A 55,428-nucleotide genomic window follows, 5' to 3' on the forward strand; every position below is an offset into this window, starting at 1 on the left:
CCACAGCACACTCGTCGACGACGTCCACCTCGAAGACGTCCGCGTCTCGCGGCGAACCGCCCTGGAGGTCCAGGACGCTCACAGCGCACCCGCGGGAGAGGAGCTCCCCGACCACCTCGGCACCGATCCCGGATGCTCCGCCCGTGACGACGACGTGCGAGCCACTGCTCATCATGATGCCTCCTCGCATCGGGGCATCCCGCCCCTCGGTCATCATGATACGGTAGCTACCAAACAAGCGCTAGGTTTTCAGCGTGGCCATCGTCGGCCGACGTGAAGGCGCATGTCGACCCGGAGGTGCAGAGTTGCCCGACAAGACCACGACCGTCGATGACGCGATCGCCCGCATCGAGAGCGGCATGACCATCGGCATCGGAGGGTGGGGATCGCGCCGCAAGCCCATGGCGCTGGTGCGCGCGCTGCTGCGCAGCGAGGTCACCGACCTCACACTCGTGACATTCGGCGGCCCGGATGCCGGGCTGTTGGTGGAGGCCGGCAAGGTACGCAAGCTCGTCTACGGGTTCGTCTCACTCGACTCCATTCCGCTCGACCCGCTCTTCACCCAGGCGCGCGAGAGCGGCGACCTCGCGATTGCCGAGTACGACGAGGGCATGTTCGTCGCCGGCCTGCGTGCGGCGGCCGCGCGCCTGGACTTCCTGCCGACCCGCGCGGGCCTGGGCTCCGACGTCATCCCGGCCAACCCCGACCTGAAGCTCGTGCAGTCCCCCTACTCCGACGAGCAGTACGTGGCGATGCCCGCCCTGCCGCTGGACGTGGCGATGGTCCACGCGAACCGCTGCGACCCGGGGGGCAACGCGCAGTTCCTCGGGCCCGACCCGTACTTCGACGACCTGTTCGCCATGGCCGCGACGCGGACGATCGTGTCGACCGAGCGGATCGTCCCCACCGAGAACCTGCTCGACGAGGGCACGTTCCACACGCTGATGTTCAGCCGCATGTACGTCCACGACGTCGTCGAGACCCCGAACGGCGCCCACTTCACCACGTGCGAGCCCGACTACGGACGCGACGAGGCGTTCCAGCGTCACTACGCCGCGTCTGCGAAGGACCCGGAGCAGTGGCACGCGTTCGCCGATGACTTCCTCTCCGGTGACGAAGCCGCCTACCAGGCCGCCGTCGCCGAGTTCCACGCCGCCAAGGAGGAGAACCGATGAGCACCGATGCGACCATCGCAGAGATCTGCGTCGCCGCATGCGCCGACACCTACCGCACGTCGGGCGAGGTGCTCGCCCACGCCGTGGGCACCATCCCCACGATCGGCGCGCGCCTGGCCAAGCTCACGACGGCACCTGACATCGTGCTCACCGACGGCGAGGCGTTCCTCATGGCCGAGCCACCGCCGCTCGGCAAGTCCGCCGCGGCCGGCGGGGTCATCGAGGGCTGGGCGCCGTTCCGTCGCATCTTCGACATCCTGGCGACCGGCAGGCGCCAGTCCATGATGGGCGCGAGCCAGATCGATCGCCACGGCAACCAGAACATCTCGATCATCGGCGACTGGAGCAAGCCCACGCGCCAGCTCATCGGCGTGCGCGGCGCCCCCGGCAACACGGCCAACCACCGCGTCGACTACTGGATCTCCCGCCACTCGACGCGCATCTTCGTCGACAAGGTCGACATGGTGTCGGGTGTGGGCAATGATCGCGCCCGAGAGGCCGGTCTGCGCTTCCACGAGCTCGGCGTGATCGTGACGAACCTCGGCGTGCTCGGCTACGACCAGGACGGCGTCGTGAAGGCACTGTCGGTGCACCCCGGCGTCGACCCGACCGCGCTCGCGGAGAACACCGGTTTCCCGCTCGACGTGGCGGGCCTGCCGCTCACGCGCGTGCCCGACGAAGAAGAGCTGCGCCTCATCCGCGAGGTGCTCGACCCCCGCGGCGCGCGCACGCGCGAAGTGGCCGACTGACGCGGCTCAGCGCGCCAGGAGCCCGAAGTGGATCAGGTCGAGGAAATGCTGCGTGACGCTCGCGGCGGTGTGACGGCCGCCGGGTCGGAACCAGCGCACCGTCGACCACACCGAGTCGCGTATGAACCGGTAGGCCACGCCCGCGTCGATCGTCTCGCGGAAGACGCCGGCGCGCTGACCATCCTCTATGGCGCCCAGCCAGATCCGCTCGATGCGACTGCTCTTGGCGGAGACGAATTCGAATCCGGGCTGCGTCGACAGGAACGACGACTCGTTCTGGTACAGGGCCACCGTGGCGGAGTCGACCTCGATCGTGTGGAACGCGTGCTCGATGAGCCGGTCCAGCACGTCGCGGGGCTCGCCGCCCTCCGCCGCGATCTCCTCGAAGCGGGTCAGCAGGCGGTCCATGAAGACGCTCAGGATCTCCTGCAGGATCGCTTCCTTGGAGGAGAAGTGGTGATACAGGCTTCCGGAGAGGATGCCGGCCTCATCGGCGATGTCTCGCACGGTCGTAGCCGAGTAGCCTCGGGACGCGATGAGGCGCGTCGCAATCGAGAGCAGCTGCTCCCGTCGATCGGAGGGCTGCTCCGTGCCAGTCACCTTCGTCAAGGCCATGTCCGTTCCCTTCGCGCCGGTTGCCCAAGCGTTTGTTCAATAATGCCTCATGGAGCGCGCCCGACGATACTCCTCGTTCGCCATTCCGCCACCGTTCAACCCCGAAGAGGACGAAGATGACCCGACTCTCCACCGCGCAGACGATTCCCGCGCTTCTTCGCGACCAGGTCCGCCTGGGTGACCATCCTGCGGTCATCGAGGGGGAAACCGCAACGAGCTATGAGACGCTCCACGAGAAGGTGCGCGCCGCAGCCCGCGGCTACCTAGCGCGCGGCATCCGCCACGGCGACCGCGTGGCCGTCTGGGCGCCCAACCGCCTGGAGTTCATCGTCGCCATGCTCGGAGCCCAGTACGTCGGCGCCCCCGTCGTGCCGCTGAACACCCGCTACACGGGGCACGAAGCCGCCACGATCCTGCAGCGCTCGCGCGCCAGCATCCTGGTCGTCGACGACGGCTTCCTCGGGAGGGGCTTCACGAGGATGCTCGAGGCCGCCGTCGACGGCGGCGGGGATGGGCCCATCGCCGGGCTCCCGCACCTCCGCACCATTGTGCGGATCGGCCAGCCCGCGGCAGGCGAGAACCGCCCGAGCTGGGAGGACTTCCTCGCCGCCGGCTCCGCGGTGTCCGACGCCGACCTGGATGCCGCCGCCGACCGCGTGACCCCGGACGACGTCGACGACATCCTCTACACGTCGGGCACGACGGGACTCCCCAAGGGAGTCATGAGCGCCCACCGCCAGACGATCGGCGTCGCCTACGCGTGGGCGAGCGGCGCGGAGCTGACCGAGGACGACCGCTACGCCATCGTCAATCCGTTCTTCCACGGCTTCGGCTACAAGGCCGGCATGATCTCGTCGCTGCTCGCGGGCACGACGATCTATCCCGTGCCGACCCTCGACACGACGGCGATGCTGGAGCTCATCCAGTCGGAGCGCATCACCGTGCTCCCGGGCGTCCCCACGGTGTTCACATCGCTGCTCGACCACCCGCGCCTGTCCGAGTACGACACGTCGTCGCTGCGGTTCGCGATCGCGGGCGCGACGACGGCCCCTGAGACTCTGTTCCGCGATATGGTGCACGTCCTCGGCTTCGAACGCGTCGCGCAGGCCTACGGCCTCACGGAGTGCGTCGTGGCGACCCTGTCGCGCCACGGCGAGGACCTGGAGCACGCGAAACAGACCACGGGTCCTGCGGTGCCCGGCATCGAGATCCGCGTGGTCGACGCCGACGGCGAGGACGTCGACACGGGCGTCGACGGCGAGATCCTGCTGCGCGGCGACAACGTCATGCTCGGCTACTTCGAGGACGAGGAGGCCACGCGCGCCGCCGTCGACGGGGACGGCTGGTTCCGCACCGGCGATGTCGGGCGGCTCGACGAGCACGGCTGCCTCAAGATCACAGACCGCCTGAAGGACATGTTCATCGTCGGGGGGTTCAACGTCTACCCTGCCGAAGTCGAGAACGCACTGCGCCAGCATCCCTCCGTCAACGAGTCGGCCGTCATCGGGGTCGAGGACGCGCGCTTGGGCACGGTGGGCCGCGCGTACGTCGCACTGCTGCATGGCGCGGAACCGGTGGATGCCGAGGCCCTCACCGCCTTCTGCCGCGAGCGCCTGGCGAACTTCAAGGTGCCGCGCGAGATCGTGTTCGTCGAGGAGTTCCCGCGCAACGGCGCGGGCAAGATCCTCAAGACGGAGCTGCGGCAGGTATCGGCGAGCTGACCGGAGCAGTCAGCTGACGTCGACCGTGATCGTGCGCGACCGGATCCGCCAGCCGGCGCCGGTCCGCACGAACTCGTCGTCGTAGCGTCCCGACAGCGCGATCTGCGGCCGCGGGGCGTCGAGCTCGAGCGCGATCGCGTTCGAGGCCCCCGTGAGGAACACGAAGTAGGACTGCGCGTGCGCACGGTCGTCGCTGTCGATCGACACCCACAGCGTCGTGTTTAGGTGCTTCGTGCCCGTGCCCGGACCCTGCAGGCCGGAGGCGCGGTAAGCCAGGACGCGCTCGCGCAGCGCCTCGCGACCACGGTGCGCCTCGCCGTTGCCACGATCCCAGACACCGTCCTCAGTCCAGAGGCCGAGATACTCGTCCGGGTCGCCGTCGTCCGCGAGGTGGCCGAGGCGGGCGATGAGATTGCGGATGTCCGACTCGGCTGTGAGTCGGACGATCGGGTCGAGCGGCATGGTGTGGCCTCCTAGAGCGATGCGGGGATGAGTCGTCAGGGCGACGGCGGGCGGGCGAGCCCGTCCAGGAGCCTGATCAGCGGGTCGTCCTCGCCCCGGCTGCCCGACGGAGCCGGCGGCCCCGCGCTCGGCGCCTCGCGGAGAGCCCCCGCGGTCGAGTACGCCCGCTCACGTACGGCCCACCGCTCGCGGATGCGCCAGCGGCCGTCGACGCGGACGAGATCGTCGACGTACCGCACAAGGCTCACGTAGTCCGCCGCGGGATCATCGCCGGCAGCGCTCCAGTGCCAGGCGGTCGCATACGTCTCGGCGACCGCCTCGTCACCCGCGATGTCGACGTTGTGCGTGCCGATGACGTGGAGCATCCCCGCCACCTGGGGCAGCACCGCGCTCAGCCAGGGGACGAACTCCTCCACCGTGCCCTCGAATCCGGCGTGGTGGTCGATGCCGCCCGGCACGTACAGCTCGAAGAGCTGTTCCGGGCGCACGCGATCGATCGCGCGGCAGTATCGCGCCACGAGGTCCGCGATCGCGAGTCGGTCGGCGATCTCCGCCATGCCGGCCACCGGTGTCCCTGCTGTCAGCGCAGACGCTCGATCACCATGGCCATGCCCTGTCCGCCCGCGGCGCACATCGTGGCGATCGCGAACTGCTCGTCGCGCTCCTGCAGCGCGTGGATGGCGGTGGTCGTCATACGCGCGCCGGTCTGGCCGAACGGGTGGCCGAGCGCGATCGCGCCGCCGTTGACGTTGACCTTCTCCGGGTCGATCCCGATCGCCTCGATGGAGGGCACCACCTGAGCGGCGAACGCCTCGTTCAGTTCCATGAGGTCGATGTCGCCGATGGCCAGGCCCGCGTTCGCGAGGGCGCGCCCGACAGCATCCACGGGTCCGAGGCCCATGATCTCGGGGCTCAGGGCCGACACACCGGTGGAGACGATGCGCGCCAGCGGCTGCAGTCCGAGCTCGCTCGCGCGCGTGTCGCTCATGATGACCAGGGCCGCGGCACCGTCGTTGAGCGGACAGCAGTTGGCGGCGGTGACCGTGCCGTGCTCGCGGAAGACCGGGTTCAGGCTGGAGATGCCCTCCATCGTCACACCGGCGCGCGGGCCGTCGTCCGTCGCGACGAGCGTGCCGTCCGCGAGGCGCACTGCGGTGATGTCGCGCTCCCAGAATCCGCGAGCGGCCGCGGCTTCTGCGCGGTTCTGGCTCAGCACGGCCCACTCGTCCTGCGCGCGGCGCGAAACGCCCTTCAGCTGCGCCACGTTCTCCGCGGTCTCGCCCATCGCCATGTAGATGTCGGGCAGGTCGCCGTCTGCGCGCGGATCGCGCCAGACGAAGGAGGCGTCCTGTGCCCGCTGCACGGTGCGGGCCATGGCTTCCGCGTACCGAGGGTTCTTGGTGTCCGGCATACCATCGGACTTGCCGAAGCCGTAGCGCGACACCGTCTCGACACCGCCTGAGATGAAGACGTCGCCCTCCCCCGCCTTGATCGCGTGGAGGGCCATGCGGCTGGTCTGCAGGGAGGACGCGCAGTAGCGGTGGACGGTCGTGCCGGGCAGGGAATCGAAGCCGAGCTGCATCGCGACGATGCGGCCGATGTTGTACCCCTGCTCGCCGGCCGGCTGCGCGCAGCCGATCATCATGTCGTCTATCGTCGCGGGGTCCAGCTCGGGCACCGTCTCGAGCGCCGCGGCGACCATCTGCGCGAGCAGGTCGTCGGCGCGCATGTCCTTCAAGGAGCCCTTGCCCGCCCTGCCGATGGGAGAGCGGACGGCGGAGACGATGACGGCGTCAGTCATTTTCACTTCCTTCGTTGAGCACGGCGAATGCCGTCTGAGGTGTGTGCGAGAGGAACGCGGGCCACTCGCCGCCGCCGTCGACGTCGACGACGGCGCCGGTCACGTGCGAAGCCAGCGGCGACGCGAGCATGAGGCACACGTTGCCGATCTCGAGTGGGTAGGCGAGGCGCCCGCGCGGGATGGTCCGGGCGATCCGCTCGAGGTTCTCTGCACTGCCGTAGTGCTCGTCGGCGCTGTCGGTCGCGACGAGACCGCAACTGACCGCGTTGACGCGGATGTGCGGCGCCCACTCTACGGCGAGCGAGGCGGTGAGGTTCTCGAGGGCGGCCTTCGCCGCGCCGTACATCGCGGTGCCCGGGCTCGAGCGGCGAGCACTGATCGAGGTGATGTTGATGACGCTACCGCCGTCTTCCTGCGCGGCCATGACGGGGTGCACGGCGCGGGCGACGAAGGCCGCGGAGAGGAAGTTCAGGTCGGTGATCGCGCGGAGATACCGCGGCGAGCCCTCCTCGAAGCGGCCGAACGGCGAGCCGCCGGCGTTGTTCACGGCGACGTCGAGCCGCCCGGCGCGCGAGACGATGTCGCCCACCCAATGCTCCACGGCGTCGGGATCGCGCACGTCGACGGCGGTGAAGGTCACGCCGTCCGGCAGCTCAGCGGGTTCGCGGCGTCCGCAGGTCTCGATGGCGGCGCCGGCACGGAGGAACGCCTCGGCGATGCCGCGGCCGACGCCGCGGGTGGCGCCGGTGATCAGCACGACTCTCCCGGACAGGTCGATCGTCACAGCCATGGGCGCGTTCCTCCCTTGCGTCATTGCAGACTCCCACGCTACCAAACAAATGCTAGGTTTGCTCCATGGCAGCGACGTCTGGAGATGTGCGAATCTCGGTGGTGACGGGCGGGGCCCTCGGCATCGGAGGCGCGACCAGTCGGCGGCTCGCGGCTGACGGCGACCACGTCGTGCTCCTCGACATCGACGGCGACGCCGCGCACCGCACCGCCGACGCCATCCGCACAGCGGGAGGCACGGCGACCGTCGTAGTGGGCGATGCCACGGTCGATGCCGACCTCGACCGTCTCGCCGAGGCGGCCTCCGCGATCGACGACGGCCGCGTCGACGTGCTGGTGAACAACGTCGGCGACTTCCGCCCGGCCAAGGCGATCTTCCTGCGCAGCAGCGCCGACCAGTGGGAGGCGATGCACCGCATCAACCTGCGCCACGTCTTCGCCACGACATTCCGGTTCGCTCCCGCGATGATCGCACGCGGCCAGGGAGTCATCGTGAACGTCTCGACGGTCGAGGCCTTCCGCGGCATCCCCGGCCACGCCGTGTACTCGGCCTACAAGGCCGGCGTCGCTGCCTTCACCAAGAGCATGGCCGTCGAGCTCGGCCCTTCGGGCGTGCGCGTCGTGGGCGTCGCGCCCGATCTCACCGACACCGAGCAGACTCCGCGCGCGGCGATGCTGCGCGACCGCGACCCGGAGCTGATCCGCTCGTGGCTGCCGATAGGGCGTTTCGGCCTGCCCGAGGACGCGGCCGACGTCATCGCATTCCTCGCGTCGGGCGACGCGCGGTTCGTCACGGGCACGACGATCCCCGTCGACGGCGGAACGCTCGCGGCATCCGGCTGGTACGGCCGCACGTCGGCGCGCGGCTGGACCAACATGCCCGACGGCACCTGAGGCACCACGACGTCAGACCGCGGTGTACCCGCCGTCGACGACGAACTCGGCTCCCGTGACGAACGATGCCTCGCTCGACGCGAGGAAGCAGATCACGGCAGCCGCCTCGTCGGGCGTGCCGAACCGACCGAGCGGGGTGTCCGCGATCATAGGTGCGCGATCGGTCGTCGGCCGGAACATGGGCGTGTCGATGAACCCGGGATGCACCGAGTTGACGCGGATGCCGTCGGTGGCCCACGCGAGCGCGGCGTTCTTCGACAGGGTCCGCACGGCACCCTTCGCCGCCGCGTACGAGGGGTTGTTCCCGTAGCCGCCCACGATGCCGAACATCGAGCTCACATTGACGATCGAGGCGGCGTCCGACGCTTTGAGGGCGGGTGCGGCCGCCTTCATCCCGAGGAACACGCTGTCCTGCGTCACGGCGATGACGCGCTTCCAGTCCTCGTACGCGGTCTCCTCGATCGAGACGGCGTGGCTGATCGCGGCGTTGTTCACCAGGACGTCGAGACCGCCGAAAGCATCCAGGGCACCTGTCACCGCGACATCCCACTCCTGCTCATCGGCGACGTCGAGCTGCCACGCCAGCGCACGGCCGCCGTCCGACACGATCGCCGCCGCGAGCTTGCGCGCGGCGTCGAGACGGACGTCGGCGACGACCACCGCGCCGCCCTCGCGGGCGATGCGCCGCGCGGTCGCACCACCGATTCCGCCGGCCGCGCCCGTGATGAGGGCGACCTCGCCCTCGAACCGGCCGCTCATCGTGCCCCAATCCTGTCTGAGATCGCGTCCGCGGTCGCGCACGCCTCCGCGATCCACGTCGACACGATCTGCCGGTCGGCCGCGGCGGGCAGGCCGAAGAGAGCGACGGTCGCGACGACCGCGCCGGCGCCGTCCCGGATCGGCGCCGTGATTATCCGCACGTCCAGTCGGTCCCGGTCCAGCCGCTCGTCCGGCGGGTCGTACGAGTCGATGAGGCGCACGCGGGCCTCGTCGATGGCCCGCGCGCGGGCCGGTGACGCGGCAGACCCCCCGTGATGTCGGATGTGGGACCACGCGTCGTCGTGCCCGTCGGCAACCAGACCGATCGACCAGCCGCGCGCGCGGACCCGCGCGAGAACGTCCTCGGATCCTCCGAGCGCACGCCAGCGCTGGGCGAGGCCGGCGTCCGTCGCGGCGAAGAGGGATCCGAAGGGCGGCGCCAGCGGCAGGTGTTGACCGATGTGCATACCGACAGCGTCCGTCCTGCCGCGCGCCGCGGTGATGACCAGGTCGTCATCTGCGACCGCCTGCAGATACGACTGCAACCCGGTCCGCGCCGCCAGCTCCTCCAGGAAAGGTCGCGCGAGGTCGGTCAGCTGAAGCGCGAGTCTCAGATCCGGCCGGTAGGGAGCGGCGAGGACCCGGGCGTCGAACCCGCCGTATCCGCCCTGATAGAACAGCAGCGGACCTGCGTGGTCTGCATGGCCGACCCCGAGGTCGATCACCTCGCCGACCACGATGTCATGATCACCGGCGGAGTAGGTCTGACCACGTCGGCAGTCGATCCACGCGACGGCGTCGTCGAGACGCGGGCTCCCCGACGGTGCGGGCGTCCACGCGACGTTCGCGAACTTCTCCTCGCCGGAGCGCGCGAACCGTCGGCAGATCGACTCCTGCCCCGCACTGAGCACGCTCACGCAGAACGCGTCTGACTCCCTGAGGCGCGCATAGCTGGATGACGTGACCGCCGGCAGGAAGGCCACGAGTGGCGGGTCGAGCGACACCGAGGTGAACGAGCCGACGACCATGCCCACAGGAGCTCCGTCGGATCCGATCGCGCTGACGATCACGACACCGGTCGGGAAGTTGCCGAGCACCGACCGGAACCGCCGCGGATCGAAGGCGACCTCGCTCATGCCCCGATCCGCTCCCGCAGCGTGCCGGGGGCGTAGTCCCGCTGCACGAGCCCGCGGTCCTGCAGCAGGGGAACGACGTGCTCGGTGAAATCGCGCAGACCCTCGGGCAGGTCGGCCGCCAGCACCACGAACCCGTCCGCCGCACCGTTCCCGAACCACCCTGCCAGGTCGTCGGCGACCTGCTCGGGCGTCCCGATGACGGGACGGTGGCCGAGGCTCATCGCGATGCGCTGCGCGAGGCGGCGCACCGAGAGCCCCTCCCGCAGCGCGGTCTCGATGTACAGGCGCGGGCGCGACACGCTGGCGTTGGCGGGGAGATCGTCCCGCACGTCGGGGAACGGCCCGTCCGGGTCGAGGTCACTGAGGTCGAGGCCGCCGAAGTGGTGCGACAGGAAGGCGCCGAGCGCTCCGACGTCGACGAAACCCGCCAGCTCGTCAGCATGTGCCCGGGCTTCGGCCTCCGTGCTCCCGATGATCGGCATGATGCCCGGGAGGACGCTGATGGCATCCTCGGCGCGACCGAACTCCGCTGCCTGCGCATGCATACGCTGGGCGAAGTCCCGGCTGTCGGCTTGATCGAACTGCGTCGTGAAGGCGAGGTCGGCCCACTTTGCCCCGAGCGCCATCCCGGGCCCGGAAGATCCCGCCTGCGACAGCGTGATGCGTCCCTGCGGCGACCGCCGCACCGGGAGCGGACCTTCGACGCTGAAGTGCTCCCCGACGTGGTTGATGGGGTGCACGCGCTCGAGGTCGACGTACCGGCCCGTGGCGCGGTCGGCGACGATTGCGTCGGCATCCCATGCGTCCCAGAGACGCGTGACGATCTCAACGAACTCCTCAGCCCGCTCGTAGCGGTCCGCGTGCACCGGCAGATTCGCCGAGCCGAAGTTATTCGCGGCGGCCTGAATCGCCGTGGTGACGATGTTCCAGCCGACCCGGCCTCCCGAGAGGTGGTCGAGAGTGGCGAACTGCCGCGCGACCGTGAACGGGTCGCTGAAGGTCGTCGACACCGTGCCGATGAGCCCGATCGAATCCGTCACGGCGGCGAGCGCGCCCAGCAGGGCGATCGGGTCGGGACGCTCGGTCGAGTCGGTCGCGATCTGCTCGCCGATCGTCAGTGCGTCTGCGACGAAGACCACGTCGAACCGGCCCGCCTCTGCGGTGCTAGCGATCTCGGCCCAATGCCCCAGCGTGAGCGCCTTCGAGGCATCAGTTCGCGGCGAACGCCACACGGCCTGCGAGGCACCGACTCCCTGGACGTACGCCGCGAGGCGCATCCGGCGCGTCATGTCACTCGCCACCGACACCGAGCTCCACCCCATGCTCGCGCTCCGAGGCCTGGAGGTCCGCCGTCATCGAGTGCCGTCCGAAGTAGGCGTCGTGCAGGATCGACATGTCGCTGACCTCCGAGGCCGGGGTCGACAGCACCGAACGGCCCATGTCGAGCACCACGATGTCGTCCGCGATCGCCACCGACGCGTCGACGGCCTGCTCGACGAGGAGGATGCCGATCCCGGTGTCCTTCAGGTCGGAGACGCGCTGCATGACCTCCTTGACGATCACGGGGGCGAGACCCCCCGATGGCTCGTCGAGCAGCAGGAGCTTGGGGCGCGCCATCAGCGCCGAGGCGATCGCGAGCATCTGCTGCTGACCGCCTGACATGCTGCCCGCGGGGAGCGCGCGCTTCTCGCGGAGGATCGGGAACAGGTCGTACATGCGTTCCACGTCCTCGCGCAGCTCCGCGCGGCGTACGCGTCGCACGCGGCCACCGAGGAGGAGGTTCTCCTCCACGGTCTGGCTGCGCATGACGCGCTTGCCCTCCTGCACGAAGGACATGCCCATGCGGACGCGCTCCGACACCGAGCGCTTCGAGACGTCTTGCCCGTCGAAGACGACCGAGCCGCCGGAGATCTTGTTCAGGCCCGTGATGGCGCGGATCGTCGTGGTCTTGCCGGCCCCGTTGCGGCCGAGCAGCACCGTGAGGCGACCGGGTCGCACCTCGAGCGAGACGTCCCATACGACCCGCAGGTCGCCGTACCCGGTGGCTAGACCGCTGACCTTCAGCAGGGCTTCGTCGCGGGTCTCCATCAGTTCGCCTCCGTGTTCTGCGCGACGAGCTCGTCGGTGTCGACACCCAGGTACTCGCTGAGCACGCGCGGGTCGGACTCGATCTCAGCGGGCGTGCCGTGGGCCATGACCTCGCCATGGGCGAGGGCGTAGATCTCGTCCGCGAGCGAGAGCACGAGCTGGAAATTGTGCTCCACGAGCACCACGGTTCCGCCTGCGCCGGCGACCTTGCGGATGACGGCGGCGAGGCGGTCGACCTCGTCCTCGTCAAGACCGGAGGCCACTTCGTCGAGCAGCAGCACGCCGGGCTGCGAGATGAGGCAGCGGGCCACCTCCAGCATCCGTCGCTGGCCGAGCGGAAGCGCCGCGGCCTCCGCGTCGCGCAGGTCGCTGAGACCGACGAGCTCGAGAACGCGCTCGGCCTCGGTGCGGTCGGCCTGACGCGTCCTGCGGAACGACGGCAGCCGCAGGACGGCGGAGAGCACGGAAGCGCGGGAGGAGAAGTAGCGGCCGGCGATGACTGCGTCCAGCACCGAGATGCCCTCAGGGATGTTCGGCGTCTGGAAGGTGCGGGCCACGCCGGCACGCGCGACCTTGGTCGGCGTCGAGCCGTCGAGGCGCACGCCGTCGAGCGTGATCGAGCCTTCGTCGGTGCGGTAGAAGCCGCACACCATGTTCAGCAGCGTTGTCTTGCCCGAGCCGTTGGGGCCGATGAGCGCCGTCACCCGGCCGGGCTCGGCAGCGAGGGTGACGCCGCCCAGGGCGCGGTTGCCGCCGAACGACTTCACGATGTTCTCGACCGCGAGGCGCTTGCCCTCGAAGCCGTCGAGCTCGACGAAGGCATGCCCGGGCATGGTCGTGACGTCAGCGGTTCCCTTGGCCGCCGCGGCACGGAGGTCCATCCTTCGCACGAAAGAGCGGAACAGGCCGGCGAGTCCGCCGGTCAGCAGCACGCCGCCGATGATGAGGAAGGCGCCCGTGAACAGCAGCGAGTACTCCTGGAACTCGCGCGACTGGTTGAGCCCGAACTGCAGGATGGCGGCGCCCACGACCGCGCCGTAAACACTCGCCGAACCGCCGAGTATCGACGCCGCAAGCACCGTCGTGGCGAACCCGAAGGCGAACGACTCGGGCGAGATGTACAGGTCGAGGTTGGCGAAGAGCGCACCCGCAAGACCGGCGGGGACCGCGCCCAGCGCGTAGGCCAGCAGCTTCATGCGGAACACCGAGATGCCGAGCGACGAGGCCAGCACAGGGCTCTGCTTGAGCACCCGGAACGCCGTGCCGTGGCGCGAGACGATGATGTTGCGCATCACGGCGAACCACAGGATCACGACGATGCCGATCACCCAGTAGTACGCGTCGCCGTTGAGCGGCATGCCGAACAGCGTGGGCGGCATGATGCCGGTGAGGCCGTTCCGACCGCCGGTGATGTCCTTGAAGATCGACAGCACGTCGGGCAGCAGGAGGATGAGGAAGAACGAGGTCATCGCCAGCGACCAGCCGCCCAGGCGAAGACCCGGGATGCCGGTGAGCAGGCCCACCGCGAGCGCGACGACGGCGGCCGCCGCGAGCTGGAACAGGATGTCCGTGTTGCCGGCGACGGAGAGAAGCCCCGCCGTGTAGGCGCCGGCGGCGTACATCGCGGCCTGACCGAGTGCCAGCTCGCCCGCGTAACCCAGGCTGAGGTTCAGACCGCTCACGACCAGCGCCAGGATCATCGTCAGCTGGATCTGGCGCTCGATCGCGTACGGGACTCCGAGGAGCGGGAGCAGGAGGATCAAGATCGCCAGCACGAGCGGGACGATCCACAGCGGCATCGCACGGAGGCGGATCCACCAGGCCATGCTCACACCATCCTTTCGCGAGCGCGGACGAAGAGTCCGGCGGGACGGACCAGCAGCACGGTGATCAGCAGGACGAACACCGCGAGGTTGGCGAACTCGCCACCGAGATAGCGAGCGGCGAGGGCCTCGGTGAGGCCGACGATGACACCGCCGACGATCGCGCCGGGCATGGATCCGAAGCCGCCGATGGCGAGGACGACGAAGCCCTTGAGAGCGAGTGCCGCGCCAAGACTCGTCACCGCGAACGTCTTCGGCCCGACGAGCATGCCGAGGAAGCCGGCGAGCGCGCCAGAGAATACGAAGGTCATCACTGCGAGACGCTTGATGTCGACGCCGCGGAGCTGTGCAGCCTCCCCGTCTTCGGCCATACCTCTAAGCGCGAGGCCTGTCAGCGAGAGACGACCGTAGATGCCGAAGCCGACCACGAGGAGCGCGACGGCAATGACGAGGAAGATCTCGACCGGGTAGACGCGACCCCCGAGGAAGTCGATGGCCTGGTCGCCGAAGAAGAACGGCACCTTGAGCGGCTCACCGCCCCACACCAGCTGCGCGGCCCCGTCGAGCAGGATCGATGCGCCGAGGGTGGTGACGAGGATGTTGTGGTGATCCTTCACCGGCCGGATCGCGGCGATGTACTCCAGGTACGCGATCAGCGCCACCACGAGCATCGCGATCAGCGCCGCGATGAACGGGTTGAGCCCCAGCGTGACGATGCCGGTGTACGTGATGAACGCGCCGACCATCATCAGCTGCGCCTGGGCGAAGTTGAAGGTCTTGGTCGCGATGAACACGATGTTGTAGCCGATCGCCACCAGCGCATAGACAGCGCCGAGTGCGAGGCCGCTCCAGATGATGGTCATCGGCGCACCGCCTGCGGAGCGTGCGGAATGCCGGAGTCGACGTGGGATCGTCGATCGTGTCGCGCCATGTTCTTCCTCTTCGAAGTCATGTTCTCGGGTGGAGCCACGTTACCAAGCAATTGCTAGTTCGACTACCGTAGCACGGCCGGGTTGGTCGGTGATCACTCCGCGAAACGCCGAGAGTCGTGGTGAGCCGGCGCCTCGGGCGGCCTCCTCGACGCCAGCTGCGCGCCACGTGCGCACATCGCCTGTCCGACGTAGTCGGGTTGCGTCAGCAGGTAGAACTCTCCCGCGGCAGCCTGCGCGAAGACGCGCTCGGCTGCGACCACGGGGTCCAGGGCGTGGGGCAGAAGCGCCAGCATGTCTTCTCGGGCCGCCTGCGCAGCTGCGACATCGCCGTCCTCGGGCATCCCGGCGTCGTGGAAGATGTGGGATGCGACGGCCCCCGGCAGCACGACCGCCACGGAGATCGGGATGCCCGCGTGCTCGATGTCTACTCTGAGGGCCTCGGTCAGTCCGAGGACGGCCTGCTTCGACATCAGGTATGGCGCCTGCCGCGCGATCGACACCACCGCCCCCACGGACGAGAGGTTCCAGATGTGCCCGCCTCGATCTCGCATGCGGGGCACGGCCACCCGGATGCCGTGGTAGACGCCAGTGACGTTGACGTCGACGATGCGCCGCCATCCCTCGTCAGGAACGTCCCACAGATAGCCGAACTGCTCGATGCCCGCATTGTTGACCAGGAGGTCGATGCCGCCGAACGCCGCTTCCGCCGCTTCCGCCATCGCCTCAACGGAAGCCGCATCGGTGACATCTGTCCGGACCGCGATCGCCTCGCCCCCCGCCGCAGCGATCTCCGCCGCGACCCGGCGGGCGGCGGCCTCGTCGACGTCGGCGATCACGATCTTCATCGGCAGGGTGGCTGCGTAGCGAGCAAGTCCAGCGCCCACGCCCGAGCCGGCGCCAGTGATGACCGCCGTTCGTCCGCCGAAGACCTCGGCCGCGGTGCCGGTCATCGCTTCTCCCCCGCCCCGCCGAAGCGCTCCCAGTCGGCTGGGTCGTGCGCGATCCACAGATCGGCCTTCTCTGCATCCAGGATGCCGCGCAGCCGCCGCAGCGATGCCCGTGCGGCGACCGAGTCGACGTCGCCGTGGTAGTGGAGCTCCGACTCGTAGGCACCCCGCGTGTGCACCACGTCGCCGCTCAGCACGAGGGTCCGCTCCGGGAGTGCCACCTGCAGCGCGAGCGACCCCGGCGTGTGCCCGGGCAGGCGTCGCACGACGAGCGAGCCGTCGCCGAAGACGTCCTCGTCCTCATCGATGACGTCGAACTCGAGGCCCGTGCCCGCGCCGAAGTCCTCATCCCGGAACCAGGCGGAGGAGAACCGCTCTGGCGCTCTTGCGTACTCGAGCTCACCTGCACCGAGGATTGTGCGTGCCCTCGGAAACCGCTTGAGGGATCCCGCGTGGTCGAAGTGGAGATGGGATGCCACGACGGTCGTGACGTCGTCCATGCTGCGGCCGATCGCCTCAAGGTGCGTCTCGACGAGGTGGCGCTCGTCGAAGACCATGTCGATGCGCTGCGCCATCTCGCCGTACGCGCCTGCGGGGTCGCCGGCGTGATCGGGGTCCAGGCCCGCGTCGAAGAGCACGAACCCCTCGGCGTGCTCGACAAGGTAGATCGGGAAGGGGATGCGCGGAGCTGCCGATCCGAATTCCGCGACATGCGCAGGCGAACGGTAGGTGGCGGGCTCCAGCGCCCACATCCGGACGGCGGTGCCCCTGGACATCATCGTGCTCCCTTCAGCGAAATCAAGCAATTGCTTGGTAGCAAGGTAGTCGGGCGCTGATCGAGCGTCAACGAATGAGGGTGCCTGTCCCGCACACCGGGACCTGGCCGCGCGAGACCGGACGGCGCCCTCTAGCGTCGCCGCCGACAGGAGGGCCGAATGGATCTGCCGGAGAGAGAGTACGGGCCGTCGCCGGCGGCCGACGAGCTGATGACGGCCATGCGCGAGCTGATCCGCGCGGCGACGACCACCGCCGCGGCGTCGGAGGAGATGGTGCGGATCACGCAGGGAATGCGCGATCTCACCGCAGACCTCGACCGCACCCGCCATGCGAGGGCGCGGCGAATCCCCTTCACTCCCGAGGACCGCGAGCGGATCCAGGCGGGTGCGCCGTGGCGAATGTTCCCGTACACGCCGCAGGGGATCCCGCAGGAGATCGTCGTGACAGACGCCGTCGCGCGCTCGCGCATCCAGCTCACCGCCGCGCACGAGGGCCCGCCCGGGATGCTGCACGGCGGATTCGGCGCCGCCATCATGGACGCGCTGCTGGGAGTGCTGGTGATGGCCGAGTGCAGACCGGCCGTGACCGTCGAGCTGACGACCCGATTCCTCCGGCCGACGCCCCTGGACTGCACGGTGGAGGCCGTCGGCCGCGTCGTGGAGCAGGGCCCGCGCCGCATCATCGCCGAGGGCTCCATCGAGCACGACGGCGTCCCCACCGTCACCGCCCGGGGCGTCTTCGTGCCCTACGCGATGCCGGCGCAGCCCGCAGGCTGACGCAGCTCACTCGGCGCCGGGCGTGCGCGCCTGCCACTCGCCAAAGAGGGTCACGCCGATTCGGCGCGCGGCGGCGGCCACGAGCGGCCCCACATCCCTTACCGAGAGCGTGCCGCGGCGAGCGACCGACAGCGCCGCCACCGGGCCCGCGGGACCCCTGATCGCCGCGCCGACCGAGCTCACGCCGCTCGGGCGGACCCCGCCGTCGAAGTGCGCGATGCCGCGGCGGCGCACCTCTGCCAGCTCGATGAACAGCTCCTCGTGCGCCCCCGCGTGGGGCGCGCCGGTGTGGTCGAGCATCGAGACGATCTCGTCGCGATCCGTCCACGCGAGCATGGCGATCCCGCAGGCCGCCTCCGAGGCGACGATGCGCGTGCCGATCTGCGAGGGCACCGTGGCCGCCACGCCGCCGCCGATCTTATCGATGTAGTGCACGAACCCCCCGCGCAGCACCGCGAGGTGCGCGACGGATGCTGTCATCGAGGCGAGCTCGTTGAGCACCGGCGAGGCGTGGGAGCGCAGCTCCTCCAGGTCGGTGGAGGCGCCGCGGTGCACGAGGCGGGGTCCCAGCGTGTAGCCGCCGTGGGCGTGGTCGACCCAGCCGTGCTCCACGAGCTGCACCAGCATCCGGTGGGTCGTGGACTTCGGCAGGCCCGTCGTCTCTACGACCTCCTCCAGCAGCATGCGCCCGGGGACCTCCGCCAGGCAGTCCATGATGAGCGTGATGCGCTCCAGCACGCCCGGCCTGCGGGTCGCCTCAGCCATCTCGTCTCCTGCGAGTCTCATCCACTGAGACCAAACGTACGCTAGGCCGAGCGTCCTGGATAGCTTCTCGACCACCGGCGAAGGATGCCGGCACTGTCGAGGAGGACACATGCGGACATTCGCTGAGGTGGTGCGATCTCGCGCCGGCGACATGCACGAGGGGCTGCGCTTCGAGGGCCGGATCTGGACATGGGCGGAGGTGATCGACGAGGCTGCCGCGCGCGCCGCCTTCCTGCGGACGCTCGAGCCCGGTGAGGGCCGGAGCCAGGTGCACGTCGGCATCCTGCTGCAGAACGTGCCTGACTTCGTGTTCTGGCTGCTGGCCGCCGCGCTCTCGGGCTCCGTCGCGGTAGGCGTCAACCCCACGCGCCGCGGCGCCGAGCTGGCGCACGACATCAGTCACTCGGACTGCGACCTGCTCATCAGCACGCCGCTGTATCTGGAGGTCGACCGCGACGTCATCCCGCTGCCGGACGACCGCATCCTCGACGTCGAGTCGGAGGAGTACAAGGCGATGTTCGCGGATGCCGCGGGCACACCGCTGCCCGACGAGATCCCGGGCCCGGGTCTCATGTACCTGCTGCTGTTCAGCTCGGGCTCCACCGGGGCACCGAAGGCCGTCATCTGCACGCAGGGACGGCTCGGCCGGCTCACCGAGGCGATGAGCGCCCGCGTCGACCTCCACCGCGAGTCGGTCAACTACATGTGCCTGCCCCTGTTCCACGGTCACGCCATCATGATGAACCTCGCGACCGCCGCCGAAGTCGGCGCGACGGTCGTGATGGTGCGCAAGTTCTCGGCGAGCCGGTTCGCGAGCGACATCCGCGCGCACGGCGTCACCTACTTCAATTACGTGGGCCGTGTGCTCAGCTACGTCCTCGCTCATCCCGAGCGTCCCGAGGACGCCGAAAACAGGCTCGAGGTGGCGTTCGGCTCGGAGGCTGGACCGGCGGAGGCAGTCGAGTTCCGGCGCCGGTTCGGCTGCGACGTGCGCGAGGGCTACGGAGCGAGCGAAGGCGTCATCCGCATCGTGCCCACGCCTGACAGCCCTCCCGGAGCGCTGGGCGTTCCCGTGGCCGGCCTCACGGCGGAGATCCGTCGTGCCGAGGACGACACGGAGTGCCCGCGCGCGCGGTTCGACGAGCAGGGGCGGCTGCTCAACGCCGAGGAGGCCACCGGCGAGATCGTCGTGATCGGCGCCGGCCCCCGCTTCGAGGGCTACTACAAGAACCCCGAGGCGATGGCCGAGCGCCTCCGCTTCGGCGGTCTGGACTTCTGGACGGGTGACCTCGCCTACCGCGACGAGCGGGGGTTCTTCTGGTTCGCCGGCCGCTCCTCGGACTGGCTGCGCGTGGACGGCGAGAACTTCGGGACCGCGCCCGTGGAGCGCATCATCTCCCGGTTCCCCCCGGTTTCCGGCGCTCACGCGTACGCCGTCCCCGACCCCCGCAACGGCGATCAGCTCATGGTGGCGATCGTCCTGCACCCTGGCGCGGAGTTCTCCGCCGAGGCGTTCGCGGATTTCCTTGCGGAGCAGCCGGACCTCGGAACGAAGTGGCGGCCGACGTTCGTCCGCGTGCTGTCTGTCGCCCCGACGACCGCCAACGGGAAGGTTGACAAGGCTCCCCTCCGCCGGGACGCGTGGGAGGCCGGCGACGTGTGGTGGGCGGCCTCGCGAACGAGCCCCTACGTCCTGCTCGACGACGCGCAGCGCGCGGCGTTCCGCCAGGACTTCGTCGATGCGGGGCGCGAGAACGCGCTTCCCCAATCCTCGCGCGACATCCTCTGGGCTAAGGCGCCGGCATGATCGACCCCGACGAGCTCCAGTCGTTCGTCGATCAGATCGCCGAGCCGCCGCGCGTCTCGCGCTACCCCGTCGACGTCGCGATGATCCGCAACTGGGCCGAGGCGCTCGACGACCGGAACCCGATCTATGTCGACGCCGACGCCGCGCGCGCCACCGGTCGAACCGGCATCGTGGCACCCCCGGCGATGATCTCGACCTGGGTGATGAACGGGTACCGCCGCTGGCGCGAGATCCAGCGCCTCCGCGCGGAAGGCGCTGCCGAGGACAACGCGTACTCGCAGCTCCTGGCGATCCTGGATGCCGAGGGCTACACCTCGGTGGTCGCAACCGATGTCGAGCAGACCTACGAGCGCGAGGTCCACCCCGGTGACCGCGTCACCTGCCACTACACGATCGAGGCCGTTGCCGGACCGAAGCGCACGGCCCTCGGAGAGGGCTGGTTCCTGACACTCGGCAAGCGCTACGAGGACGCCACCGGCGCGGTATTCGCGACCGAGCGCTTCCGCATGCTCCGCTTCCGCCCCGAGGAGAAGAAATGACCACCTCCGTCCCCCACCTGGTCCGCACGCAGGACAACGCGTTCTGGTTCGAGGCCGCAGCGGAAGGGCGCCTCGCTGTGCAGCGATGCTCGGCCTGCGAGACGCTCCGGCACCCGCCCGCGCCCGCCTGCCCGGAGTGCCACAGCTTCGAATGGGATTCCGTCGACGCTCCCCTGCACGGCACCCTCCACTCCTGGACCGTCGTCCACCACCCGAAGGACGGGTCGCTGGCCTACCCGCTCGCCGTCGGCCTCGTCGACCTCGAGACCGGCACGCGCCTCGTCGCGGACTTCGAGGAGGGCACCGACGTGGATGCCCTTCGGATCGACGCGCCCGTCGACATCGTCTTCGGCGAGCACGCCCACGCCGAGATCCTGCCACGGCTGCGGCTGAGCGGAGGCCGGTCATGACCGCCACCGCAGGTACGTCCCTGCCGGAACTGCGCATCCCTATCGATCGCACGCTCATCGTCGCAGGCGCCATCGCCTCCCAGGACTTCGAGGATGTCCACCACGACCCCGACGCGGCCCGCCGTCGCGGGGCATCCGACATCTTCATGAGCATCAACACGACCAACGGCCTCGTCGACCGCTATCTGACCGACTGTGCCGGACCGGGCGCGCGCCTGCACTCCGTCTCGCTCCGGCTGGGCATGCCGCTCTTCCCGGGCGACATGCTCGCCTTCACGGGCGAGATCACCGAGCTCCGCGGCGACACCGCGACGGTGACGGTGCGCGGCAGCCACGACCGCGGCATCCATGTGACGGCCACGGCGCGGATCACCCTGTCAAACGGAGAGGACGCATGAGCGGATTCAGCGGAAAGGCCGCGATCGCCGGCATCGGCGCGACGGAGTTCTCGAAGGACTCCGGCCGCAGCGAGTGGCGACTCGCGTGCGAAGCTACCCTCGCGGCACTGGAGGACGCGCAGATCGACGTGGCGGAGGTGGACGGCTTCGCGCTGTTCACGATGGAGACCAATCCCGAGATCGCCGTCGCACGCGCGCTCGGCATTCCGGAGCTGACCTTCTTCAGCCGGATCCCTCACGGCGGCGGCGGCGCGTGCGCCCCCGTCCAGCAGGCGGCGATGGCCGTCGCGAGCGGCGTCGCCGACGTGGTCGTCGTGTACCGCGCGTTCAACGAGCGCTCAGGGCACCGGTTCGGCTCCGGTCCGCCTCCGTTCGCCTACGCGCAGAACACGGACCAGGAGTACCGCAACTGGATCAACCCGTATGGGCTGCTCACACCGGCATCGCAGGAGGCGCTCCTCGCCCGGAGGTACATGCACGAGTACGGGGCGACCAGCGAGGACTTCGGGCGGGTATCGGTGCTCTCGCGCAAGCACGCCGCGAACAATCCGAAGGCGTGGTTCTACGAGCGCCCCATCACGCTCGAGGACCACCAGTCATCGCGCATGATCGCCGACCCGCTGCGCCTGCTCGACTGCTGCCAGGAGACCGACGGCGGTCAGGCGCTCGTGATCGTCAGCGCCGAGCGGGCACGGGACCTTCCGCACCCGCCCGCCGTCATCACCGCAGCCGCCCAGGGCATCGGTCCGCAGCAGATCTCGATGAGCAGCTACTACCGCGAGCACATCGACCGGATGCCGGAGGTGGAGCTCGTCGCCCGGCAGCTGTGGTCGCAGGCAGGCCACGGGCCGGACGGTATCGACGCCGCGATCCTCTATGACGCGTTCACGCCGATGGTGCTGCTGCAGCTGGAGGAGTACGGGCTGTGCGGTCGCGGCGAGGCCCCCGACTTCATCCGCTCGGGTGCGCTGGAGCTCGACGGCCGGCTGCCGGTCAACACTCACGGAGGCCAGCTCGGCGAGGGCTACCTGCACGGCGTCAACGGCATCGCCGAGGGCGTGCGCCTCATCCGCGGCACGTCCGTCAACCAGCCGCCGAAGGACATCGCCAACGTCCTCGTCACCGGCGGCTCCCCCGTTCCGCACAGCGCGCTCGTGCTGGCCGCCGACCACGAAGGCTGATCATGCATCCCGACCTGTCTCCCGAGTCCAAGGCGCTGCGGCGGGAGCTGCGCGCCTATTTCGCCGAGATCATCAGCGATGAGGACCGCCGCGAGCTCATGCACCAGACCGAGGGGGGCCCGACGTTCGACCGGATCCTGCGGCGCATGGGCGCCGACGGGTGGCTCGGCCTCGGCTGGCCGACCGAGTACGGCGGCCGCGGCGTCGATCCCGAGGCACAGTACGTGTTCTACGACGAGGTCATCCGTGCCGGGGCGCCGCTGTCGCTCGTGTCGCTGAACACCGTGGCCCCTGCGCTCATGCGCGACGGCTCTGAGGAGCAGAAGCGGTTCTTCCTGCCGAAGATCCTCACCGGCGAGCTGATGTTCGCGATCGGCTACACGGAGCCGAGCGCGGGCACCGACCTCGCGTCGCTGCGCACGAGCGCCCGCATCGAGGGCGACGAGTTCGTCATCAACGGCAACAAGATCTTCACGAGCGCCGGCGTCTACGCCGATTGGATCTGGCTCGCCGTGCGCACCGACCCCGATGCACCTGCGCACAAGGGCATCAGCGTCGTGCTGGTGCCGACGACGACGCCGGGCTTCTCGGTCACCGAGATCCACACGGTCGGCGGCATCAGCACGTCGGCCACCTACTACGAGAACGTACGGGTGCCGCTCACGAACCTCGTCGGCGAGCTCAACGGCGGCTGGAGCCTGATCACCAATCAGCTCAACCACGAGCGTGTGGCGCTCGCCGCACGTGGCGGCATCGGCAACGAGCTGTTCGATGCCGCAAGCGAGTGGGCGCGCACCACGTCGTTCGGCCCCGGCGTCGTCGCCGACATCCCCTGGGTGCAGTCCACGCTCGGCGAGGCGTACGCGCTGCTGTCGGCCTCCGACCTCATCAACCTGCGACTCGTCGCCGACATCTCCGCGAACACGCTCACCGGCGGCGACTCGTCGGCGGCGAAGGTGGTCGGCACCGAGACGGTGGTCGAGGTCTACGGCATGTTGCAGGAGGTGCTCGGCGTGGCCGGACTGCTCCGCCCCGACAGCGAGGGTGCGGTGGCCGCGGGCCGCATCGAGACGCTCGCGCGCCGCGCGCAGAACAACACGTTCGGAGGCGGGACGAACGAGGTGATGCGCGACCTCGTCGCCGCGAAGACCCTCGGCATGACGCTCGCGCCCCGCCGCAGCGACAGGAAGGCTCAGTGATGGACTTCGAGTATCCGGAGGACGTGCGCGAGGCCCAGTCCCTCGCCGACGACGTGTTCGCAGGCCTCGCCGGCGTGGAGCGGGTCAAGCATGTGGAGAACGAAGGAGGCGGGTTCGATGAGGAGCTGTGGGCAGCCGTCGTCGAGACGGGCCTGCTCGGCTTGGCGATCCCTGAGGAGCACGGTGGAGCCGGCCTCGGCATGCTGGGACTGACCGCGGTGCTCGAACGACACGGCCGCTACGTCGCCCCCATCCCGCTCGCCGCCTCCGTCAGCATGGCGCTCCTGCCGCTGTCCCGCTTCGGCACAGCAGCCCTGCGCGACCGATGGATGCCGGCGGCGCTTGCCGGCGATGTCCTCCTCACGAGCGGAATCGACGCCGCGACCACGGGCGACGCGGCGCTGAGCAGCACACCCGACGGCGACGGCTGGCGCCTCACCGGGACGCTCGAGGCGGTGCCCGCCGGAACGCAGGCAGCCGGCATCCTCGTCGCGTTCACGGGCGAGGGCGCCGTGCGCGCAGCGATCGTGCCCCTCGATCGAGACGGCATCAGCCGCGCATCCGTTGCCGTCACGTCGCGCGCGGCCCATGCCCGCGTGTCGTTCGACGAGGTCCGGGTGGAAGCCGGCGACCTGCTCGGCGACGACGCCGAGCCCGTTCGGTGGGCACGCGCTGCCGGGCGCGTCGCCTACGCCGCCCTCCAGGTGGGTGTATGCGAAGAGGCCATCGCGCGCGCGGCCGCGTACACCAGTCAGCGCGAGCAGTTCGGCCGGCCGCTGTCGACGAACCAGGCGGTGACGCAGCGCGCCGCGGACGCCCACATGGACGCCGAGCGCATCAAGGTCACCACCCGCCGCGCGGCGTGGCTCGTCGACCGCGACGATCCCGCGGCGGCTTCGGCGGTGCTCGTCTCGGCGTGGTGGGCGTCCAAGGGCGGACTGCGCGCGGTGCACGCCACGCAGCACCTCCACGGCGGGCTGGGCGCGGACATCGAGTACCCCATCCACCGCTACTTCCTGTGGGGACGCCAGCTGGCGTTCTCGCTCGGCACCGCCGCATCACTCAGCGCCGAACTCGGCGCAGACCTCGCCTCGCTTCCTCGGATCGGAGCCCCCGCATGACACACCCCACGCCCCGCCTCGCCATCGTCACCGGAGCCAGCCGCGGGCTCGGCCGCGCATTCGCCCGTCGCCTCGCAGCGGAGGGCATCGCGGTCGCCGCGGTCTCCCGCACTCTCCGGTCGGGCGACGGCGCCCTCGAGGGCTCACTCGAGGAGACCGTCGACCTGATCCGCGCCGACGGCGGACGGGCGCGGGCCTACGCCGTCGACCTCGGCGACCCCGACCTGGACCGCGCCGAGCTGGTGACCCGCATCGAAGCGGACTTCGGCCTCACTGTCGACGCCCTCGTCAACAACGCCGCGGCCGCCCGCCGGTACGACGTGCTGTTCTCCGACATGCGCCGCGAATGGTTCCAGGACTCCATCGAGACGAACGTGTGGAATGCGTGGGATCTCGCCGCCGCCGTCATCCCCGGCATGCGCCGCCGCGGCGCCGGCTGGATCGTGAACATCTCCTCCCGCCAGGCCGGCCCGCGCGTCGGCCCGCCGTTCGCCCCCCACCCGCTCGCGGGTTCGGTGCTCTACGGAGGCACGAAGGCGATGATCGATCGCATGAGCACGGGCGCGGCGATGGAGCTGTACGAGGACAACATCGCCGTCAACTCCCTCGCGCCGAACCGAGGCGTCGCGACGGCGCACGCCGCCCAGGCCGTCCCCGGCTGGCCGTCCGAACCCGAGGAGACGATGGCGGAGGCAGCCCTCGCCCTCGTGACCGGCGACCCGAAGGTCCTGACCGGCCGCATCGCCTACAGCCTGCCGCTGCTGAAGGAGCTCGACCGCCCCGTCCACACGGTGGACGGCCGCGAGCTGGTGCCCGGCTGGCAGCCCGCGGACATGGACGCGAGCACCTTTCTAGGTCACTACCTGACCTTCGCGCCGCCCGGCGCCATTCCCAAGGCGCTGCTTGAGGGAGCCTCCCGGTGACCGGCGACGTCCGGCTCCCCGACGCCGTCGGACTCGACGGCCGGACAGCCCTCGTCACCGGCGGAGGCAACGGCATGGGGCTCGCCACCGCCCTCCTGCTCGCCGACGCCGGATGCGACGTCTCGATCGTCGACGTGGATGCCGCGGCCGCCGAGGCCGCCGCCGAGCAGGTGCGCTCGCGCGGCCGGCGCGCCGCCGCGATCACGGCTGACATGAGCACGACGGAGGCGCCCGCGCGCGCCGTCGCCGAGACGGTCGACGCCCTCGGTGAACTCAGCGTCGCCGTGAACTTCGCGGGTGGCACGGCGGGCGTCATGAAGCCCTTCCTCGACATCACCCCGGAGGAGTGGCAGCGCCCTCTCGCCCTCAACCTCACTTCCACGCTCCTGTCGTGCCAAGCGCAGGCACTGTCGATGATCCGCGGCGGCCGGGGCGGCACGATCGTGACGGTCGGCTCGTCCAGCGGCATCACCGCCGCGCCGAACCTCGCCGGCTACGGTGCGGCGAACGCCGCCGTCATCCACCTCACCAAGACGATGGCGCTGGAGCTGGCGCCGTACGACATTCGCGTCAACTGCCTCGTTCCCGGGACCCACTGGTCAGCGGGAACGCGGCATCGCGCCACGAGCCCGGACTCCCCTCCCGGCACGCGCGAGTTCTTCCAGACGGCCGAGCGGGTCACGCCCCTCGGCCACCTCGGCGAGCCCGCGGAGACAGCAGGCGTCGCCCTGTTCCTCGCGTCGGAGCTGTCGCGCTACATGACGGGACACCATGTGGTCTCGGACGGCGGCATCCTCCACACCACCGCGCGACCGGCCTTCGGCGCGCCTCGCACCCCGGACGCAGTGACGGCGGCGCTGGGCGCTGTGAAGGAGGAGAACGATGAGTGACCTGCGCATCATCGACATGCACGCGCACGTGCAGCGCAGCGACGCGCACGGGCACGAGATCCGCGACTACTTCCTGGGGCCCGCCCTGGTGAAGCCGGGCGCGCCGAACCTCGGAACCGTCGACGAGGTACGCGAGATGATGGCGGCCACCGGCATCTCCGAGGTCAACATGCTCCAGTTCACGTGGAGCGGCCGCTACCTCCGCCACGGGCGCTACACGCTGCCCGACGACCCCGCGGATGCCGCGGCCGGGGAGGAAGAACTGCGTCGACGCGCCGCGCGTCGGGCATCGGACAACAACGCCTGGGCCGCCTCCGTGCACGCCGAGGACGCGCGCTTCACGTTCTTCGCGGGTGTGAACCCGGTCGTGATGGGGGCCGAGGGCGCAGCCGAGGAAGCGCGCAGGCGTGTCGCCCAGGGCGCGCTGGGCATCAAGATCGTGCCTAGCGACATGGGCATCTCGGGCGACGACACACTGCTGTTCCCGCTGTACGAATACTGCGTCGAGGCCGGCGTACCGGTGCTGACCGAGACGGGCGGCCACAGCCCGCACTGCCAACCGGCACCGTTCGGCGCCGCTCTGGGGGCGTTCCCTGGTCTGCGGATCGTCTTCGCGCACTGCGGTCACGACCGCGAGCTGGGCGGCGCGCTCGACCAGGAGGTGCTGGAGCTCGCTGCCCGCCACGAGGGCGTCTACGGCGACACGTCACTGCGCCTGCACGAGGTCGCCGACGGGACAGTCAGCGCGGATGACATGGTGCGTTTCCTGCGTCGTATCGGGTTCGACCGGCTGATGTTCGGCTCCAACTACATCTTCTGCGACGTCCTCCCCACCCGGCCCGGTCACGTCGCGGCGCCGGACCACGTCGACCCGCGGTTCACGCAGGTCTGGAAGTCGGTGCAGGTCCTGCGCACGCTGCCGGTCGGCGACGACGAGCGTGAGCGTCTCGCGTCCGGCACCTTCCTCGAGCTCACTCGATCCTGACGCCGCGCGCAGAACGCCCCGTCCCGCGAGAGCGGGACGGGGCGTTCTTGTGCGTCGATCAGTTCTGCGGGTGGTACTGCCCGTCGATGACCGGCGACGGGACGACCATCGCGAACTCCTCCGCACCGGCGTCGGGCGCGTGGCTCGTGCTGGAGAATACGTAGTGCCCGAGGATCGCGGTGTCGGCGACGTCCGTCACCTTCGGGTCCTCGATCGCCTTCGCGATCGCCGCCGCGTCGTCGGCGCTGTCGAGGTGCTCGGCAGCCGCCTTGATGAGGCGCAGCGCGTCGTAGTTGTACGCGAGGATGAGCGTCGCCTTGATCGGTCCGAGCTCGAGCATCGCGTCGACCGCCTCATTCACGAGCGTCGCGTCGTCCTGGTGCACGGTGCTGTTGTAGACCTGCATCACCAGGTTCTTCACCTGGTCGGTGCCGAGCACGCCGCTGGGCGGTTCGGTGGAGACGAGGCCCGTAGCCGCGACCGAGGTGTTTCCCGCGATGGGCACATCCCAGGCGAGCTTCTCCATGCCCTGCAGCACATAGCCCAGAGGTGCACCGTAGGCGTCGAGCATGAGGACGTCGGGGTCTTCCGCCTTGAGCTTCTCCAGCTGCGGAGTCATGTCGAGCGCCGCGACGTCGTACTCCTCGTTGCCGACGATGGTGAACCCATCGGCCGCGAAGACCTCGTCGGACATCTTGCCGTACAGCTCGCCATACGAGCTCGAGCCGTGGAGGATGCCGACGGACTCGTAGCCCTGCTCCTTGAAGTAGGCCGAGACACCGCGGATCTGGTCCGCGGCCGAAACCGACAGGTCGAAGTTGAGGGGGAACTGGGCGGGGTCGGCCGAGCCTGAGGTCGGGCCGATGTTGAAGGAAAGGATGCCCGCCTGCGAGATGATGGGCAGCGTCGCGTCGGCGACCGTCGACGGGCCGGAGTTGAGGATCGCATCCGGCGGCGTGTCGGAGTTGATCGCCTCTCGCACGAGGGTGACGGCCACCGTCGGGTCGGCCTGGTCGTCGACGACTGTCACCTCGATCTCGCGACCCAGGATGCCGCCGGCCTCGTTCAGGACTGCGGCGCTCGCCTCAGCAGACTGCACGGATGTGCTGGCGTTGTTGCCGAGGGCACCCTCGGCGCTGATGCCGCCGAGGACGAGTACACGGTAGGGCTCGGCGTTCTCGCCGTCCCCGCCATCTCCCCCGTCTCCGCCTGCACCACCGGCGCAGCCGGAGAGCGCGAGTGCGGTGACGGCGGCGACGGCAAAGCCGGCGGCCCGTGCTGCTCGGGACTTTCCGAACTTCATAGTCTTCTCCTTTGAAGGGGCTGCTCCGGTGGACGGCCGGAGCGGGTCACCACGCGGATGCCGCGGCTTGGCCGGGCTACCAAGCAACCGTTAGTTTTGGACTGTAGCACAGCGATTTCGTCAAGTCACCAATCGCTTGCTTGGTGGATGAATCGTTCGGTGCTAGCGTCCCCGAAGGGCAGGGTCGCACCGGCGCGACCCTGACGACACCGGGGAGACGACCGTGACGACGCACGACCTTCAGCGGACGCAGGACCACCTCGAGCTGCTCACCCTGGAGGCCCGCTACGCCAGCACCTGGGACTGCGGTGACGCAGCGGGATGGGCCGGCGTGTTCACTGCGGACGGCACATTCGAGATCACAGCCGTCGGCGAACGACCGCCCGTGGTGGTGCGCGGCCGGCAGGCTCTGGCTGCCTTCTGCGCGGACTTCACGTCGTCCACCCAGGGGGTGCACCTTCCGTCGCTCCCTCTCCTCGAGATCTCGAGCGAGACCGCCAGCGGAACAGTCCCGTTTCACTTCGTCGGCATCTCGCGCCTGCGCCCCGATCACACGGTGTCGCGCTCGGCGAGTGGGACGTATCGGGTGGAGTATCGCCGCACCGCGGACGGGTGGCGGATTCATCGCCGGGTGGAGACCGCGCTGATCAGCAGCCGCGCCGAGCACTTCGGAAGCTGATCACGATGACCGCGACCACGCCCGCTCTGACTCGGCTCTTCACCCCCATAGATGTGGGACCGATGCGGGTGCGCAACCGCGTGGTGTCGACCGCCCACCTGACGAACTTCGCCGCCGACGGCCTGCCTACTGTCCGTCATCGCGAATACTGGCGGGCGAAAGCGCGCGGCGGGGTCGGCCTGATCATCACCGAGGGCTCGCTCGTCCACCCCTCGTCGCGTACCCCTGACACGAAGTTCATCGAACTGTGGCGCGATGAGGTCGTCGGACCGCTGCGCGAGATCGGGGCGGCCGTGCGCGCCGAGGGTGCGGCGCTCGTCGCCCAGCTGAACCACATGGGGGTCGGCTGGACCGCGTCGCCGTGGATGCGGCCGAACGGGATGCGCGCCCACGGCATGACCCGCGTGGAGATCGACGAGGTGGTCGCGGGTTTCGCGGCAGCGGCCCGCAGGATCCGAGAGGCTGGTCTCGACGGGATCGAGATCCATGCCGCACACGGCTACCCGATCGAGCAGTTCCTCTCGCCGCTGACCAATCGCCGCTCCGATGAGTACGGCGGAAGCGAAGCGGCGCGCATGCGCATGCTCATCGACGTCATCCGCGCGGTGCGTCTGGCCGCAGGTCCGGACCTTGCGGTGGGCATCCGGGTGGGCGGCGACCAGTTCACGCCCGGCGGCCTCGACCTCGACGACATGCGCCGGATCGTGCCGGAGGTGCTCGCGCAGGCGCCGGTCGACTTCGTGAACGTCAGCTTCTACCGCAACCATCGATTCGGCCCGGGCGGCAATTCCATCGTTCCGATGTACGTCCCCGAGGGGCGGTTCGTCGATCTCGCGCAGGGGATCAAAGAGGTCGTCGACGTCCCCGTCTTCTGCGTGAACCGAATCGTCGATCCCCGCATGGCGGAGGAGATACTGACCGCCGGCCAGGCGGACATGGTCGCGATGACGCGCGCGCACATCGCCGACCCCGAGCTGTCGCGAAAGGCGGCAGAGGGGCGCTTCGACGAGATCCGCCCGTGCATCGGGGTGAACGAGGGATGCCTGGGGCAGGTCATGAGCGGAGCAGCCAGTCCGCTCACCTGCGCCGTCAACCCCTCGGCAGGGCACGAGCATGAGCGCGTCGACCCCGCCGGCGTCTCGCTCGCCGTGGCCGTGATCGGCGGAGGAATGGCCGGCATGGAGCTCGCACGCGTCGCCGCAGGCCGCGGGCACCGCGTGCGGCTCTTCGAATCCGAGGACCGTCTCGGCGGCCAGCTGGCACTGGCCGCACGCATCCCCGGGCTGAAGGACATGGGCAGGCCGGTCGCCTACTACGAGCGCCAGTTCGAGCTCCTCGGCGTGACGATCGAGCTCAGCAGGCGTGTGGGTCAGGACGACCTGGCAGCCATCGGGGCCGATGTCATCGTCGTGGCTACCGGCAGCCGGGGTGCCGACTGGGCCGAGACGGGGCTGTCGAGGGAGCCCCGTCTGCCGTGGCTCACCGCGCGGGACGCCTTCGACGCCGGTCGGCCGGGTCACCGCATCCTCATCTACGCGACCGACCAGACGATGGAGCCGCTCGGACTGGCCGACCGGCTGGCGACGGACGGCGCCCAGGTCGCCCTGGCCACGCCGGCACCGGGGCTCGGCGCGCTGGTGGAGAACGTCACCCGGCCGTTCATCCTCGATCGGCTCACGCGCAACGGCGTGGAGCTCGCCATCCTGAGTCGCCTCCAGACGACCGCGGAAGCCACTCTGCTCGTGCGCGGAGACCGCGGCGATCACGATGTGGACGTTGCTTCGGAGTACGACCTGCTGGTCGTCGCCGGCGGAGCGGTCGCGGTCGACGACCTCGGCTGTGCCCCCGCGGGCGGAAGGCCCGTCCACGTCATCGGCGACGCCTTCGCGCCCCGCAAGCTCGTCGCGGCCACACAGCAGGCCTGGGAACTCGGAAGGACATTGTGAACACGACACCGCAGAGCATCGACGTCGCACTCGTCACGGGTGGATCGGGCGGCATCGGCGCCGCCATCGCCCGCCGACTGGCCGCTGAAGGCACCACGGTCATCGTGACCTGGCGGTCCAGCGAGCCGACCGAGCTCCTCGCGGAGCTCGGTGCCGGTGCGGAGGCGCACCGGCTCGACGTCACGGACGCGGCCGCGGCATCCGCTCTCATCGCCGACATCGTGGATCGCCACGGCAGGCTCGACGCGCTCGTCCACGCGGCCGGCCCCCACGTGCCGATGATCCACCTCTCAAAGGTCACACCGGCCCAGTTCGCCGATCAGGTGCACCAGGATCTCGTCGGCGCATTCACGGTGATGAGCGCAGCACTTCCCGCGCTGCGCGCCTCTGCAGGCTCGATCGTGGCAGTGACCACGGCGGCGACGCGCCGCTATCCCGTGCGCGACGGCTTGTCCGCGGCTCCGAAGGGCGGAGTCGAGGCGCTCGTCATGGGCATCGCCGCGGAGGAGGGCCGTTACGGAGTGCGAGCGAACTGCGTCGGCCCGGGCATGCTCGACGACGGCATGTCCGCGCGGCTCATGGCTTCCGGCGAACTCGACGAGCGCGCCCTCGAGGTCACCCGTGCGAACATCCCGCTCCGGCGGTTCGGCACGTCCGCCGATATCGCCGAAGCGGTGGCCTTCCTCGCCTCGCCCCGCGCGGGGTTCATCTCGGGCCAGAAGCTCGATGTGGACGGCGGCTACGGCGTGTGAGCCATGGTCACACGCCCCCCGCCTCTTCCTCCAACTCACACAGGAGGCGCTGACGCATCCACTCGATGCGGTCCGCCTCATCGTTCCAGTACTTCGCCGACCATTCGCACGACAGAGCCGCGTAGTGCCACGCCGGGACTTCCTGCGCGCGCCGGCCGTGCGCGGCCGCCTTCTCGGCGCGACGCCGCGATTCGTCGCGGTGATCGGCGAGCATCGCCACGAGCCGACGTCGGTCGCCGTTGTGCGCCGCCCACAGACGCAGCACGGCGGGGTTCTTCAGCACCACGGGCTCGAGAACAGGATCATCGGCCCACTCCGCCATCGCGGTCTGTCCGGCGTCGGTGATCGCATAAAGGCGTCGGGCCTTGGCTTCGTGCGTCTGCTCCACGCGCGAAATCGCGAGGCCTGCCTCCTCCAGTCTGCGCAGCTCGGAGTAGATCTGGCTCTGCGACGGCGCCCAGTAGAAGAAGGCGAGACTCTGGTCCGCCCAGCGCTTGACGTCGTAGCCGGTCATCTCCTCGCCGAACGAGAGGATTCCCAGCACCGCGCGCGCCGTCGCGGGCAGTTCCCCGCCCTTGGGATGGATCGCCACTTGACCTCCTAGAGACAGCATGCAATATTCCTAACAGACCTATACCTAATAGTCATAGATCGAAGGACATCTCATGGACGAGACGCAGCGCATGCTGGACCTGCTGAACTCCACTTTCCCCGACCTTGCCTCCATGTCGCCCCGCGAGGCACGGGAAGCCGCGGACGCGCGGGTTCGTCCCGCCCCGAACCCCGAAGACGTGGCGGCCACCGACGACCAGGTCCTGTCCGCCGACGGTCATGACGTGACCATCCGGATCTACCACCCGCACGACCGCGACCCGGGGATGCCCCTGACTGTCTACGCGCACGGCGGTGGTTTCCTCCACGGCTCGATCGCCAGCCACGACAGCTTCTGCCGCCGCTGGGCGAAGGGAACCGGGTCCACCGTCGCGTCGGTGGAGTACCGGCTGGCGCCGGAGCACCGGCCCGCGGATGCTGCCGCCGATGTCGCCGCCGCGGCGCGGTGGGCAGCCGCCCTCTCGCCCACGGGGACGGTCCTGCTCGCCGGAGACAGCGCCGGCGCGACCGCCGCCGCCCAGGCCTCGCTCGTGCTCGCAAAGGATCCGGTCGGGATCCTCGCCGGACAGGTGATCGCCTATCCCATGCTCGACCCGGAGTGCGCGTCGGAGTCCCATCGGACGCGCGCCACCGGGTACTTCGTCACGCACCGCCAGATCCGCTACTACTGGGACACCGCACTCACGGGCGGCACGCCCTCCGGCGAGGACACCCCGTGGCTCGCAGACAGCCTTCCGACCCTCCCCGCCACGATCGTGGTCATCGGCGGGCTGGACGTCCTCTCCGACGAGGGACGGGAGTACGCCTCACGGCTGCGTGCGGCCGACACGCCTGTCATCCTGCGCGACTACCCCGATCAGTTCCACGGCTTCCTCACGATGCCCGGATACGGACCAGGCGAGTCCGCCCGCGAGCTGCTCTGGTCCGACATCCGGGCGACGTTCTCCACCGCGCGGGCCGCGGACCCGGCAACCACTTCACCCACCGAACTCGCACACGAAGGAGTGTCCTCATGACCCACGACGCCGACATCATCGTCGTCGGTGCCGGACTCGCTGGCATCTACACCAGCATCCACGCCGACCGTGCCGGCCTGAGCATCATCGGCTTCGATGCCGCAGGCGACGTGGGAGGCACCTGGTACTGGAACCGCTACCCGGGAGCCCGCTGCGACGTCGAGAGCATCGACTACTCATTCTCGTTCGACCCGGAGCTCGAGCAGGAGTGGCGGTGGACGGAGCGCTACGCGGCTCAGCCCGAGATCCTCGCGTATCTCAACCACGTCGCCGACCGATACGACGTGCGCCGCCACTTCACGTTCGGCCGGCGCGTCGCCTCAGCCGACTGGGACGAGGCCACGCAGCGCTGGACCGTGCGCACACACGAGGGCGACGAGGCCCGTGCACGCTGGGTGATCATGGCGAGCGGCTGCCTCTCGGCCCCGCATCTGCCCGCCATCCCCGGCCGGGACGACTTCGCCGGCGAGGTGTATATGACCGCGGCCTGGCCTCACGAGAAGGTGGACTTCACCGGCAAGCGCGTCGCACTCATCGGCACGGGCTCCTCGGGCATACAGTCATTGCCCCTCATCGCCGATGAGGCGGCCGAAGTGGTCGTGTACCAGCGCTCGGCGAACTACTCCGTCCCGGCCTCCAATCGCACGCTGTCCGATGAGGACTGGAAGCACGCGCTGAGCGAATATCCCGAGCGTCGCCGGAAGTCCTGGAACGGGCTCGCCGGCTCGCCATGGGGCAGCAACCCGACGCGCTACCAGGACACCCCCGAAGAGGAGCGCGACGCGATCTTCGAGGAGAGCTGGGAGCGTGGCGGCGTGCTGTTCTCCAAGGCGTTCCCGGGGCAGATGGTCGACCGCGAGACCAACGAGGCGGCACGCCTCTTCTTCGAGAGAAAGCTCGCCGAGAAGGTGAAGGACCCGCAGGTCCTGGTCGACCTCACACCGACGGACCACGCGATCGGCACCAAGCGCATCTGCACGGACACGGGCTACTACGAGACGTTCAACCGGGAGAACGTGACGCTGGTCAACCTGCGTCGCGAGCCCATTCTCAAGATCACGGCCGAGGGGGTCACCACGGAGTCCGGAGCGCGCCGGTTCGACGCGATCGTCTATGCGACCGGCTTCGACGCCATGACGGGGGCGCTCACCTCGATCGACATCCGCGGCCGCGACGGGCGGCTGCTGCGCGACGAGTGGGCCGGCGGACCGTCGACCTTCCTCGGCTTCGGCATCCCCGGCTTCCCGAACCTGCTGTCACTCAACGGCCCGGGCTGCCCGAGCGTGCTGTCGAATATGGCGCTCGGGTCGGAGCAGCAGGGCGACTTCGCCCTGAGGCTGATCCAGCACTGCGACGCCCAGGGGTACACATCAGCCGAAGCCCGCGCGGACGCTGCGGCCGCGTGGACGGCGCACTCGCAGGAGCTGGCCGAAGCGACCCTCTTCGCTGAGGCGCCGAGCTGGTACATGGGCGCCAACATCGAGGGCAAGGCGCGGACGTTCCTCCCGTACCTCGGCGGATTCCGGCCATACATCGAGCGCTGCGAGGAAGTCGTGGATGCCGGGTACCGCGGGTTCGTGCTGAGTTCTCGCTGATTCGTCGCGGCGGGAGCCGAAGGCGCTAGCATTGCACAAGCAAATGCTTGGTTGAGCCACAAAGGAGTGCCATGGCCATCGACTTCGGCTTCCCCGCGGGAACCGCCCTGCTCATCACGGGGGCGGGGAGCGGCATCGGAAAGGCGACCGCGCTGCACGCCGCGCGCATGGGAGTCGCGTGCAGCGTGTGGGACATCAATCCCGACGGGCTCGGCCGCACGGTCGCCGAGCTCGACGCGATCGGCGCGCGGTCGCATTCGGTGGTCGCCGATGTCGCGGATGAGGAGGACGTACGCCGGGGCATCGCGGAGGCCACCTCCGAACTCGGCCCGATCAGCCTGCTGCACAACAACGCCGGACCGCCGTCGAGCGTGCCGCTCGCGTTCGACGAGGCGATCGTCATGTCGATCGGCAGCGTGCGACGTATGACGGAGGCCTGGGCCGCGACGGGACCCGGCGAGGGCGCAGCGATGGTCGTAACCTCCTCCGTCGCGGGCAACCTCGTGGGAACCGAGAGCGATTGGTATTCCGCATCCAAGGCCGCCCTCGCCGGCTACGTGCGCCACCTCTCGGCCCATCGCGCCCATGAGTTCCGCAGCAACGCGGTGGCGCCCGGCATGACCCTCACGCCGCGCCTCGAGCAGTTCGCGGCGAGCGACATGGGCCGGCGCATCCTGGACCGGATCCCGCTGCACCGCATGGCCTCGGCCGACGACATCGCTCTGGCGACGCTGTTCCTGCTGTCACCCGCCGCGTCCTACATCAACGGCGTGCTCCTGCCCGTGGACGGCGGATGGACGACGACCCAGTGACCGCCTCACCCATCCTCCACTCGCACACCGTCCGCCTGAGCTACGCTGACACCGATCCGGCCGGCATCCTCTACTACGCCGCCTGGTTCCCCAAGATGGAGGCCCTCCAGAGCGAGTTCCTCTTCCTTCAGGGCCTGCGGCAGGACACCCTCAAGGAGCGCTTCGGGTGGTGGACGGTCTCTCGCGCGACCGAATGCGAGTATCTCGCCGCCGCACAGCTGTTCGACGTCACCAGAATCGACCTGCGGCTCGGACGCATCGGTGCGAGCTCGTTCCGCTTCGAGTTCACGATGACGCGCGTCGACGATGACGTCGTGGTGGCGCGTGCCGCCAACACCGTCGTGACCGTGTCGCCCGAGCAGTCGACGGTGCGGATTCCAGCCGACCTGCGGGAGCGGCTGGAGGCGTGGAGTCAGCCCTGAGCATCCGCCACTCGACCCAGCAGGTCCTCGGCGTGCCCTTCGCGCACGAGGACGAGGTGCCGTTCGGTCTGCAGGAGCGCCGAGTGCAGTCCGAAGCCGCGCAGGCCGCTCCAGCCCGCGGTCCACGGCAGGCGGGAGGCGTACTCCCACACGGTGGCCTCACCCAGCTCGGGCAGCAGTCGCATCACCTCCGCCGTGCGGCGCAGGTGATGTGCGGTGAGCACGGCCCGTCGGGCACGCAATCCCTCGAACGGCTGCTCGTGGCCAGGCAGGATCAGCCAGTCGTCGTAGGGGGCGAGGCGCTCGAGCGAGGCGAGGTAGTCCGCGAGCGGATTGCTGCGCCCGAGGGTACCGAGGCCGATGCCCGAGTTGATGCCCGGGAGCACGTGATCGCCGGTGTACACGACAGCGCGGTCCGCGTCGACGAGGCACAGGTGTCCGTCGGTGTGGCCGGGCGTCATCACCACACGGAGGGAGTGGCCCGGCCAGTCCAGCTCGTCGCCGTCACCGACGACGGCGTCGGGCTCCACGTCGAGGATCAGCGGCGGACCGTCGGTGAAGGAGCGGATCATGTCGCCCTGGCGGTCGTCCGGCACTCCCCATGCCTCGAGTTGGAGCCGGTACAGGCGGGGGTCGCGGCGCTCGGGCCGCACCTGGTGCGCGAGCACCGTGCGCTCGTCCGCCGACATGATGATGCGCGCGCCGCTGAGCTCCCGCAGCCTCGGCGCGATCCCGAGGTGATCGGGGTGGTGGTGCGTCGCGACGACGGCCCGCACATCGTGGAGCGCGAACCCGATGTCCGCGAGGGACGATCGGAGTGCCCGCAGATTCGCCTCACCCGACCAGCCCGGATCCACGATGCGGATGCCGTCGGATCCCTCGAGCACGTAGGTGAGCGTGTAAGGCGGAGGCCCGCCCGGGATCGGCGAGGCGATCGCCCATACCCCGTCGCGCACACGCGCCGGGGCCGGCCGTGGGCGGAATGCCTGTGCTGGTGCCACCCCGGTACCATACCAAGCGCTTGCTCCAATGAGCGGCATGTCCTCGAGAAGCGTCAGGAGTGCGTCCTGTGACCTCCGAACCCGGACGCCGCGAACGCGCCACGATCGCCGTCCTCGCACTGAGCGGCATGCTGTCGTCGCTGCAGTTCACCCTCATGGTCCCGGCACTCCCCGACGTGCCCGCTGCTCTCGGAGTCAGCGCGAACGACGCCTCCTGGGTCGTGACGATCACCTTGCTCGCGGGGACCGTCGGCACTCCCATCGTCACCCGGATGGCGGACATGTACGGCCGCCGGCGGCTGCTCCTCATCTGCCTGGCCCTGCTGGCAGCCGGCTCCGCCCTCGCCGCCGTCGGAATGACGTTCCCCACGGTGCTCGTCGGCCGCGCGCTGCAGGGGTTCTCCGCCTCGATCGTGCCCATCGGCATCAGCCTGATGCGCGATTCGATGAGCCGCGACCGTGCGGTGGGCGGCATCGCCCTCATGAGCGGCACCGTCGGCATCGGCTCGGCTCTAGGGCTGCCCCTCTCCGGCGTGCTGGGCTCGGTCGGCGGGCTCGCCGCCATCTTCTTTTTCTCCGCGGGAGCCGCTGCTCTCTTCGTCCCGCTCGTCTGGCGGATAGTCCCCGAGTCTCCTGTCCTCGAGCGTGAGCGGTTCGACCTGACCGGCGCCCTGCTGCTGTCGGCCGGACTGACGGCCCTGCTCCTCGCGATCTCGAAGGGCTTCGTGTGGGGCTGGACCAGCCCCCCGATCCTCGGATGCGCCCTCGTCTTCGTGGTGGCGATCGCCGCGTGGATCCCTCTCCAGCTGCGCAGCCCGTCGCCGATCGTCGATCTGCGAACCTCGCTCCGCCGCCAGGTCCTACTGACCAACGTCGCCGCGTTGTTCGTCACATTCGGCATGTTCGCCAACCACCTGCTCACCACGCATGAGGCGCGGGCGCCGATCGAGAGCGGCGCCGGGCTCGGGCTCCCCACGATTCTGGGCGGCCTCACAATGCTGCCCTCGGCTCTCGCAATGGTGGGGCTGACACCGGTCGCCGCGCGAATGCTGCGGCGCCGCGGCGGCCGGGAGACCCTGATGCTCGGCTCGGCGATCATCACGCTGGCTTTCGTCTTCCGCCTGCTCGTGCACGACGGAGTCGTCGCGGTCGTCCTGGGAGCGTTCCTCGTGGGGATCGGCACCGCGTTCGCCTTCGCGGCGATGCCGACCCTCATCAGCGATGCCGTGCCGCGCGACGAGCTCGCCGCCGCCAACGGACTCAATTCGCTGGTGCGTTCGCTGTCGGGCGCGGTGACGAGCTCGCTCTTCGCGATGGTCATCGCCTCGATGCCGTGGCCGGGCAGCCCTGAATTCATCTCAGGCGACGGCCTCGCCGTCGCGTTCGCAGTGACGGCGGCGGCGACTGCGGTCGGCACGGCGATCGCATTCTTCCTCCCCCGCCCGCCTCGACTCGCCCAGGAAGCAGCAGTACTCGCATGAGCCCGAAGTCAGCCGCACTGTTCCAGCCGCTCACGCTGAGCGGCGTCACTCTTCCGAATCGCATCGGCGTCTCGCCGATGTGCATGTACGGAGCAACCAATGGCCATGCGGCGGACATGCATCTCATCCATCTTGGGCGCTTCGCCATGGGCGGCGCGGGCCTCGTGCTGGTCGAGGCGACCGCGATCGAGCCGCGCGGACGCATCTCGCACCACGACCTCGGGCTGTGGGCGGACTCGCACATTGCACCCCTCCGGCGGATCGCCGATGCGCTCCGGGCGGAGGGCACAGTCCCCGGCATCCAGCTCGCGCACGCTGGTCGACGCGCTTCGGTGCGCGAACCATGGCGCGCGGGCGCCCCGCTGGACGAGACTGATGCCGCGGCCGGATCGCCGCCCTGGCAGACAGTCGCTCCCTCGGCGGTGGAGCCCGGCCCGGGATGGCCGCGCCCGAGAGCGCTGACCGCAGCCGAGATCCGCACTTCGATCGACGAATGGGCGGCGGCCGCGCGGCGTGCGGTCGAGGCGGGCTTCGACGTCGTCGAGCTGCACGGCGCGCATGGGTATCTGCTGCACCAGTTCGTCTCGCCCCTGTCCAACCTGCGCGACGACGAGTGGGGAGGCGACGACGAGCGCCGCCTCCGGTACCCGCTCGAGGTCGTTCGGGCGGTGCGGGCCGAGATCGGCGACCGCGCGCTCCTGTACCGGGTGTCGTCGATCGACGGCCCGGAGGGAGGCCGCCGGATCGAGGAGACGGTCGCATTCGCGCACCGTCTGCGCGCGGAGGGCGTGGACCTCGTGGATGCGTCGTCCGGCGGGCTCTCCACCGACCGCTCCCGTGACCTCCGTGTTCGGCGCACGTTCGGGTATCACGCCGACTTCTCGCGCTCCGTCCGGGAGGCCGGGGCCGGCCCGGTGGCGACGACCGGATACATCGTGGACGCGGAGCAGGCCGCCATGCTGGTCGAGAACGGTGACACAGATCTCCTGCTGCTCGGTCGCGAGATGCTCGACGACCCCAACTGGCCGCAGCACGCGCGACGCCGGCTCGATGCCGAGGAAGCCGCACACTGGCACCCGCGGTTCGGCAGCGCGATCGTTCCGAGACTGGGCAGCCTCCAGCGGCTCGTCGAACGGGGAGAAGGCCCGCTCGCCCGGTTCGGCCGCTGACCGGGGTCAGCGGCGGTCGAACAGGCGCGGCACGCCGCGGCTACCGTCGAGGAGCGCGTTCGTGCGGCGGCGCACCCGCCAGCCGCCGTGGCCGCGCTCGAGCTCCCAGCGGTTGGCGGACAGCCGCTCTACGCGCCAGCTCTCACCGCTGCGCAGAACCAGCATCGAGTGGTTGACGGCGACCGCCGAGTCGCCGTCGATCTCAACCCGTGGGCTCGTGAGAATGTGTCCGCATCCCGCCTCGACGTAGGCGCGATGGCCGGGCAGGTCGACCAGCTGTGCGACCTCCTGCCCCTCGAGCGTCACGGAGTCGAATGCGTATGCCCCGTCCTCCGCCCACAGCTCGGCGAGCGACTGGCCGTCGAGGGAGTCGACCGCCGGACCGTAGCGCGAGACGAGGTCGATTATCGCCAGGCGATCCTCCACCGCGCGCAGGCGCGCCTCGAGGTCGGCCATCCGCTCCTCGCCCACGCTCACCAGTCCTGCCATGGGTTGATCGTTGTGAGCGGACCGGACATCAGCACTTCCTCTGCCGTGGAGGCCTCCGGGTCGGCCGCGGCATCCAGCTGTTGCGTCGTCCGCGCGATCTCGGATGACGCCTCCAGGGGGTCGCCGTCGAGGTAGGCGAGCCGGATGCGCAGCGACTGCGGGACGATGGTGTCGTCGCCCGCGAGGGGCAGCGACGAGTGCTGCTGGGGGAACGCGAAGGAAAAAGTCCACGCGCCGGCGACGCCGTCCAGGCGCAGCAGCTCCGGAATGAGCTCGCGGTCCTCCCACCGGAACCGCTCGTGGGCGGCCAGGCCGTGGTGATCCGCGTAGCGGCTCATCGTGAAGTGGATGCCGCGGTTGGGCCTGAACGGCAGCACCTCGGCACCTACGCCGATGCGCGGCGCCGCATGGCCCGCCACCGGCCGGAAGAAGCCGAGGAACGGACGGCTGACGCCGGGGATGATGGGGCCGCGCCCCCACTGGAACGAGTCCTCTCCCAACCTGGTCCAGGCCCTCACGCTCTCGTCGACCGGCTGCCGGAACCAGTACATCGCGACGTAGTCGACGCCGGCGAACTCCGCGGACGCCGACCCGTGATCCTTCAGGCCGTCACGCCGCGCCCACCGGTCACCCCAGGCGACGCCCGGGAGGGCGAGGTTCTCGGGCCGGTGATCCAGCTGGTGCCACTCGTTGTAGGCACGGTGGACCGTCGGGTCCGTGAGCTCCACGAACGAGAAGAATGCGAGGTCTGCGAACATGGCGACTCCCCATTGAGTAACAAAGCGCTTGCTTGGTTACGCTAGCAGGTCATTCGCACACCGCGCACTCGTGCGCCCTCGCCTTACGCCTCCCAGCGCCGGATCAGCGCCGCCAGCGCCTGGCCGCCGCCGATGCACATCGTCACCACGGCGTACTCGAGGTCGCGGCGCTGCAGGTCCAGCGCGGCGCGAACGGTGAGGATCGCGCCCGTCGCACCGACGGCATGCCCGAGCGCAATCGCGCCGCCGTACGGATTGACGCGCGCGGGGTCCAGTCCCGCATCGCGGATCACGGCGACCGCCTGGGCAGCGAACGCCTCGTTCAGCTCGATCACATCGACGTCGGCCGCCGTGAGACCCGTCTGCGCCCACAGCCGCTCGAGCGCGTACACCGGGGCGTAGCCCATGAACTCGGGCTCGTTGCCAGCGGTCGCCACTGCCTCGATCGTCGCCAGTGCGGGCAGCCCCTGCGCGCGCACGTCGGCCTCGCGCATGAGCACGGTAGCCCCGGCGCCGTCGTTGATCCCCGATGCGTTGCCTGCGGTGACCGACCCGTCCTTCTGGAACGCCGGACGCAGCCCCGCGAGTGTCTCGAGCGTCGTCCCCGGCTTCGGGTGCTCGTCGACGGAGACCTCGACCGGCTTGCGGCCGGACGTCGTCACCGTCACGATCTCCTCCGCGAACGCGGCCCTCGCGGCATCCGTCGCAGCCCGTCGCTGGCTCTCCACGGCGAACTCGTCCTGCTCGGCCCGCGAGACGCCGTACTTCGCCGCGACGTTCTCGGCGGTCACGCCCATATGCGTGCCCGAGAACGGATCGGTCAGCATCGCCACCGTCCCGTCGACCAAGGTGCGGTCGCCGAGCCTGTCGTTGAAGCGGGCGTTGAAGTCGTAGAAGGGCATCCGCGTCATGTTCTCGTCGCCGCCGGCGACGATGACGTCGGCGCCACCCCACAGCAGCTCCTGTGCGCCCGACCAGATCGCCTGCAGTCCCGACCCGCAGAGTCGGTTGACCGTGAGGGCGGGCGTGCGCACCGGCATCCCGGCCGCCAAGGCGACTCGGCGCGCGTTGTAGGCGTCACCGGCCACCTGGCCGATGCAGCCCATCACGACCTCGTCGACCTGGTCCGCGCCGAGTCCCGCCCGGCGCAGTGCCTCCACCACGGCGGCAGCGCCGAGCTCGTGGGCGGGAGTGTCACGGAACACTCCGCCGAAGCTGCCCACCGGGGTGCGGGCACCGGCGACGATGGCGACCTTCTCACGAGTCATACGGGCAGTTCTCCTTCAGTCCAGGCTCTTGCAGTAGCCGCGCGGTCCGCGCGCGACGGAGTGAGTCGAATGGATGCCGCCGCTCACCCTCAGCCCCGCTCCCCCGGCGTTCCATAGGTCGAGCGCTGCTCGATCACGGCGAGCGTGCAGCGCGAGATGCAGGCCAGCCGCCCCGCGTCGTCGACGATGCGCACCTCCCACACCTGCGACCGGCGGCCGATCGCGGCGGGCGTCGCCGTCGCGGTCACCCACCCGGCGAAAACCGGACGGATGTGGTTGGCATTGATCTCCTGGCCGACGACGTGGAACCGCTCACGGTCCACCGCCAGGTAGCCCGCCCACGATGCGAGCGTCTCGGCCAGGGCGACCGACGCGCCGCCGTGCAGGACGCCCGCCGGCTGGACGGAGCGCCGGTCCACCGGCATCCGTCCCACCAGCGCGTCGTCGCGGACCTCGACGATCTCGATGCCGAGGTTCTCGATGAGCGTGCCCGTGGCCATCGCCGTGAGGTCGATCCCCGAGACGTCGCCGAACCACAGGCTCACGGCGTCACCCCGCGGCTTCCTCTTGGCGCTCGGCGGCGGCGAGCTCCGCCTCGTCGGGCACGTAGCCCTCGATGTGGCGCTCGTCGGGGCCGTTGTACGCGGACAGCGGGCGAATGAGCGCGTTGGATGCGGCCTGCTCCATGATGTGCGCGGTCCAGCCGGTCACCCGCGCCGCCACGAAGAGCGGCGTGAACGTCAGCGTGTCGAAGCCCATGAGGTTGTAGGCCGGACCCGACGGGTAGTCGAGGTTCGGGTAGATGCCCTTGCGGCTGACGAACTCCGACTCGAGGGTGTCGTAGAGCGCGGCGACATCGGGCCGGTCGTAGTGCTCGACGAGCGTGTCGAGCGCCTTCTTCATCGTCGGCACGCGCGAGTCGCCCTTCTTGTAGACGCGGTGCCCGAAGCCCATGATCTTGCGCTTCTCCGCGAGCGCCTCGTCGAGCCACGGCCCCACCTTCTCGGCCGTGCCGATCTCGTCGAAGATGTGCAGGACGGCCTCGTTGGCGCCGCCGTGCAGCGGACCCTTGAGCGCGCCGATCGCACCGACGACGGCCGAGTACAGGTCGCTCAGGGTCGACGTGACCACGCGGGCGGTGAACGTCGAGGCGTTGAAGGAGTGCTCAGCGTAAAGGATCATCGACCGGTTGAACGCATCGACGACGACCTCGTCAGCTTCTTCGCCGAACGTCATCCACAGGAAGTTGGCCGCGTAGTCGAGGTCGTTGCGCGGGGCGATCGGCTGCTGACCACGGCGGCGGCGCTGGCCGTATGCGACGATCGCCGGGAGGACGGCGAACAGACGGATGCTGCGCGCGAGGTTGTCGTCGGCGCTGCCGCTGGCGTCGAGCACCGAGCCGATGCCCGCCATGTCGCGCGCGCCGATCAGGCTCACGGCGGTGCGCACTTCGTCCATAGGGTGGGCGTCGACGGGGACCAGGTCGATGGCGGCGCGCACGTCCGGCGGCAGCGCGCGGTAGGACCGCTCGGTGGCGCGCAGGTGCGCGAGCTCGACCTCGGTCGGCAGCTCGCCGTGCCAGAGCAGATACGCGACCGCCTCGAACGGCTGGGTGGAGGCGAGCTCCTGCACGGGGTATCCCCGGTACAACAGCGAGTTCGTCTCAGGGTTGACCTTCGAGACCGCCGTGTAGTCGACGACGACACCGGCAAGGCCCTTCTTGATGTCGGGTTCGGTCATGACTGCTCCTTCGGGTCAGTGACTCAGCGCTGGATCTGGAAGTTGAAGACGTCCTGGTCGAAGTGGTTGTACTGCTCGTAGTCGATCAGGTCGTACAGATCGGCGCGGTGCTGCATCTCGCCGAGCTTCGAGGTCAGGTGCCCCTCGCCTGAGAGCGTATCGAGAGCGCGGGATGCCGCACCCATCGCGATCCGCAGCAGCGAGACGGGCCAGATCACGATGTTGACGCCGGCACTGCGCAGCTGCTCGGTCGAAAAGAGGTCGCTCTTGCCGAACTCGGTCATGTTCGCGAGGATCGGCACGTCCAGCGCGGCCCGCATCGCCTCGAACTCGCCCAGGTCGCGCATGGCCTCCGGGAAGATGGCATCGGCGCCGGCATCCACCAGCGCCTTCGCGCGGTCGATCGCGGCATCCATCCCATCGACCGCGCGGATGTCGGTGCGCGCCATGATCAGGAAGTTCGGGTCGCGACGCGCGTCGACGGCGGCCCGGATGCGCTTGACGGCGGTGTCCTCGTCGACGACGGACTTGCCGTCGAGGTGGCCGCAGCGCTTCGGGTTGATCTGGTCCTCGATATGCGTTCCGGCGAGCCCGGCGTCTTCGAGCGTCTGGATCGTGCGGGCGACGTTCATGGGCTCGCCGAAGCCGGTGTCGGCGTCGATGATCGCCGGCAGGTCGGTCATGCGCGCGATCTGCTGCCCCCGGCCGGCCACCTCGGTGAGGGTCGTGAGCCCGATGTCGGGCAGTCCGAGATCGGCGGACAGCACGGCACCCGAGATGTAGACGCCCTCGAAGCCCTTGCGCTCGATGAGGCGCGCGCTGAGCGGGTTGAATGCGCCGGGGAACCGGAGCAGCTCACCCGAGGCGAGCCGCTCGCGGAGCAGGCGCCGCTTCTCGGCGGCCGTCACGCCGGAGTACAGCATCAGAACAGGCCCTTGGGCGCGGGTGCCGCAGCGAGCACGCCGAACTCGGCGACGATCGAGAGCTGCTGCACCTCTTCCGGCGTGAGCTCGGGCAGGCGCTCGGCGAGGTCGAGGAACCGGTCGATCTCCTCGGCGGAGAGCACCGGCTCGGCCAGGATGCGGAACTTGCGGATGTAGTCCGCACGGGCGAACGGGCGCGCACCGAGCGGGTGCGCGTCGGCGACGGCGATCTCGTCCTCGATCGTCTCGCCGCTCGTCAGGCGGATCTCGACGCGACCGCCGAACGCCTTCTCGTTCGGGTCCTCCGAGTGGTAGCGGCGCGTCCACTCCGCGTCCTCGGCGGTCGTGATCTTGTGCCACAGCGCGACGGTGTCCTCGCGGCCCGCGCGCTCGGGGGCGTACGAGTCGACATGGTGCCAGCCGCCGTCCTGCAGCGCGACAGCGAAGATGTACGGGATCGAGTGGTCGAGCGTCTCGCGCGACGCCTTCGGGTCGTACTTCTGCGGGTCGTTCGCGCCCGAGCCGATGACGTAGTGGGTGTGGTGCGAGGTGTGCAGCACGATCGACTCGACGTTCGCCGGATCGATCAGCTCGGGGTGCTCGCCGTGGAGCTTGCGCGCCAGGTCGATCCACGCCTGCGCCTGGTACTCGGCCGAGTGCTCCTTCGTGTACGAGTCGAGGATGCCGCGCTTCGGCTCGCCGGGGGCGGGCAGCGGCACGTCGTACGAGGCGTCGGGTCCGTCGAGCATCCACGCGACGACGCCGTCCTCGCCTTCGTAGATCGGGCTGGGCGAGGTCTCGCCGCGCATCGCGCGGTCGACGGCCTCGACCGCCATCTTCCCGGCGAAGGCGGGGGCGTGGGCCTTCCAGGTCGAGATCTCGCCCTTGCGCGACTGGCGCGTGGCGGTGGTGGTGTGCAGCGCCTGGCCGACGGCCTGGTAGATCGTCTCGACGTCGAGGCCGAGGAGCGTGCCGATGCCGGCCGCGGCCGAGGGGCCGAGGTGGGCGACGTGGTCGATCTTGTGCTTGTGGAGGCAGATCGCGCGCACGAGGTCGATCTGGATCTCGTAGCCGGTCGCAAGGCCGCGCACCAGCGCCGCGCCGTCGGCGCCGACGTGCTGGGCGACCGCGAGGATCGGCGGGATGTTGTCGCCGGGGTGCGAGTAGTCGGCCGCCAGGAAGGTGTCGTGGTAGTCGAGCTCGCGCACGGCGACGCCGTTCGCCCACGCCGCCCACTCCGGGCTGGTGCGGCGGTCGAGAGCGCAGCCGAACACGGTCGCGCCGTTGCCGCCGACCGACACCGCGTGGTCGAGCGCCTGCTGACGAGCCGCGCTGACGGGAGCGCGGGTGAGGGATGCCGCGGCCACGGCGGCGTTGTCGATGACGCGGTTGATGATCATGTCGACGACGTCGGGCTCGACCTCGACGGGGTCGGCGGCGATCGCGGCGATGTGCCAGGCAAGCTGTCCCTCGCGCGCGAGGTTCTCATCGCTGCGGTGGACTCGGAGGTGGTGGGTGACGGTCATGATCGTCCTAACTTCAGTGACTCGAGGATGTTCGTGAGCGCGTTGTGCAGATGCACGTGCGTGGCGTGCGCGGCCAGGTCGGCGTCGCGCGCGGCGATCGCCGAGGCGATCAGGCGGTGCTCGGCGGCCGAGACCGCGAGCCGGTCGGGGTTGTCGCGCGCGAGGCGCCGCACCCGCACGAGATGGGTGCGCACCGTCTTGAGCGCGGCAGTGAGGTATTCGTTGGCGACCGACTCGTCGAGGCGGCGGTCGAACCGGGCGATGAGGGCGTAGTACGCGTCGGGTCCGGCGGCGCCGGCGACGTCCGTGCGCGCGAACTCGTCGGCGAGGTCGGCGAAAGCAGCGGCATCCCCGCGCTCGGCGGCGAGCCGGGCGGCGGACTCCTCCAGCGCGCGGCGCACCTCGAAGATCTCGCGGATGTCGCCGGCGTCGATCGGTGTGACGACGGTGACGCGCGGCGACTGCTGCGCGACGAGCCCGTCGGCCGCGAGCCGCCCGAGCGCTTCACGCAGAGGTGTGCGGCTGACCCCGAGACGAGCGGCCTGCTCGACCTCGCCGAGCACAGCCCCGGGGGGCAGAGCACCGTTCTGAATCTCGTCGAGGAGCGTCGCGTACGCCCGGTCACTTGCCCGCATCGTTCGCACCTCCTCATTCACAACGCGACCTAGTGTATACATAAGCCGACTGAAGAGCCAGCGGATGCCGCATCCATGCCCCATTCGTATACATAGAGCCGTGCATCGCCTTGCGCATGGACCAGTATTCACAAATTCCTGAAATCGGCGTAGCGTGACCGGCATGACCACCGTCATCCGCACCAGCGGCCTCGCCAAGCACTACGGCCGCGTCCACGCCCTCGACGGGCTCGACCTCGAGGTCGCGCCCGGCCAGGTCCACGGCTTCCTCGGCCCGAACGGCGCGGGCAAGTCCACCACGATCCGCATCCTCCTGGGGCTCGCGCGCGCGACCTCCGGCGAGGCATCCGTATTCGGTCTCCACCCGTGGAACGACGCGGTCGCGATCCATCGACGGGTCGCCTACATCCCCGGAGACGTGAGCGTCTGGCCGAACCTCTCCGGCGGCGAGGCCGTCGACCTGCTCGTGCGGCTCCGCGGAGCGTCGCGACGCGGCGGCGCATTCGCCCGCGAGAAGGCTCGCCTCATGGAGGCGTTCCAGTTCGACCCGCGCAAGAAGGGCCGCGCCTATTCGAAGGGCAATCGCCAGAAGGTCGCCCTCATCGCCGCCTTCGCCGTCCCCGCCGAGCTGTACATCTTCGACGAGCCCACGAGCGGGCTCGACCCGCTGATGGACGTGATGTTCCGGCGCGAGGTCGCACGCGTGCGCGCAGCGGGCGCAACGGTGCTCCTGTCGAGCCACATCCTGTCGGAGGTCGAGCAGCTGTGCGATCGGGTCTCGATCATCCGCGACGGGCGCGTCATCGAGTCGGGCACCCTCTCCGACCTCCGTCATCTGACGCGCACGGAGGTGTCGTTCGAGGGAGCGGATGCCGCGGCCGCGGCCGCCCTCCCCGGGGCGCACGACGCGGTCGCCGAGGACGGGCGCGTGCGGTTCACCGTCGATTCCGACCACGTGGCCGCCCTCCTCCCGGCCCTGGGAAGCCAGGGCGTCACGGGCCTGCGTGTCGCGCCCCCTTCTCTCGAGGAACTCTTCCTCCGCCATTACGGCGATGACATCGCCGAGCTCGAGGGCAACGGGCGTCCAGCGCTGCGGAGCGTTCGCCGGTGAGCAGCGTCGGCATCCTTCTCGGGCAGCGCATCCGCCGCGACTGGCGGCAGCTGACGCTCTGGATCGTCGGCACGGCCGGCCTCGCCTATCTTGCGTACACCGGCGTCGGGGAGTCGTTCGGCACGGAGCAGGAGCGCTCAGCCCTCATCGCGACGGCTCTCGCCAACCCCGTGATCCTGCTCTTCCGCGGCCTCCCGTCCGGTGTCGGTCAGAGCTCCGTGATGGTGTTCCTCATCCTCCCGTGGCTGGCGATGCTCGCCGCCTTCATGAGCACGTTCCTCGCCGTGCGCCACACGCGCGGAGAGGAGGAGCCGGGTCGCGCCGAGCTCATCGCCGCGACCCCTGCGGGCCGCACCGCGCCGATCGTCGCGACGGCGCTGCACGGCCTCCTGGCGAACGTGCTGCTCGCCGCCCTCACCACGGCCGCCTTCCTCGCGACCGGCAGCGATCCGGGCGGGTCGCTGCTCGTCGGCGCGGCGGCAGGGTCCGTCGGCGTGGCCTTCCTCGGGATCGGCCTGTTCGCCGCCCAGCTGATGCGCACCTCGCGCGGCGCCAACTCCGTGGCGGTGTGGACGCTGCTCGTCACGTTCGTGATGTGCGGCATCGGCAACGCGCTCGGAACCCCGAGCGACGACCTCACCCGGATGGAGAGTTCCGGGCTCACCTGGCTGTCGCCCTTCGGCTGGGCCGAGAACACTCGCGCGTTCGACGAGGACGCGTGGTGGCCGCTCGCCCTCTGCCTCGGCCTGGGGGTGGTGCTCGCCGGGGTGGCGATCGCCCTCACGGCCGCGCGCGATCTCGGGGGCAGCTTCATCGCCGAGCGGCAGGGTCGCACCACGGCGCCGGCTTCGCTGTCAGGCCCCGCCGGGCTGGTGTGGCGCCTCACCCGCGGAAGCCTCCTCGGATGGGCGGTCGGCGGGCTCCTCACCGGGATCCTCGCGACCACGCTGGCGAGCGTCGTCGGGGAGATCGGCGCCCAGAACCCCGCGATCGGGCAGATCCTCGACCAGATCTCGGGCGGCGGAGACCTCGAGCAGGCGACCATCACCACCTTCTTCACGATGCTCGGCATCCTGGCCGCCTGTGCGGCCGTGCAGACGGTGTGCCGCGCCCGGCAGGAGGAGTCGCACGGCACGGCCGAGCCGGTGCTCGCGACCGGCGTCGGGCGGGTGCGGTGGCTCACCGGCTACCTCGCGCTCGCCCTCGCGGGCCTCCTGGCGGTGGTCGCCGCCGGGGCCGCGGGGTCGCTGCTCGGCCTGGCGAGCCGCGGCTCCGACGAGCACCTCGTGAAGACGGTGCTCGTCACGGCGGCAGGTCAGGTCGCCGCGGCATCCGTGTTCCTCGCCCTCACCGCCCTGGTGTTCGTGCTCCTCCCCCGGCTCACCATCCCGATCGGCTGGATGCTCGTCGTGGTCGGAATGACGCTCGGCCTGTTCGGCCCGATCTTCGGCTTCCCCGAGTGGGTCACGAATCTGTCGCCCATCGCGGTCGCCCCGGTGGTGCAGGGCGACGACGTCGATGTGCAGGGCGTCTGGTGGCTCATCGCGGTCGTCGGTGCCGGAGTCGCGGCATCCCTCGCCCTCATGCGCCGCCGCGAGCTCGCAGCGGGCGGGTAGGTTCGATCGATGGGCGAGGACAGAGGGCATCCGGGCGTCGAGGCGGCCGAGCAGGCGGCCGCGATGCTCGCCGCCGCAGGCATGGCACGCATGCCGGCGCGGGTGATGATGGCCCTCGTCGGCTCGCCGGACGAGGGGTACACCGCCGCCGAGCTGGCCGAGCGCCTGGGGGTCTCGGCCGCCGCGGTGTCGGGAGCCGTGCGCTACCTGGTCGGGATGCGGCTCATCCAGCGCCTGCCCCGCCCCGGCGACCGCCGCGACCGCTACGACCTCGTCGACGACGCGTGGGCCGGGATGATCACCGCGAACTCGCCGCTGTACGCGGGGCTGGCCGCGCAGATGGACGCGATCGCCGACGAGAACGCCGATGCACCGCAGTCCGTCGCGCGGGCGCGGGACGTCGCCGACTTCCTGCGATATCTGGCGGAGCGGATGCCGCGGCTCGCGGACGAGTGGCGGGCCCAGCGCGGAGCGGACCCCGAGCCCGGGTAGCCTTGCCCGAGTGACCGACTCCCCCCGCTACATCGTTGCCACCGACGGCGCCTGCAAGGGCAACCCCGGACCGGCGGGCTGGGCGTGGGTCGGCGAGGACGGCCAGTGGGCAGCGGGGTCCATCCCGGTCGGCACCAACAACATCGGCGAGCTGTTGGGCCTGCTCAAGGCCATCGAGGACCACCCTGACGTCGAGAACCTCGTGGTGCAGGCCGACTCGAGATACGCCATCGACACCTACACGAAGTGGATGGACGGGCACCGCCGCCGCGGCTGGAAGACCTCGACCGGCGCGCCCACGAAGAACGTCGACCTGCTCGAGCAGCTCATCGCCGTGCGCGACGCCCGTCGCGCCGCCGGCCTTCCCGACGTCGTGCTCGAGCACGTGCGCGGGCACTCCGGCCACGTGCTCAACGCCTGGGCCGACGAGCGCGCCGTGCGCGCATCCGAGCACGCGGCCAAGGGAGTCGAGAGCGCCTGGTCGTCGCTCGGCGCACAGGATCCGATCGACGTCTCGGTCGCGCCCAAGAACGGGCGCTGAACCAACCCGTTCCGTCTCGCTCCGTTCGCCCGACGACCGGGTTCAGACCCCGGCCTCCGCGAGGTGCGACTCGAGTGCGTCGAGGGCGGGCCGCTGGCCCTTCACGAGCTTCTCGCGTGCAGCGGGAAGCGGCATCCACTCCACCCTGTCCACTTCGGGGAAGGACGCCGTCCGACCCGACCTCGGCGGCCACTCGAGCTCGAACTCGCCGAACTCCAGCCCGTCGAGCGAGAGGGCTGCGCCGTCGGCGATGAACACCGTGACGCGCTTACCCGACGAGTAGACGAAGGTGCCGAGCTCGGCGTACGGGCCGCCCGGCGCGTCGATGCCGAGTTCCTCGCGGAACTCGCGCTGCGCTGCGTCGAGCGCCGGCTCGTCCCCTTCGCGGAACTCGCCCTTCGGGATCGACCAGGCGCCGGCGTCCTTCGAGGCCCAGTACGGTCCGCCCATGTGCGCGATGAGCACCTCGGGTTCGGGACCGAGCCGGTAGAGGAGGATGCCGGCGCTGGTCGTCATGCGGCGAGGCTAGACGATGCGCGTCTTGGGCGAAACGCCGTAGGTGTCTTCGGGATCGTCGTAGACGGCGCCGGCGAGCGCGGTGTCGATCGCGGCCATCGTGTCGGCGTCGAGCACGACGCCCGAGGCCTTCACTGTGTCGGCGAGCTGCTCCGGGCGCGAGGCGCCGACCAGGGCCGAAGCGACGTTCTTGTTCTGCAGCACCCACGCGATCGCGAGCTGCGGCATCGTGAGCCCCGCCTGCTCGGCGATGGGCGTGAGCCGCTGCACCGCCTCGAGCACCTCATCGCGCAGGAAGTCCTTGATGAACTGCGCGCCGCTCTTCTCGTCGGTGGCCCGCGAGCCCGCGGGCACCGGCTGACCGGGCAGGTACTTGCCCGACAGCACGCCCTGCGCCATCGGCGACCAGACGATCTGCGAGATGCCGAGCTCCTGCGACGCCGGCACGACCTTGCCCTCGATCACGCGCCACAGCATCGAGTACTGGGGCTGGTTGGAGATGAGCTGGATGCCGAGTCCCTTCGCCAGGGCGTGCCCCTCGCGAAGCTGCTCGGCCGTCCACTCCGAGACGCCGATGTACAGCGCCTTCCCCTGGCGGACGATGTCGGCGAACGCCTGGAACGTCTCCTCGAGCGGCGTCTCGTAGTCGAAGCGGTGCGCCTGGTAGAGGTCGACGTAGTCGGTACCGAGGCGCGCGAGCGATCCGTTGATGGACTCCATGATGTGCTTGCGGCTCAGTCCGGTGTCGTTGGCGCCACGGGGTCCGGTCGGGAAGTACACCTTCGTGAAGATCTCGAGCGACTCGCGCCGGCGGCCGGCGAGCGCCTTGCCGAGCACGGTCTCGGCGGCGGTGTTGGCGTACACGTCGGCGGTGTCGAACGTCGTGATGCCGGCATCCAGCGCCGCGTGCACCGTCTCGATCGCCGCCGTGTCGTCGACCTGCGATCCGTGCGTCACCCAGTTGCCGTAGGTGATCTCCGAGACCTTGAGACCGCTGTTGCCGAGATACCGATAGTTGACCATCAGACAACGCTATCGGCGGGGGGATGCTGCGGGGCCGCCTGTGCCACCCCCGTGCGGTTCACAGCGGGAAAGCGGATACTGTCCTCGGCGGACTCGGTGTCACCGACGTCACCGGTCACGTCGCCTCGCGCGACGCGACGACCCTCGGTCCGCGCATGAGTCAGAGCCGTCATGACCGTCGTCCCGTCGCCGCGACGCCGCATCCGCAGGGCCGTGGGCCTCGCAGCTGCGGCGACCGTCGTCGCGGCCGGACTCGTGAGCCTGCCGTCTCCGGCGTCGGCAGTCCCCTCCCCTCCCCCGGAGGCCGACGTCTACCTGGTGTCGCGCACGGATGAGGGGTCGTCGGGAGCGCCCTACATCACGCCCGACGGTCAGAGGGTCGCCTACGCGTCCGACGCCGGCGGCCTGGTCGAGGGCACTCAGGTCGCGACGCGGAACATCTTCCTCGCGACGGCCAAACGCGGCTCCGGTGACCCCTTCTCGGGCCGGCCGCGCCTCGTGAGCCGTCCCGACGGCTCGCTCCCCGACGAGCCGGCGAACGACGTGAGCGACGACCCCGTGGCGAGCGCCGACGGCCGGTACGTCGCGTTCGTCAGTCAGGCGACGAACCTCGTGCCGGAAGGCGCCACCCCGGGCCTCGCCGCCGTCTACGTGCGCGACATGAGCGCGGGAACCACGTTCCGCGTCGACGCGGGCCCCGAACCGAACGGGGCCGCGTACGAGCCCGACCTGAGCGACGACGGCCGCCACCTGGTCTTCACGTCCACCGCCACGAATCTGACACCGGGCGACACCAACGGCGCTCCCGACGTCTTCGTCGCCGACCTCGACAGCAACGGAGACGGAACGCTCGGCGACGTCGCCGTGACCCGCCTGCTGGGCTCGCGCAGCGTGCCGGGGGGCACGGCCCAGCCGGCGATCAGCGGCGATGGCGCGTGGATCGCGTTCACCGCCTTCCTCGCCGACCCGACCGGAGCATCCGGAACGTCCGGCGACGTCGCCTCGGTGTTCCGCACCCGCCGTGGCGCCGAAGCCGAGACGCGCATCCTTGCCGCAGGCGCCCACCATGGCGCGGTCGACGCGACCGGCAGCGCCTACGCGGTGGTCGTCGACGATTGCCAGGGCGACGCCGTCGTCGCCGGCGTGACGCTCGACGCCGCCGGAACCCCCTTCGCGGTCGGCATCGGCAGGATCGAGGTGGAGCGCGGCGTCGGCAGCGTCTGGGCTCCGGCGATCTCGGCCGACGGGTCGACCGTGGCATGGGCGACCACGCAGCCGGACGCCGGCCGGTCCGAGCCGCTCGCCGACCCGGTGGTGCGCGTGGCCGAGCCGGCGTGGGAGGAGGCCCGCGCGGGGGAGATGCCGTGCGCGGGCGACCACGACGACGCCACCGAGCTCGGCGTCGGCGATGCACCGACGCTGTCGGCGTCGGGCCGCACGGTCGCGTTCGGCGGGCCGAGCGACATGACCTCGGCGGAGACCTCGGTCACCGCCGTGGACCGCCGGACCCATGACGGTCTCTGGGTGTCGAACACGATGGGCGGGCTGACCGTCCCCGGCTACGTCACGAGTGTGGCGATCTCCGAGATCCCGGTGTCGGCGGTCGCCGCGTACGCCGGGGCGCTTGCGGACGTGCCGATCCAGCGGCTGCCCGTCTCCCGTCTCCCGCTCACGGCGCTGCCGATCCACCGGCTGCCGGTCCACCGCCTGCTGGACGGCGATTCGCCGATCTATCGCCAGCAGGCCGACGATGCCACGCTCCGCCGGGTGCCGATCGACCGGCTGGCGCTCCACCGGGTGCCGCTCCAGCGCCCCGACATCCCCGGCGGCTGGCAGCAGGTGCTCGCCGCCACCCCGTTCGCCGGCCGGCTCACGCAGAGCGTGACGCTCGCCGAGGTTCTCGGCTGGGCGGACAGGGCGCGCCCCGGTCGGTCGTCGGGTGGCGCGGCGGAAGCCGCGACCCTGATCCGGAGCCTGTCGCTCGGTGACGTCGACCTCGACGGCTCGGGCATCGACGCGCTCTCGGTCGGGTCGCTGCTCCTCGGCGCAGCGCCGCTCCCCGAGGTCGAGGTGGCCGGCTCCGGCTCGCCCCTCGAGCGCTGGCAGGCGCTCGCCGACGCACAGGGACTCGGCGTCACCGCCGACGACACGACCTACCTGGCGGAGCTCGACGCCGCGGGGCTCGATCTCAGCCGGACGGGTGTCGATGCAGTCCCCCTGAACCAGCTGCCCCTCGACGCCACGATGCTCGACGACATCACGCTGGCTGCCTCCGGCCGCCAGCCGGGGCTGTTCCTGGCCGGCACACCGCTCGGGGCGGTCGAGGTCGACTCGCTGAGC

Annotated in this window: 57 protein-coding genes (2 of these 57 running past the window's edge); 29 read left to right on the forward strand and 28 right to left on the reverse strand. The window is 70.2% G+C overall.

The features are described from left to right. Positions 1–175, reverse strand: the 5' portion of a protein-coding gene (locus tag MK786_RS12730) for an SDR family NAD(P)-dependent oxidoreductase (RefSeq protein WP_241112614.1). Its footprint begins 545 nt before the window's first position; only the first 175 of its 720 coding nucleotides appear in the window; it begins with the start codon at positions 173–175; its stop codon lies beyond the left edge, outside the window. Between the two features lie 130 nt (positions 176–305). Between MK786_RS12730 and MK786_RS12735 the strand changes: the two genes are divergently transcribed. Both MK786_RS12735 and MK786_RS12740 read left to right on the forward strand, forming a co-directional pair. Further along, complete coding sequence (locus tag MK786_RS12735; protein ID WP_241112615.1) at positions 306–1,175, forward strand: CoA transferase subunit A; 870 nt, start codon at positions 306–308, stop codon at positions 1,173–1,175. Then, positions 1,172–1,924: a CoA-transferase gene (locus MK786_RS12740; protein WP_241112616.1), complete on the forward strand. Its 753-nt coding sequence runs from the start codon at positions 1,172–1,174 to the stop codon at positions 1,922–1,924. The genes MK786_RS12735 and MK786_RS12740 overlap by 4 nt, the downstream gene beginning before the upstream one ends. A gap of 6 nt (positions 1,925–1,930) precedes the next feature. Here MK786_RS12740 and MK786_RS12745 read toward each other — a convergent pair whose 3' ends face one another. Further along, positions 1,931–2,539 (reverse strand): TetR/AcrR family transcriptional regulator, encoded by a 609-nt coding sequence (locus MK786_RS12745; RefSeq protein WP_241112617.1) that lies wholly within the window; start codon positions 2,537–2,539, stop codon positions 1,931–1,933. Between the two features lie 116 nt (positions 2,540–2,655). Between MK786_RS12745 and MK786_RS12750 the strand changes: the two genes are divergently transcribed. Continuing rightward, on the forward strand, positions 2,656–4,260 hold the full coding sequence (locus MK786_RS12750; protein ID WP_241112618.1) for an AMP-binding protein: 1,605 nt from the start codon (positions 2,656–2,658) through the stop codon (positions 4,258–4,260). Between the two features lie 9 nt (positions 4,261–4,269). Here MK786_RS12750 and MK786_RS12755 read toward each other — a convergent pair whose 3' ends face one another. From MK786_RS12755 to MK786_RS12770, 4 genes are read right to left on the reverse strand one after another with little or no spacing between them, the layout of a single operon-like run. Beyond that, the gene (locus tag MK786_RS12755) at positions 4,270–4,722 is read right to left on the reverse strand and encodes a nuclear transport factor 2 family protein (RefSeq protein WP_241112619.1); all 453 of its coding nucleotides are present in this window, start codon (positions 4,720–4,722) and stop codon (positions 4,270–4,272) included. Positions 4,723–4,757: 35 nt separating this feature from the next. Continuing rightward, the gene (locus MK786_RS12760) at positions 4,758–5,279 is read right to left on the reverse strand and encodes a nuclear transport factor 2 family protein (RefSeq protein ID WP_241112714.1); all 522 of its coding nucleotides are present in this window, start codon (positions 5,277–5,279) and stop codon (positions 4,758–4,760) included. Positions 5,280–5,302: 23 nt separating this feature from the next. Then, complete coding sequence (locus tag MK786_RS12765; protein WP_241112620.1) at positions 5,303–6,523, reverse strand: acetyl-CoA C-acetyltransferase; 1,221 nt, start codon at positions 6,521–6,523, stop codon at positions 5,303–5,305. Then, positions 6,516–7,313 carry an SDR family oxidoreductase gene (locus MK786_RS12770; RefSeq protein WP_241112621.1) on the reverse strand — a complete coding sequence of 266 codons (798 nt, stop codon included), beginning with the start codon at positions 7,311–7,313 and terminating at the stop codon, positions 6,516–6,518. The genes MK786_RS12765 and MK786_RS12770 overlap by 8 nt, the downstream gene beginning before the upstream one ends. 65 nt (positions 7,314–7,378) lie before the next feature. Here MK786_RS12770 and MK786_RS12775 point away from each other — a divergent pair, with 65 nt between their 5' ends. Beyond that, on the forward strand, positions 7,379–8,206 hold the full coding sequence (locus MK786_RS12775) for an SDR family NAD(P)-dependent oxidoreductase (protein ID WP_241112622.1): 828 nt from the start codon (positions 7,379–7,381) through the stop codon (positions 8,204–8,206). A 12-nt stretch (positions 8,207–8,218) separates the two neighbouring features. On the opposite strand, the gene MK786_RS12780 is transcribed toward MK786_RS12775, so the two are convergent. The 8 genes from MK786_RS12780 to MK786_RS12815 form a co-directional block, all read right to left on the reverse strand. Next, entirely contained in the window at positions 8,219–8,965 is a 747-nt protein-coding gene (locus MK786_RS12780; RefSeq protein WP_241112623.1) for a glucose 1-dehydrogenase, read from the reverse strand. After that, a complete protein-coding gene (locus tag MK786_RS12785) occupies positions 8,962–10,101 on the reverse strand; it encodes a flavin reductase (protein ID WP_241112624.1) in 1,140 nt (379 codons plus the stop codon). The genes MK786_RS12780 and MK786_RS12785 overlap by 4 nt, the downstream gene beginning before the upstream one ends. Beyond that, on the reverse strand, positions 10,098–11,423 hold the full coding sequence (locus MK786_RS12790; protein WP_241112625.1) for an LLM class flavin-dependent oxidoreductase: 1,326 nt from the start codon (positions 11,421–11,423) through the stop codon (positions 10,098–10,100). The genes MK786_RS12785 and MK786_RS12790 overlap by 4 nt, the downstream gene beginning before the upstream one ends. Continuing rightward, the gene (locus MK786_RS12795; RefSeq protein ID WP_241112626.1) at positions 11,392–12,189 is read right to left on the reverse strand and encodes an ABC transporter ATP-binding protein; all 798 of its coding nucleotides are present in this window, start codon (positions 12,187–12,189) and stop codon (positions 11,392–11,394) included. Before MK786_RS12795 ends, MK786_RS12790 begins: the two co-directional genes overlap by 32 nt. After that, positions 12,189–14,015: an ATP-binding cassette domain-containing protein gene (locus MK786_RS12800; RefSeq protein ID WP_241112627.1), complete on the reverse strand. Its 1,827-nt coding sequence runs from the start codon at positions 14,013–14,015 to the stop codon at positions 12,189–12,191. Before MK786_RS12800 ends, MK786_RS12795 begins: the two co-directional genes overlap by 1 nt. A 2-nt stretch (positions 14,016–14,017) precedes the next feature. Then, complete coding sequence (locus MK786_RS12805; protein ID WP_241112628.1) at positions 14,018–14,875, reverse strand: branched-chain amino acid ABC transporter permease; 858 nt, start codon at positions 14,873–14,875, stop codon at positions 14,018–14,020. Between the two features lie 161 nt (positions 14,876–15,036). Beyond that, on the reverse strand, positions 15,037–15,894 hold the full coding sequence (locus tag MK786_RS12810) for an SDR family oxidoreductase (protein ID WP_241112629.1): 858 nt from the start codon (positions 15,892–15,894) through the stop codon (positions 15,037–15,039). Beyond that, entirely contained in the window at positions 15,891–16,667 is a 777-nt protein-coding gene (locus MK786_RS12815; protein WP_241112630.1) for an N-acyl homoserine lactonase family protein, read from the reverse strand. The genes MK786_RS12810 and MK786_RS12815 overlap by 4 nt, the downstream gene beginning before the upstream one ends. A 159-nt stretch (positions 16,668–16,826) precedes the next feature. On the opposite strand from MK786_RS12815, the gene MK786_RS12820 reads away from it, so the two are divergent. Beyond that, the gene (locus MK786_RS12820; RefSeq protein WP_241112631.1) at positions 16,827–17,444 is read left to right on the forward strand and encodes a PaaI family thioesterase; all 618 of its coding nucleotides are present in this window, start codon (positions 16,827–16,829) and stop codon (positions 17,442–17,444) included. 6 nt (positions 17,445–17,450) lie between these two features. On the opposite strand, the gene MK786_RS12825 is transcribed toward MK786_RS12820, so the two are convergent. Continuing rightward, positions 17,451–18,230 carry an IclR family transcriptional regulator gene (locus tag MK786_RS12825; RefSeq protein WP_241112632.1) on the reverse strand — a complete coding sequence of 260 codons (780 nt, stop codon included), beginning with the start codon at positions 18,228–18,230 and terminating at the stop codon, positions 17,451–17,453. Positions 18,231–18,318: 88 nt separating this feature from the next. Between MK786_RS12825 and MK786_RS12830 the strand changes: the two genes are divergently transcribed. From MK786_RS12830 to MK786_RS12875, 10 genes are read left to right on the forward strand one after another with little or no spacing between them, the layout of a single operon-like run. Beyond that, positions 18,319–20,016 (forward strand): AMP-binding protein, encoded by a 1,698-nt coding sequence (locus MK786_RS12830; protein ID WP_241112633.1) that lies wholly within the window; start codon positions 18,319–18,321, stop codon positions 20,014–20,016. Then, entirely contained in the window at positions 20,013–20,555 is a 543-nt protein-coding gene (locus tag MK786_RS12835) for a MaoC family dehydratase N-terminal domain-containing protein (protein ID WP_241112634.1), read from the forward strand. Before MK786_RS12830 ends, MK786_RS12835 begins: the two co-directional genes overlap by 4 nt. Then, positions 20,552–20,965 carry a Zn-ribbon domain-containing OB-fold protein gene (locus MK786_RS12840; protein WP_241112635.1) on the forward strand — a complete coding sequence of 138 codons (414 nt, stop codon included), beginning with the start codon at positions 20,552–20,554 and terminating at the stop codon, positions 20,963–20,965. The genes MK786_RS12835 and MK786_RS12840 overlap by 4 nt, the downstream gene beginning before the upstream one ends. Next, entirely contained in the window at positions 20,962–21,363 is a 402-nt protein-coding gene (locus MK786_RS12845; protein WP_241112636.1) for a MaoC/PaaZ C-terminal domain-containing protein, read from the forward strand. Before MK786_RS12840 ends, MK786_RS12845 begins: the two co-directional genes overlap by 4 nt. Continuing rightward, complete coding sequence (locus MK786_RS12850) at positions 21,360–22,544, forward strand: lipid-transfer protein (RefSeq protein WP_241112637.1); 1,185 nt, start codon at positions 21,360–21,362, stop codon at positions 22,542–22,544. The genes MK786_RS12845 and MK786_RS12850 overlap by 4 nt, the downstream gene beginning before the upstream one ends. A 2-nt stretch (positions 22,545–22,546) precedes the next feature. After that, positions 22,547–23,743: an acyl-CoA dehydrogenase family protein gene (locus MK786_RS12855; RefSeq protein ID WP_241112638.1), complete on the forward strand. Its 1,197-nt coding sequence runs from the start codon at positions 22,547–22,549 to the stop codon at positions 23,741–23,743. After that, complete coding sequence (locus tag MK786_RS12860; RefSeq protein WP_241112639.1) at positions 23,743–24,864, forward strand: acyl-CoA dehydrogenase family protein; 1,122 nt, start codon at positions 23,743–23,745, stop codon at positions 24,862–24,864. The genes MK786_RS12855 and MK786_RS12860 overlap by 1 nt, the downstream gene beginning before the upstream one ends. Further along, positions 24,861–25,787, forward strand: coding sequence for an SDR family NAD(P)-dependent oxidoreductase (locus tag MK786_RS12865; protein WP_241112640.1), 927 nt, complete (start codon positions 24,861–24,863; stop codon positions 25,785–25,787). The genes MK786_RS12860 and MK786_RS12865 overlap by 4 nt, the downstream gene beginning before the upstream one ends. Next, positions 25,784–26,677, forward strand: a complete 894-nt coding sequence (locus MK786_RS12870; RefSeq protein WP_241112641.1) for an SDR family NAD(P)-dependent oxidoreductase — start codon at positions 25,784–25,786, stop codon at positions 26,675–26,677. Before MK786_RS12865 ends, MK786_RS12870 begins: the two co-directional genes overlap by 4 nt. Further along, entirely contained in the window at positions 26,670–27,662 is a 993-nt protein-coding gene (locus MK786_RS12875) for an amidohydrolase family protein (RefSeq protein WP_241112642.1), read from the forward strand. The genes MK786_RS12870 and MK786_RS12875 overlap by 8 nt, the downstream gene beginning before the upstream one ends. Before the next feature lie 58 nt (positions 27,663–27,720). On the opposite strand, the gene MK786_RS12880 is transcribed toward MK786_RS12875, so the two are convergent. Beyond that, positions 27,721–28,965: an ABC transporter substrate-binding protein gene (locus MK786_RS12880; RefSeq protein WP_241112643.1), complete on the reverse strand. Its 1,245-nt coding sequence runs from the start codon at positions 28,963–28,965 to the stop codon at positions 27,721–27,723. A 223-nt stretch (positions 28,966–29,188) separates the two neighbouring features. Between MK786_RS12880 and MK786_RS12885 the strand changes: the two genes are divergently transcribed. Genes MK786_RS12885 through MK786_RS12895 form a run of 3 tightly spaced genes read left to right on the forward strand, consistent with a single transcriptional unit; the run spans position 29,189 to position 32,342 of the window. Then, positions 29,189–29,644, forward strand: a complete 456-nt coding sequence (locus MK786_RS12885; RefSeq protein ID WP_241112644.1) for a nuclear transport factor 2 family protein — start codon at positions 29,189–29,191, stop codon at positions 29,642–29,644. A gap of 5 nt (positions 29,645–29,649) precedes the next feature. Further along, entirely contained in the window at positions 29,650–31,590 is a 1,941-nt protein-coding gene (locus tag MK786_RS12890; RefSeq protein WP_241112645.1) for an FAD-dependent oxidoreductase, read from the forward strand. Further along, on the forward strand, positions 31,587–32,342 hold the full coding sequence (locus MK786_RS12895) for an SDR family NAD(P)-dependent oxidoreductase (RefSeq protein ID WP_241112646.1): 756 nt from the start codon (positions 31,587–31,589) through the stop codon (positions 32,340–32,342). The genes MK786_RS12890 and MK786_RS12895 overlap by 4 nt, the downstream gene beginning before the upstream one ends. Before the next feature lie 7 nt (positions 32,343–32,349). Here MK786_RS12895 and MK786_RS12900 read toward each other — a convergent pair whose 3' ends face one another. Continuing rightward, the gene (locus tag MK786_RS12900) at positions 32,350–32,934 is read right to left on the reverse strand and encodes a PadR family transcriptional regulator (protein ID WP_241112647.1); all 585 of its coding nucleotides are present in this window, start codon (positions 32,932–32,934) and stop codon (positions 32,350–32,352) included. A gap of 73 nt (positions 32,935–33,007) precedes the next feature. On the opposite strand from MK786_RS12900, the gene MK786_RS12905 reads away from it, so the two are divergent. The 4 genes from MK786_RS12905 to MK786_RS12920 all read left to right on the forward strand — a co-directional run bounded on the left by MK786_RS12905 (position 33,008) and on the right by MK786_RS12920 (position 36,799). Then, positions 33,008–33,970, forward strand: a complete 963-nt coding sequence (locus tag MK786_RS12905; RefSeq protein WP_241112648.1) for an alpha/beta hydrolase fold domain-containing protein — start codon at positions 33,008–33,010, stop codon at positions 33,968–33,970. Next, positions 33,967–35,565, forward strand: coding sequence for an NAD(P)/FAD-dependent oxidoreductase (locus MK786_RS12910; protein WP_241112649.1), 1,599 nt, complete (start codon positions 33,967–33,969; stop codon positions 35,563–35,565). Before MK786_RS12905 ends, MK786_RS12910 begins: the two co-directional genes overlap by 4 nt. Positions 35,566–35,636: 71 nt before the next feature. Continuing rightward, a complete protein-coding gene (locus tag MK786_RS12915; protein WP_241112650.1) occupies positions 35,637–36,377 on the forward strand; it encodes an SDR family NAD(P)-dependent oxidoreductase in 741 nt (246 codons plus the stop codon). After that, complete coding sequence (locus tag MK786_RS12920) at positions 36,374–36,799, forward strand: thioesterase family protein (protein WP_241112651.1); 426 nt, start codon at positions 36,374–36,376, stop codon at positions 36,797–36,799. Before MK786_RS12915 ends, MK786_RS12920 begins: the two co-directional genes overlap by 4 nt. On the opposite strand, the gene MK786_RS12925 is transcribed toward MK786_RS12920, so the two are convergent. Then, positions 36,790–37,800: an MBL fold metallo-hydrolase gene (locus MK786_RS12925; RefSeq protein ID WP_241112652.1), complete on the reverse strand. Its 1,011-nt coding sequence runs from the start codon at positions 37,798–37,800 to the stop codon at positions 36,790–36,792. The genes MK786_RS12920 and MK786_RS12925 overlap by 10 nt on opposite strands. A 68-nt stretch (positions 37,801–37,868) precedes the next feature. Here MK786_RS12925 and MK786_RS12930 point away from each other — a divergent pair, with 68 nt between their 5' ends. Next, positions 37,869–39,281 carry an MFS transporter gene (locus MK786_RS12930; protein WP_241112653.1) on the forward strand — a complete coding sequence of 471 codons (1,413 nt, stop codon included), beginning with the start codon at positions 37,869–37,871 and terminating at the stop codon, positions 39,279–39,281. Then, positions 39,278–40,450, forward strand: coding sequence for an NADH:flavin oxidoreductase/NADH oxidase (locus MK786_RS12935; RefSeq protein ID WP_241112654.1), 1,173 nt, complete (start codon positions 39,278–39,280; stop codon positions 40,448–40,450). Before MK786_RS12930 ends, MK786_RS12935 begins: the two co-directional genes overlap by 4 nt. 6 nt (positions 40,451–40,456) lie before the next feature. Here the strand turns inward: MK786_RS12935 and MK786_RS12940 are convergent, their stop codons facing one another. The 8 genes from MK786_RS12940 to MK786_RS12975 form a co-directional block, all read right to left on the reverse strand. After that, positions 40,457–40,939, reverse strand: coding sequence for a nuclear transport factor 2 family protein (locus MK786_RS12940; protein ID WP_241112655.1), 483 nt, complete (start codon positions 40,937–40,939; stop codon positions 40,457–40,459). Then, positions 40,924–41,697 carry a hypothetical protein gene (locus MK786_RS12945; RefSeq protein WP_241112656.1) on the reverse strand — a complete coding sequence of 258 codons (774 nt, stop codon included), beginning with the start codon at positions 41,695–41,697 and terminating at the stop codon, positions 40,924–40,926. The genes MK786_RS12940 and MK786_RS12945 overlap by 16 nt, the downstream gene beginning before the upstream one ends. An 83-nt stretch (positions 41,698–41,780) precedes the next feature. Continuing rightward, positions 41,781–42,965, reverse strand: coding sequence for a thiolase family protein (locus MK786_RS12950; protein WP_241112657.1), 1,185 nt, complete (start codon positions 42,963–42,965; stop codon positions 41,781–41,783). Between the two features lie 89 nt (positions 42,966–43,054). After that, entirely contained in the window at positions 43,055–43,510 is a 456-nt protein-coding gene (locus MK786_RS12955) for a hotdog fold thioesterase (protein ID WP_241112658.1), read from the reverse strand. Between the two features lie 4 nt (positions 43,511–43,514). Beyond that, positions 43,515–44,705, reverse strand: a complete 1,191-nt coding sequence (locus tag MK786_RS12960) for a bifunctional 2-methylcitrate synthase/citrate synthase (RefSeq protein ID WP_241112659.1) — start codon at positions 44,703–44,705, stop codon at positions 43,515–43,517. Positions 44,706–44,728: 23 nt separating this feature from the next. Continuing rightward, positions 44,729–45,628, reverse strand: a complete 900-nt coding sequence (gene prpB / locus MK786_RS12965) for a methylisocitrate lyase (RefSeq protein ID WP_241112660.1) — start codon at positions 45,626–45,628, stop codon at positions 44,729–44,731. Further along, the gene (locus tag MK786_RS12970) at positions 45,628–47,154 is read right to left on the reverse strand and encodes an MmgE/PrpD family protein (protein ID WP_241112661.1); all 1,527 of its coding nucleotides are present in this window, start codon (positions 47,152–47,154) and stop codon (positions 45,628–45,630) included. Before MK786_RS12970 ends, prpB begins: the two co-directional genes overlap by 1 nt. Next, the gene (locus tag MK786_RS12975) at positions 47,151–47,789 is read right to left on the reverse strand and encodes a GntR family transcriptional regulator (RefSeq protein ID WP_241112662.1); all 639 of its coding nucleotides are present in this window, start codon (positions 47,787–47,789) and stop codon (positions 47,151–47,153) included. Before MK786_RS12975 ends, MK786_RS12970 begins: the two co-directional genes overlap by 4 nt. Positions 47,790–47,952: 163 nt before the next feature. Here MK786_RS12975 and MK786_RS12980 point away from each other — a divergent pair, with 163 nt between their 5' ends. From MK786_RS12980 to MK786_RS12995, 4 genes are read left to right on the forward strand one after another with little or no spacing between them, the layout of a single operon-like run. After that, positions 47,953–48,900, forward strand: a complete 948-nt coding sequence (locus MK786_RS12980) for an ABC transporter ATP-binding protein (protein ID WP_241112663.1) — start codon at positions 47,953–47,955, stop codon at positions 48,898–48,900. Further along, positions 48,897–50,516, forward strand: coding sequence for an ABC transporter permease (locus tag MK786_RS12985; RefSeq protein WP_241112664.1), 1,620 nt, complete (start codon positions 48,897–48,899; stop codon positions 50,514–50,516). The genes MK786_RS12980 and MK786_RS12985 overlap by 4 nt, the downstream gene beginning before the upstream one ends. 9 nt (positions 50,517–50,525) lie before the next feature. After that, entirely contained in the window at positions 50,526–51,008 is a 483-nt protein-coding gene (locus tag MK786_RS12990) for a GbsR/MarR family transcriptional regulator (RefSeq protein ID WP_241112665.1), read from the forward strand. A gap of 10 nt (positions 51,009–51,018) precedes the next feature. Beyond that, positions 51,019–51,549: a ribonuclease H gene (locus tag MK786_RS12995; RefSeq protein WP_241112666.1), complete on the forward strand. Its 531-nt coding sequence runs from the start codon at positions 51,019–51,021 to the stop codon at positions 51,547–51,549. Between the two features lie 42 nt (positions 51,550–51,591). Here the strand turns inward: MK786_RS12995 and MK786_RS13000 are convergent, their stop codons facing one another. Further along, positions 51,592–52,065 (reverse strand): NUDIX domain-containing protein, encoded by a 474-nt coding sequence (locus MK786_RS13000; RefSeq protein WP_241112667.1) that lies wholly within the window; start codon positions 52,063–52,065, stop codon positions 51,592–51,594. Positions 52,066–52,074: 9 nt separating this feature from the next. After that, positions 52,075–53,088 carry an aldo/keto reductase family protein gene (locus MK786_RS13005; RefSeq protein ID WP_241112668.1) on the reverse strand — a complete coding sequence of 338 codons (1,014 nt, stop codon included), beginning with the start codon at positions 53,086–53,088 and terminating at the stop codon, positions 52,075–52,077. Positions 53,089–53,259: 171 nt separating this feature from the next. Between MK786_RS13005 and MK786_RS13010 the strand changes: the two genes are divergently transcribed. Beyond that, positions 53,260–55,428 carry the 5' portion of a hypothetical protein gene (locus tag MK786_RS13010; protein WP_241112669.1) on the forward strand. It continues 4,554 nt past the right edge of the window, so only the first 2,169 of its 6,723 coding nucleotides appear in the window; its start codon is at positions 53,260–53,262; the stop codon falls past the right edge of the window.

The organism is Microbacterium sp. CFH 31415 (assembly GCF_022538185.1).
Lineage (GTDB): Bacteria > Actinomycetota > Actinomycetes > Actinomycetales > Microbacteriaceae > Microbacterium.

Bases quoted from the DNA above. Each gene is read 5' to 3' on its own strand.
- MK786_RS12740 (WP_241112616.1), top strand. From the start codon at position 1,172: ATGAGCACCGATGCGACCATCGCAGAGATCTGCGTCGCCGCATGCGCC.
- MK786_RS12745 (WP_241112617.1), bottom strand. From the start codon at position 2,539: ATGGCCTTGACGAAGGTGACTGGCACGGAGCAGCCCTCCGATCGACGG.
- MK786_RS12750 (WP_241112618.1), top strand. From the start codon at position 2,656: ATGACCCGACTCTCCACCGCGCAGACGATTCCCGCGCTTCTTCGCGAC.
- MK786_RS12755 (WP_241112619.1), bottom strand. From the start codon at position 4,722: ATGCCGCTCGACCCGATCGTCCGACTCACAGCCGAGTCGGACATCCGC.
- MK786_RS12760 (WP_241112714.1), bottom strand. From the start codon at position 5,279: ATGGCGGAGATCGCCGACCGACTCGCGATCGCGGACCTCGTGGCGCGA.
- MK786_RS12765 (WP_241112620.1), bottom strand. From the start codon at position 6,523: ATGACTGACGCCGTCATCGTCTCCGCCGTCCGCTCTCCCATCGGCAGG.
- MK786_RS12770 (WP_241112621.1), bottom strand. From the start codon at position 7,313: ATGGCTGTGACGATCGACCTGTCCGGGAGAGTCGTGCTGATCACCGGC.
- MK786_RS12775 (WP_241112622.1), top strand. From the start codon at position 7,379: ATGGCAGCGACGTCTGGAGATGTGCGAATCTCGGTGGTGACGGGCGGG.
- MK786_RS12780 (WP_241112623.1), bottom strand. From the start codon at position 8,965: ATGAGCGGCCGGTTCGAGGGCGAGGTCGCCCTCATCACGGGCGCGGCC.
- MK786_RS12785 (WP_241112624.1), bottom strand. From the start codon at position 10,101: ATGAGCGAGGTCGCCTTCGATCCGCGGCGGTTCCGGTCGGTGCTCGGC.
- MK786_RS12790 (WP_241112625.1), bottom strand. From the start codon at position 11,423: ATGGGGTGGAGCTCGGTGTCGGTGGCGAGTGACATGACGCGCCGGATG.
- MK786_RS12795 (WP_241112626.1), bottom strand. From the start codon at position 12,189: ATGGAGACCCGCGACGAAGCCCTGCTGAAGGTCAGCGGTCTAGCCACC.
- MK786_RS12800 (WP_241112627.1), bottom strand. From the start codon at position 14,015: ATGGCCTGGTGGATCCGCCTCCGTGCGATGCCGCTGTGGATCGTCCCG.
- MK786_RS12805 (WP_241112628.1), bottom strand. From the start codon at position 14,875: ATGACCATCATCTGGAGCGGCCTCGCACTCGGCGCTGTCTATGCGCTG.
- MK786_RS12810 (WP_241112629.1), bottom strand. From the start codon at position 15,894: ATGACCGGCACCGCGGCCGAGGTCTTCGGCGGACGAACGGCGGTCATC.
- MK786_RS12815 (WP_241112630.1), bottom strand. From the start codon at position 16,667: ATGTCCAGGGGCACCGCCGTCCGGATGTGGGCGCTGGAGCCCGCCACC.
- MK786_RS12820 (WP_241112631.1), top strand. From the start codon at position 16,827: ATGGATCTGCCGGAGAGAGAGTACGGGCCGTCGCCGGCGGCCGACGAG.
- MK786_RS12825 (WP_241112632.1), bottom strand. From the start codon at position 18,230: ATGAGACTCGCAGGAGACGAGATGGCTGAGGCGACCCGCAGGCCGGGC.
- MK786_RS12830 (WP_241112633.1), top strand. From the start codon at position 18,319: ATGCGGACATTCGCTGAGGTGGTGCGATCTCGCGCCGGCGACATGCAC.
- MK786_RS12835 (WP_241112634.1), top strand. From the start codon at position 20,013: ATGATCGACCCCGACGAGCTCCAGTCGTTCGTCGATCAGATCGCCGAG.
- MK786_RS12840 (WP_241112635.1), top strand. From the start codon at position 20,552: ATGACCACCTCCGTCCCCCACCTGGTCCGCACGCAGGACAACGCGTTC.
- MK786_RS12845 (WP_241112636.1), top strand. From the start codon at position 20,962: ATGACCGCCACCGCAGGTACGTCCCTGCCGGAACTGCGCATCCCTATC.
- MK786_RS12850 (WP_241112637.1), top strand. From the start codon at position 21,360: ATGAGCGGATTCAGCGGAAAGGCCGCGATCGCCGGCATCGGCGCGACG.
- MK786_RS12855 (WP_241112638.1), top strand. From the start codon at position 22,547: ATGCATCCCGACCTGTCTCCCGAGTCCAAGGCGCTGCGGCGGGAGCTG.
- MK786_RS12860 (WP_241112639.1), top strand. From the start codon at position 23,743: ATGGACTTCGAGTATCCGGAGGACGTGCGCGAGGCCCAGTCCCTCGCC.
- MK786_RS12865 (WP_241112640.1), top strand. From the start codon at position 24,861: ATGACACACCCCACGCCCCGCCTCGCCATCGTCACCGGAGCCAGCCGC.
- MK786_RS12875 (WP_241112642.1), top strand. From the start codon at position 26,670: ATGAGTGACCTGCGCATCATCGACATGCACGCGCACGTGCAGCGCAGC.
- MK786_RS12880 (WP_241112643.1), bottom strand. From the start codon at position 28,965: ATGAAGTTCGGAAAGTCCCGAGCAGCACGGGCCGCCGGCTTTGCCGTC.
- MK786_RS12890 (WP_241112645.1), top strand. From the start codon at position 29,650: ATGACCGCGACCACGCCCGCTCTGACTCGGCTCTTCACCCCCATAGAT.
- MK786_RS12905 (WP_241112648.1), top strand. From the start codon at position 33,008: ATGGACGAGACGCAGCGCATGCTGGACCTGCTGAACTCCACTTTCCCC.
- MK786_RS12910 (WP_241112649.1), top strand. From the start codon at position 33,967: ATGACCCACGACGCCGACATCATCGTCGTCGGTGCCGGACTCGCTGGC.
- MK786_RS12915 (WP_241112650.1), top strand. From the start codon at position 35,637: ATGGCCATCGACTTCGGCTTCCCCGCGGGAACCGCCCTGCTCATCACG.
- MK786_RS12935 (WP_241112654.1), top strand. From the start codon at position 39,278: ATGAGCCCGAAGTCAGCCGCACTGTTCCAGCCGCTCACGCTGAGCGGC.
- MK786_RS12940 (WP_241112655.1), bottom strand. From the start codon at position 40,939: ATGGCAGGACTGGTGAGCGTGGGCGAGGAGCGGATGGCCGACCTCGAG.
- MK786_RS12945 (WP_241112656.1), bottom strand. From the start codon at position 41,697: ATGTTCGCAGACCTCGCATTCTTCTCGTTCGTGGAGCTCACGGACCCG.
- MK786_RS12950 (WP_241112657.1), bottom strand. From the start codon at position 42,965: ATGACTCGTGAGAAGGTCGCCATCGTCGCCGGTGCCCGCACCCCGGTG.
- MK786_RS12960 (WP_241112659.1), bottom strand. From the start codon at position 44,705: ATGACCGAACCCGACATCAAGAAGGGCCTTGCCGGTGTCGTCGTCGAC.
- prpB (WP_241112660.1), bottom strand. From the start codon at position 45,628: ATGCTGTACTCCGGCGTGACGGCCGCCGAGAAGCGGCGCCTGCTCCGC.
- MK786_RS12970 (WP_241112661.1), bottom strand. From the start codon at position 47,154: ATGACCGTCACCCACCACCTCCGAGTCCACCGCAGCGATGAGAACCTC.
- MK786_RS12975 (WP_241112662.1), bottom strand. From the start codon at position 47,789: ATGCGGGCAAGTGACCGGGCGTACGCGACGCTCCTCGACGAGATTCAG.
- MK786_RS12980 (WP_241112663.1), top strand. From the start codon at position 47,953: ATGACCACCGTCATCCGCACCAGCGGCCTCGCCAAGCACTACGGCCGC.
- MK786_RS12990 (WP_241112665.1), top strand. From the start codon at position 50,526: ATGGGCGAGGACAGAGGGCATCCGGGCGTCGAGGCGGCCGAGCAGGCG.
- MK786_RS13000 (WP_241112667.1), bottom strand. From the start codon at position 52,065: ATGACGACCAGCGCCGGCATCCTCCTCTACCGGCTCGGTCCCGAACCC.
- MK786_RS13005 (WP_241112668.1), bottom strand. From the start codon at position 53,088: ATGGTCAACTATCGGTATCTCGGCAACAGCGGTCTCAAGGTCTCGGAG.